Here is a 57,671-nt window from a genome sequence, read left to right as displayed (position 1 = left end):
CATGCCGCGCAAGGTTCGCGGCCACGAACAGCACGTCGCCGAGTTCCGCCTCCAGCCGCGCCTGCGCCGCCGGGTCATGATCATCGGCGGCGACCGCGGCGAATTCCGCCTCGACCTCGTCGAGTTCCTCGCGCAGCTTGGCGATCACCGGCGCGGGACCGGGCCAGTCGAAGCCGGTGCGCGCCGCGCGCTGCTGCAGCTTGGATGCGCGCACCCATTCCGGCAGCCCGCCGGAGATGCCTGCGAGCGCGGAGTCGTCGTGCTCGCCCCTGCCCGCACGCTCCTCGCGCTTGATGGCCTCCCAGCTGCGCGCCACGGCGTCGGCGTCGTCGCGATCGGCATCGCCGAACACATGCGGATGGCGGCGCACCATCTTGTCGCAGATCGCGCCCACCACGTCCGCGAACGCGAAGTCGCCGGCCTCTTCGGCCATGCGCGCATGGAACACCACCTGCAGCAGCAGGTCGCCGAGTTCATCCCTGAGCGCGGGCATGTCCGCGCGCGCGATCGCGTCGGCCACCTCGTAGGCCTCCTCGATCGTGTAGGGCGCAATGCTGGCGAAGTCCTGCGCGAGATCCCACGGGCAGCCGCTCCCGGGATCGCGCAGCCGCGCCATGATGTCGATGAGTTCACCGATGTCGCGCCGTCCGGTCACCTGGGCGTCCCGGGTACCCACGATCGCCATGGCAGTTCGGGATCGCCCAACGCGATGAAATCGCCATTGAGCAGGGTGTCGCGCTGGTTGTAGCGGAACGGCCTGCCCTGCGGATCCACGACCAGGCCGCCCGCACCCTCGAGGATCGCCTGCCCGGCCGCGGTGTCCCACTCGCTTGTGGGGCCGAAGCGCGGATAGACATCCATGCGCCCTTCGGCAAGTCGGCAGAACTTCAGCGAAGACCCCAGCCCGATGGCCTCGGTCCTGCCGATGCGCGCCATCAGCGCGCTGGTGCGCCCGTCGCGGTGCGAGCGGCTTGCGGCCACGCGCAGCGGGGCAAGGGCAGGCCGGCGCACGGCGATCACGCGCTCGCTGCGCCCCTCCCGCAGCCAGGCCCCGTGCCCGGGCGCGCCGAACCAGAGCGCCCCCGTCACCGGTTGCTGGATCACACCGAAGGTGGCGACGCCGTGCTCGATGAGCGCGATGTTGACGGTGAACTCGCCATTGCGCTTGACGAACTCGCGGGTACCGTCGAGCGGATCCACCAGCCAGTAACGCGACCAGCCATGGCGCTGCGCGGTCGACGCCTGGTCGGCGCACTCCTCCGACAGCACCGGCACGTCGGGCGTCAGCGCCCGCAGTCCATCGACGATGCGGTGGTGGGCGGCCAGGTCGGCGGCGGTCACCGGCGAAGCGTCGGCCTTGTGCTCGACCTCGAAGGCCCCGGCATAGACCGCGAGGATGGCGGCGGCGGCCTCGTGCGCGATCGCGATCACGCCCTCGCGCAGCGTCTCATCCACGTGCATGGCGGCGCAGGTGCTCGCGGGCGATGAACAGCGCGGCGATGGAGCGGCCTTCCGAACAGTCCTCGCGCACCACCAGTTCGTCGAGCGCGTCGAGTTTCCACGGCACCACGTCGAGTTCTTCCGGCTCGTCCCCCGGCAGGCGCTCGGGATAGAGGTCACGCGCGAGCACCACGTGGGTCTGGTGGCTCATGTAGGTGGGCGCCAGTGTGAGCGTGCGCAGCACTTCGAGGCGACGCGCGCCGTAACCGGCTTCCTCCTTGAGCTCGCGGTCGGCAGCCTCCAGCGGCGTCTCGCCGGCATCGATGCGGCCCTTCACCAGGCCGAGCTCGTAGCGGTGCAGGCCGGCGGCGTATTCGCGCACCAGCAGCACGGTGTCGTCGTCGAGCATCGGCACCACCGCCACCGCGCCATGGCCGCGGCCGTGCAGCCGTTCGTAGTGGCGGCGTTCGCCATTGGAGAACTCGAGGTCGAGGCGCTCGAGCCGGTAGGGGCCTGCGTCATGCTCGGTGATGTCATGGATGACCGGCAGGCGGCGCGTCATCGACGGCATCCGGCGGGCGGGAAGGCGATAATGCGGGCATGTCCACGAAGCATCACGATCCCGCCATTCTAGCCGAGGCCGACGCCTGGCGTTCCCGCGACCTCGCCGTGCTGTGGCATCCGTGCACGCAGATGCGCGAGCACCCCGATACCCTGCCGCTGTTGCCGGTCGCGCGCGGCGACGGCGCGTGGCTGGTCGGGCCGGACGGGCGGCGCACCCTCGATGCGGTGTCGAGCTGGTGGGTGAACCTGTTCGGCCATGCCGAGCCGCGCATCGCCGGGGCGATCGCGCGGCAGGCGCATACGCTCGAGCAGGTGATCCTTGCCGGTTGTTCGCACATGCCGGCGGTGGAACTCGCCGAACGCCTGCTGGCGCTGGCGCCGCGACAGGCCGGACGCGCCCCGCTGTCGAAGGTGTTCTACGCCGACAACGGCTCGGCCGGGGTCGAGGTCGCGCTGAAGATGGCGTTCCAGTGGTTCGCCAACCGCGGCGACGAACCACGGCGCACGAAGTTCGTGGCGCTGGAAAACGGCTACCACGGCGAGACCGTCGGCGCGCTGTCGGTCGGCGACATCCCGCTGTACCGGCGCGTCTATGCACCGCTGCTGATGGAAGCGGTGTTCGCGCCGTCACCGGATGCGTATCTCGCCGCCGAAGGCCGCTCGGCCGCCGACCATGCCGAGGACGCCGCCGACGCGCTGGCACGCATCCTCGACGACCATGCCGGCGAAATCTGCGCGCTGGTGCTGGAGCCGCGGGTGCAGTGCGCCGGCGGCATGCGCATGCACGACCCGGTGTATCTCAAGCGCGCGCGCGAGCTGTGCGACGTGCACGGCGTGTTCCTGATCGCCGACGAGATCGCGGTGGGCTTCGGCCGCACCGGCACCATGTTCGCCTGCGAACAGGCCGGCGTGATGCCCGACCTGATGTGCCTGTCGAAGGGGCTGACCGGCGGCTTCCTGCCGCTGGCCGCGGTGCTCGCCACGCAGGCGATCTACGACGGCTTCCTCGACGACTCGCGCGAGCGCGCCTTCCTGCACTCGCACAGCTATACCGGCAACCCGCTGGCCTGTGCGGCGGCGCTGGCCACGCTCGACATCTTCGACTCCGACGACGTGCTTGCGCGCAACCGCCGGACCGCGGCGCGCATGGCCGAGCTTGCCGCACCTCTGGCGGCACATCCGCACGTGGCCGATGTGCGCCAGGCCGGCCTGATCGTCGCCTTCGAACTGAGCGAGGGCGGCCGCAGGAACACACCCTTCGACCCCACCCGCCGTATCGGCCTGCAGGCCTACACGCATGCGCTCGAGCGCGGCGTGCTGCTGCGCCCGCTGGGCGACATCCTCTACTGGATGCCGCCCTACTGCATCGACGACGACCAGCTGGAACTGCTGGCCGACGTCACCCGCTCGGCGATCGAGGCGGCAACGGCGTGAGGCTGCGTAGTTTCATGCCAGGGGTCCACACGATGGCCACGGATCGGGAGCGGATCGACATGCTGCACGGGCAGCGCGCGTGCGACGCTGACCGACGTCCCGTGACCTCCCTCATCCGCGCCCATCCGCGTCCATCCGTGACCAGTCCCCCATGCGACTGACCCGCGCCCACGTCGACCTGCCACTCACGCCCGGCGCGAGGATCACGCTGCCGGAGACCGCCGCCGCGCATCTGCTCCGCGTGCTGCGCCTGCGCGAGGGCGATGCCTGCGTGCTGTTCAACGGCGATGGCCATGACTACGACGCGCGCATCGTCGCCGCCGGCAAGCGTGGTGGCGAGGCCCAGGTGGTCGACCGCCGCGCGGTGGACAACGAGTCGCCGCTGCGGATCACCCTGGTGCAGGGCGTCGCCCGCGGCGAGAAGATGGACCTGATCCTGCAGAAGGCCACCGAGCTCGGCATCGACGCCGTGGTCCCCGTGCAGAGCGACCGCAGCGAGGTGAAGCTCGACGGCGAACGCGCGCAGAAGCGGCTCGCGCACTGGACCAGCGTGGTGGTGGCCGCCTGCGAGCAGAGTGGCCGTGCGCGGGTGCCGGCGGTGGCGGCAGCCGCGCCGCTGTCGGAAGCACTCCAGGCGCTGCCGCCCGGCGGGCGGCGGCTGTTGCTGGATCCGTTCGCGGATGCCAATACGCAGTCGCTGGGCGAGCCTGCGGACCGGCGGATCGTGCTGGCTGTCGGGCCGGAGGGTGGCTGGTCCGCGCGCGACCGCAGCGTGCTGGAAACCGCGGGTTTCAGCGGCATCCGTCTCGGCCCCCGCGTGCTGCGCACCGAGACCGCCGGGCTTGCCGCGATCGCCGCGCTGCAGGCGCGCTTCGGCGATCTCGGCTGAGCCGGGGACTCAGGCGGTGGCGCCCAGCGCCTCGTCGATCAGCGCGGCCATCGCCTCCAGGTCCGGGATCAGCGCCTCGTCCTCGTTCAACCGTACCCGCGCATGCACCGCGGTCGGCAATCCGCCCTCGCCGGCCTCCACCAGCAGGCCGTCGGCGGAGACATTGACCAGGCGCGGGAAGCCCTGGGTCAGCAGTGCGAAGTAGGGAAAGCGGTCGCCGGCGCGAAGGTTCTTGAGCACCGCGACCTTGCTGCCGAGATCGCCGTGTTCGCTGTCACTGATGCCCGCGGCGCGCGAGAACGCCACCAGCGGCACTTCCCAGCCGCGCCAGCGGGTGCGCCCGAGCAGCCATGCCGGCGCCCCGTCCACCGGCTCCGGATCGGCATAGGACAGCACTTCGGAGATCGTGGTGTTGGGCAGCAGCAGCCGCGCGCCGTCGATCTGGATCAGCACGCCGCGGATGTCGCGGGGCGTGCCACCGGCTGGAACGTCATTCATCGGAAGCCTCGAGTTCGATGCCGCTTGCCGCAACGCCGGGGGCCCAGCGGTCCACGAGCAGGGCCGCCAGTGCGGCCGGAGCGGCAAGCGCGCCGCCATGTTCGGCCACGCGTGCCGACGCGGCGGCGTCGTAGCAGCCGTCGAGCGACTGCGCCACGACCAGCGCGCCTGCCCAGGCGCCACCCATCGCATGGTCCACCAGCGCCGCGTCCGCGCCGCTGAGGAAGACCACCGCGCTGTCGTTGGCCGGCAATGCATCCGGAAGCTGCATGGCGCCGCCATCGGCCGCGGTGAAACGCAGCCGCCCACGATCGGCTGCCACGCCCAGCGCCGGCGGCAGGAAGTACACGGTTCCGCGCTCCACCGACGCCCCGTCCTCGGCCAGCGCCACCGGCAGCGTGGTCGCGCGCGCCATCTGCCGCACGAGACGGTCGTAGCGGTCGCCGTCCAGCCGCAGCCTCACCAGCACCGCGCGCGGGAAGTTTTCCGGCAAGGCCGCCAGCAGCTGGCGCACGGGGTCCGGGCCACCGAGCCCGCCTTCGACCAGCACGGCGCCCTGCAGCTCACCGAAGCCGTAGCTGTCGACATCGACCAGCGACAGGCCACCGATGCGGCTGTCGAGATCGACGAGCGCGTCCGCCACCGGCGCTACGGCCGGCGCGTCGACGGTCGCATCCGGCTCCACCAGCGAAAGCCCACCGGCGTCAGGCATGGATGGCTGCGCCGGGGACTCCGCAGGCGCCACCCCGTCTTCCGCGGTGTCCGGCTGCGCATCCCAGGTGAGATCCACCGGCTCGAGGTAGGTGCGTTCCGCGCCATGGCCGGTACGCGCACCCCCGAAGCCGCTGTCGTCGTCGAGCACCAGCTCATCGAGGCTCACGTCCTCGAGGGTCAGTTCGCCGAAGCCATCGTCGCGATCACCCGCGTCGGCGGTCTCGAGGGCCACGTCCTCGAGCGTCAGGCCATCCTGCGCGACTCCGTCGAGCCCATCCGCAGCGGCGACGCCCGGCCCGTCCGCATCCGGCACCACGTCCCCGGGTACATCGGCATCGAGCGAGGCGAGTTCGTCGCGCGGCACGTCGCCGGCATGCTCGCGCATTTCCTCGGCGACGCGGTCGATATCGCTGCTGGAGACGTCGCGGTAGCCGTCATCGAAGGCGATCGGGGTGTCATCGAGCGTCAGCGTGGTGTCCTGCCCGGCGCCCGGCGGCAGCACGTCGTCGTGGCGGTGCAGCTTGGCGGCGAGATGGCGGACCCAGCGTGCCGCGTCCCAGCCGCTGCGCTGGGTCGCCAGTTCGGCCTCCTCGAACACCACCGTGATCGCGGGATCCGCCAGCAGCGGCTGGAACCCGTCGAGCGCGTCCTCCAGCGCCGGCTCCAGCGCGACCACCACCGCCTGCACGCCGAGGCCGGTGACGGCGTCCAGGGTGGTGGCCAGCGGATCGAAGCTGCCGAGCAGGTCCGCGCCGGCATCACGCACGGCGCCCTGCAGGCGTTCGCAGGCCTCGCCCGGCCGCGCCAGGACGATCACGCGGGGCTGGGTTTCAGACACCGGCGCGCTCCATCCCGAGCAGCTCGTAGACGTTGCGCATCAGCTCGTTCTCCTGGTAGGGCTTGCCGAGGTAGCGCTCCACGCCGATCTCGAAGGCGCGCTGGCGATGTTTTTCGCCGGTACGCGAGGTGATCATCACGATCGGCACCGAGCGCAGGCGCCCATCGGCCTTCATCTGGGTCGCGAGCTCGTAGCCGTCCATGCGCGGCATCTCGATGTCGAGCAGCATCAGGTCGGGCACGCGCTCGTCGAGGCGTTCCAGCGCGTCGATGCCGTCCTTCGCGGTCACCACCTCGAAGTTGTGGCGTTCCAGCACGCGACCGGTGACCTTGCGCATCGTCACCGAATCGTCGACCACCATCACCAGCGGCACCTGGCGGCGCTCCGGCACCGGCGCCGGCTCGGCCTCGCGCGGCAGCGCGGCCTGGCGGCGCACCAGCGGCGCGACGTCGAGGATCACGCGCACGCTGCCGTCGCCCATGATCGTGGCGCCGAAGATGCCCGGTACCGACGCGACCTGCGGGCCGACCGGCTTCACCACGATCTCGCGGTTGCCGATGATCTGGTCGACCGCGACGGCCGCGCGCAGCTCGCCCGCGCCCACCAGCAGCAGCGGTACCTGCAACTGGCCCTCCGCGCGCGCGCGCGGCTGGCCGACCAGCTGGCCGAGGTCGTGCAGCGCGTACTCGTCGCCGCCGTAGTTGTACACGGCACCCGGTGCGGCCAGGTCCTCCCGGCTGATGCGGCCCACGCCACGCACCGAAGCGATCGGCACCGCGAAGCTGGTCTCGCCGATGCGCACGAACACCGACTGGGTGACCGCGAGCGTCTGTGGCAGGCGCAGCGTGAACGTGGTGCCCTCGTGCTTGCGGGTGGCGATGTCGAGGCTGCCGCCTAGCTGGCGGACTTCGCTTGCGACCACGTCCATGCCGACACCGCGGCCGGCCAGGCGACTGACCTCGTCGGCCGTGGAAAAGCCCGGCTCGAAAATCATCGCGTCGAGCGCGCTGTTGGCCAGGACCGCATCCGGCCGCACCAGGCCCCGCTGCTCGGCGCGGCGACGGATCGCGCCGCGGTCGAGGCCACGGCCATCGTCGGCCACCTCGAGCACCACTTCGGAGCCCTCGCGGCGTACCGCGATGCGCACCGTGCCCTCGTCGCCCTTCTGCGCCCTGCGGCGCTGTTCGGGCGTTTCCAGCCCGTGCACCACCGCGTTGCGCAGCATGTGTTCCAGCGGCGCGGTCATGCGCTCGAGCACGTTGCGGTCGAGTTCGCCTTGGGCGCCGTCGAGCTTGAGCTGCACCTGCTTGCCGGTTTCCTGCGCGGCCTGGCGCACCACGCGGCGCAGGCGCGGCACCAGCGAATCGAACGGCACCATGCGCGTGCGCATGAGGCCTTCCTGCAGTTCGGAGCTGACCCGCGACTGCTGGGTCAGCAGCGTCTCGTACTGGCGGGTCAGGTCGTCGAGCGTGCCCTGGAGGCTGGCCAGGTCGGCGGCGGATTCACCCAGCGCACGCGACAGCTGCTGCAGGTTGGAGAAGCGGTCGAGTTCCAGCGGATCGAACGACGCGTCGCCGGTGTCACCCTCGCGCTGGAAGCGCGCGATGATCTGCGCCTCGGTCTCGATGTCGAGACGGCGGAGCTGGTCGCGCAGACGCATGTTGGTCTGCTCCATCTCCCCCATCGCACCGCGGAACGCGCCCAGCTGCTGTTCCAGGCGCGCGCGGTAGATCGCCACTTCGCCCGCGTAGTTGACGAGCCGGTCGAGCAGGTCGGCGCGGATGCGCACCTGTTCCTGCGGCGCGCGCGCCTGCGGGTCGTCCTCGAATGCCGGTTCATCGCCGATCGGCGCCGACAGCGGCGCAAGCTCGACCTTCGCTGCCGGCGGCACCGGGGCCCCGCCCACGCTGGTCGTGGCGTCGACGCTGATGCTTTCGCCGCGCGAACGCGCGTCGAATTCCTCGATCAGGCCTTCCGGCAACGCGACTGCACGGCGCTCGCCGATGCGGCTGACCATCGCATGCAGACGGTCGAAGCCACGTTCGAGCAACGGCACGCCATCGCGGCCGAGTTCGCAACGCTGCTCGACCACGGATTCCAGCAGCGACTCCATCGCGTGGCCGAGTTCGCCGATGGCCATGATCCCGGCCATCCGCGCACCGCCCTTGATGGTGTGCAGGTTGCGCTGCAGGCCGACCACCGGCTCGCGCTCGCCCGGCTCCTCGCGCAGGCGCGCGAGCAGCCCATCGGAATGGTCGAGCAGGTCGCCGCTTTCCTCGACGAAGATGTCGAGCAGCTCGGCGTCGAGCTCGCGCATGTCGAGTGCCAGGTCCGGGTCGGCCCCGTCGGCATTGGCAACATTGCTGTTGACGGCTGGCTCATCGGCGTCGGGCGCGATGGCTGGCCCGGCCAATGCCGGCTGATCGGCCGACGCGGGCTGATCGTGCTCGACGTGTCCGGCTTCCGCGCGCGCGGCTTCAGTGCGTTCGGCGTCGGCGCGCCCGCTGTCCACGCGCTCCATCTCGAGGCGCTCGGCTTCGAGGCGATCTGCCTGCACGCGCTCGGCTTCGAGGCGCTGTGCCTCGCGCTCCGCCTCCAGACGCTCGGCCTCCACGCGGTCCGATTCAAGACGCTCGGCCTCGACCCGCTCGACTTCGAGCAGACCGGCTTCAAGGCGCTCGATTTCGAGCCGTTCGGCATCGGTGTGGTCCGCGGCGAGCGACGCCCCGTCGCGCAGCTCCGTGTGTTCGGCTTCGACCTGCCCGGCCTCGAGACGGTCGGCTTCGAGGCGCTCAGCCTCGAGACGGTCGGCTTCGAGACGGTCGGCTTCGAGGCGCGCAGCTTCAAGCCGCTCGGCTTCGAGACGTTCCGCTTCAAGACGTTCGGCTTCGAGCCGCTCGGCCTCAAGACGTTCCGCTTCGAGCCGCTCAGCCTCGAGCCGCTCGGCTTCAAGACGCTCAGCTTCGAGCCGCTCAGCTTCAAGACGCTCAGCTTCGAGCCGCTCGGCTTCAAGACGCTCAGCTTCGAGACGTTCGGCTTCGAGACGCTTGGCTTCGAGACGTTCGGCTTCGAGGCGCGCAGCTTCGAGCCGCTCGGCTTCGAGCCGCTCGGCCTCGAGACGCTCGGCCTCAAGACGTTCCGCTTCGAGCCGCTCGGCTTCCAGACGCTCGGCCTCAAGACGTTCCGCTTCGAGCCGCTCGGCTTCGAGCCGTTCGGCTTCAAGGCGCTCAGCCTCGAGGCGCTCGGCTTCCAGACGCTCAGCCTCAAGACGTTCCGACTCAAGACGTTCCGACTCAGGACGCTCCGCCTCGTGACGTTCCGTCTCGAACCGGTCATCGCTCGCAGGCGTGTGCCCGGCATCCGCTGCGGTGCCGAGGTAATCGGACAGATCCAGCACCGACAGCTCGTCGACGGCCCCGATGTCGAGATCGCTCGCCTCGTCGTCATCGTAGGTGACCGCCATCGGCGGTGGCTCCGGCAGCGCGTCGCGCAGCGAAGCCAGCGTGGCGGCAAGGCCGTCGCAGCGGTAGACATGCGGATGCGGCTCGTGCAGCCCGGCTAGGGTGTCGCGCACCAGCGTCGACAGCGCGCGCATGGCGGCCACGCCCTCCGCGCCGGCCGGGACGCCGGCCGCGTGCAGGCGGCGCGCATAGGCTTCGGCCGGCCACAACGCGGCGGTCACCATCGGCACTTCGGCCATGGCGAACGCGCCGTTCATCGTATGCACGGCGCGCAGCAGGGCGTCATCCACCTGCGGCACGTCACGCCCGGTCCATGCGTCGAGCACGGCCAGGTGGCCGTTGACCTCGGCGTCGAGGATTTCCAGCAGCAGTGCATCCACTGCGGCCGGTACCCGCTCGCCATCATCGTGGACGGACGCGGCGGCTGCCACGACGTCCGGCGTCACCTCGGACGGCACATCCGGGGCGAAACCGGTGCGGTCGTCCGCGCTGGTGGCCGGCATGGCGATGGCGGCATCCGCCTGCCAGTGTTCCTGCGCCGAGGTGACCGCCGGCGGCAGCGTGGCCGGTGCCGGCGGTGTCTCGTCACCTGCGGCGATGCGCTCGGCATCGGCCTGCAGGCGTTCGAGATCGACGCGGATCGCGCCCTGGCCACGCAGTGCGGACTGCAGTTGCGGCAACGCGTAGAAGGCCTGGTCGACCATCGCCACGACCGCAGGGCTGGCGACACGGCTGCCGTCGAGCACGCGGTTGAGCAGGGTCTCGACCTTCCAGCTGAATTCACCGAGCGTGCGCGCACCGACCAGGCGGCCACTGCCCTTGAGGGTGTGGAACACCCGACGGATCGGCCGTAGGCGCTCCAGGTCATCCGGCCGCTCGCGCCACGGCGGCAGCAGGCGGTCGAGGTTGTCGATCTCCTCGGCGAATTCCTCGAGGAAGACCTCGCGGATCTCGTCGTCGATATCGTCGTCGGTGGCTTCGAAGCCGCCGCTGCCGGCCGCCTGGATCGGCGCCGGCGTACTGGCCGCGGGCGGCGCGACCGGCGTTGCCGGCGTCGGGGCGAAGCCGCGGTCGAGGAATGCCGCGGTGGCGTCCAGCGCGGCCTCGTCGACCGGCGATGCCGCGTCGGCAGCCTCCGCCGGTGCTCCCGTCAGGTCCTCGGCCGGCAGTGGCCAGTAACCCAGCGTCTCGAGGCTGGCGCGGGCGATGGCGAGGATCTCGCCACGATTGGGCCGCTGCTCGCGCAGCGCCTCGAGGTAGTACTCCAGGCTCGCCAGTGCATCGGCGAACGTGTCGAGCTGGCGGCCGTTGGGCACCCGGCGCCGGCCCAGCAGTTCGGTCTCGATATAGCGGCGGATGCCGGTGATGTAATCGACCGGCTCCGGGAGTTCGAGCATCTGCAGCGCGCCGGCGACTTCCTGCAGCAGCCGCGGCACGTCGACCAGCTCCCCGTGCTCCCAGCTGGTCTCGACGAAGGCGACGAATGCCTGGCGCGCATCGGCGAAGTTCGCCACCGCCTCGCGCACCACCACTTCCAGCACCTTGCGCGACTCGCTGGCGAGCGCATCGGTGTCGTCGGAGTCGCGGGTGCCGAGGCGCGCGACCTGGTCGTCAAGCGAGGCGTCGACGTAGAGCAGCGAGCCGGCGATATCGAGCAGCACGTCCTCGTCGGCGGCGCGGTCGCCGCGCACGATCGCGGCCATCGCCTCGCCCTGCTGCTGCACAACGCCGCGGGCGACGCCCAGGCCAAGCATGCCCAGGGTATCGGCGACCTGGCCCAGCGCCTCGACCTGCGGGACCAGCAGTGACAGATCGGTCGCCTGCGTGCGCAGGTGCAGGTCCAGCGCATCCTTGACCCGCAGCAGGTCCTCCTTGACCGCACCGGCCACGGTGTCGAGCAGTGCACGATTGCGGCCGCTCAGGCTGCCGCGCGCATGTTCGACCTCGGCCTCTGTGGCTTCGCCGCCGTCGAGGCGGAACGCCTCGCGCAGCTCCCGCAGGATGGCATGGTCGCCGGGCGCGGCCGACACCAGGTACAGCAGCTGGCGCGTGGGCTCGAGCGCGGTTTCCGCGCCCGGCACGCCGAAGCCGTCGTCCTGGAACTGGCGGCGGATCTCGCGCACGACGCCGACGAAGCCGTGGCGCAGCGCGGGTGACGGCGCCAGCGCGCCGGCGTCGAGGGCTTCGAGCACGCGCGCGGCCGCCCACAGCATGCGTCGCACGGGCTCTTCGGTGCTCAGCGGCAGCAACGCGTCCACGGCGACGGCGAAGCCACGCGGATCGGCCGGCGCACCGTCTTCCGGCCACGCGGCGAGGTGCGCGATGACGTCGGTGGCCTGGGTGCCGGCGCTGCCCTTGCGCTCGGCCTCGGTGACGGACGCGACCGCCGGCAGCTCCACCGCCAGCGGCGCCTGCAGGTCCGGTGCGAACAGCACGCTCTCGTTGAGCCCGGAGGCACCGCGCGCCGCGCGCAATTCATTCAGCAGCGGCAGCAGCACGATCGGGATGTCCTTGTGCCCGCCCTGCAGGCGCTCGAGGTAGTCGGGCAGCAGCACCACCGCGCGCATCAGCGTCGCGCAGGCGGTGTCGCGGTCGCTCGTGGCGTCGCGCGCAAGCGCCTCGGCCAACGCCTCCATCTCCTCGGCGACCATCGCCGGGGCGTACAGCTCGACCATGCGCAGGGTGCCCTGCACCTGATGCAGGTAGCTCGCGCAGAAGCGCATGTGGCTGGTGTCGGAAACGTCCTCGACGAACGCCTCGATCTCGAGCCGCGCCTGGCGCAGGGTCTCGTCAAGCTCCGGCTTGACCCAGCCCAGCGTGGTGTAGTCGATCGCATCGCGGAAGGCGGTGGTCATCGCGCGCCTCCGGGGGCGTGCATGCCGGGTGCTGCCGCGCGATCCGCGAGCGGGTGGCCGGCCACGCGGAGGCCGCCGGGAAGACCGGCCCCGGCGCACACCGGTGCCGTCGTTTTCACCACCATGCTCATCTCAACCCCGCGATCTGCTGCACGCACTGCCCTGGTCGTCCGCTGTCCGCCGGCTCGCTTCAAACCGGCAGCTTGAAGTCGGCGACCGAGCGGCGCAGGTCGGCGGCGAGCTGGGCCAGGTTGCCGATGGACTCGGCGGTCTGGTTGGCACCCTGCGAGGTCTGCGCGGTGATCGACTGGATCGTGCCCATGGTCTGGGTGATGTTCGATGCCGCCGCGGACTGCTGCTGGGCGGCCTGCGAGATGCCCTGGATGAGGTCGGCGAGGTCGGTCGACACGCTTTCGATCTCGCCCAGCGCGGTGCCCGCGTCCTCGGCCAGGCGCGCACCGGCGACCACTTCCGAGGTCGTCTGCTCCATCGAACTGACCGCCTCGTTGGTATCGCTCTGGATGGTCTGCACCAGCGTCTCGATGCGCTTGGTCGCATTGGATGCGCGTTCGGCCAGTCGCTGCACTTCGTCCGCCACCACCGCGAAGCCGCGGCCGGCTTCACCGGCGGACGCCGCCTGGATCGCCGCGTTCAGCGCGAGGATATTGGTCTGCTCGGAGATGTCGTTGATCAGTTCGACGATCGAACCGATTTCCTGCGAGCTCTCGCCCAGGCGCTTGATGCGCTTGGAGGTTTCCTGGATCTGGTCGCGAATGGAGTCCATGCCGGCGATCGTCTCGCGCACCACGCCCGCGCCCTTGGTGGCGATCTGCACGGAGCGCTGCGCCACGTCCGCGGATTCGGCGGAGTTCTTCGACACCTGGTTGATGCTCTCCGCCATCTCGTTGATGCGGTTCGAGGCCGAGGTGATCTCGCGCGCCTGGTGTTCCGCTGCTTCGGCCAGGTGCATCGCGGTGGCCTGGGTTTCCTGCGCGCTGGCCGAGACCTGCACCGAGGTGTCGTTGATCGTCTGCACCAGGTTGCGCAGCTGTTCGACGGCGAAGTTGATCGAGTCGGCGATCGCGCCGGTCATGTCCTCGGTGACCGTGGCCTTGACGGTCAGGTCGCCTTCGGCGAGCGAACCCATTTCGTCCAGCAGGCGCATGATCGCCTCCTGGTTGCGGTTGTTGAGTTCGAGCGAGGTCGCGTAGCGCTCGCGCTGCGCACGGTTGAGTTCGTACAGCAGGCCGACGATGGCCAGGATCGTCACCAGGCCGAACACGATGCTGATCCAGATGTTGCCCAGCACGCTGCGGTCGGACATCGAGCCGAACGTGGTGAAGGCCTGGAACAGCTGTTCGCTGTCGGCCAGCAGCTGGTCGGAGCCGGCGGTCAGCTGCGCGGCCGCGGACTGCGCACCGAACACCGCCGGGGCGGCGGCGAGGATGGCGTCAAGATCCTGCTTCATCGCGGTCCACAGCTCGCTGGACTGGCCGAGCGCGGCGACTGCGCCGGCGTTCGACAGCGCCTGTACTTTCATCGCCTCGTCGCCGGCGCGCAGGCCCTCGAGCACCTGTTCGAACACGCCGACGTCGCGCGCCAGCGCCTCGCCGGCGTTGGCGGCGCCCGGGCCGCCGGCCTGGATCTCGGTGACCCGGCGCGCCATCGTCGAGGCCAGCACCACCTGGCGCAGCGCGATGTAGATCTGCGAGGCCGGCGAGCCGCTGGTGGACATCGCGCGCACCAGCTCGTCGAGCTGGGCCTGCAGCTGCGGCACCCGCTGGGTGAAGCGCTCGGCGTTGCCGGCGAAAGCCAGCACCGCCTGCTCGCCCGCGATCACCTGCTGCGCGCTCTGCTCAAGCGGCTGCCAGGTGGCGGTGACGGTTTCGATCGGCCCGGACACGCCGGTGGTGCTGCCGAAGGTGGCGTTGAGGTTGGCGATGTCGCCATCGATCTGCGCCTTGGTCGCCTTGAACGCGGCGTAGGCATCGCCCTCACCGGCGACGCCTTCGCGCCCCTGGATCGCCAGTCGCTGCGAGTTCACCTGCAGGCTCGACGCCGCCGTGCTCGCACCACCCAGGCGCGATGCCTTCCAGATCGCGAAGCCGGTGTTGGCGACGACGATCAGCAGCGCGACCGCCAGCAGCGCCAGCCAGAAGTTGGTGCCGAACTTGCGCCCCGGGCCGGCGAAGTTGTCGATTGCAGTACTCATGGAACATCCCCTGGTGTGTAGCGGTGCGGCGCGGTCAGGCCGCGGCTTGTCTGAACTCCGGCGTGCGGGTCAGCCGTTCAAGGCTGAAGATCCCCCACTCGTGGTCGCCGAGGCGGAACGCGCGATCGATGAAATGCGCGTAGCGCCCCTGCGCCAGCGCATCCGCCGGCACTTCGTTGGTCTCGTGGAAACTGCGCTGCCCGAACAGTTCGTCGATGGTCACGGCGACATCGCCGCCGCCCTGGCGCACCACCAGCATGCGCTGGCTCTCGTGCAGCACGGTGCGCTCGCCCTCGAGGAACTGCTTGAGGTCGACGATCGGCAGCAGGTTGCCGCGCACATTGGCCACGCCGAGCATCCACCCCTGTGCACCGGGCACCGGGGTGATCTGCGGCAGCGGCAGGATCTCGACGACCTCGTCGAAATTGGAGGCGAGCCGACGCGCGCCCACGCGGTATCCGACCCCACGCCACAGCCCGGGCGCATCCAGCCGCTCCGGCAGGCCGGCCTCGTGCGCAAGGCTGCGCCGCTCGTAGTCGATCAGCAGCGCGAAGGCATCCCCGCCTCCCGTGCGCTCCGTGGCGGTCATGCGTCGGCGCCGAGCAGCTCGTTGATCTGGGCGATCAGCGCCCCTTCTTCCGGCGGCTTGACGATGTAGCCCCTGGCGCCCTGGCGCATGCCCCAGGCCTTGTCGGTCTCCATGCCCTTGGTGCTCACGATCAGCACCGGGATGGCGCCGGTGGCGCTGTCGCGCGACAGCGCACGCGTGGCCTGGAACCCGTTCATGCCGGGCAGCACCACGTCCATCAGCACCAGGTCGGGCAGCTCGCGGCGCGCGACCTCGATGCCTTCCTCCGCGCTCGATGCGGTCAGCACCTCGTGCGCATGACGCTGGAGCAGCTGGGTGAGAACCGCCGTATCGGTCGGCGAATCCTCGATCAACAGAATGCGTGCCATGGTCCCTGCCCCCCCGGTCAGGTGTTGACGTGCTTGCGGATCGCGTCGAGGAGTTCCTCGCGCGTGAACGGCTTGGTGACGTACTGCTCGGAGCCGACGATGCGTCCGCGTGCCTTGTCGAACAGCCCGTCCTTGGACGACAGCATGATCACCGGCGTCTGCCGGAAGACCTGGTTGTTCTTGATCAGCGCGCAGGTCTGATAGCCGTCGAGCCTCGGCATCATGATGTCGACGAAGATGATCTGCGGCTTGTGGTCGGCGATCTTGGCCAGCGCCTCGAACCCGTCCACCGCGGTGACCACCTCGGCCCCCTCGCGCTTGAGCAGCGTTTCGGCGGTCCTGCGGATGGTTTTCGAGTCGTCGATCACCATCACCCGCAAGCCGTCCAGGCTCCCGGCGCGTGTCTCGTCCTGCGTCATGCTCTTGCTTCCCCTGGGCGCGGCGCGGATGCGTTCCGATTCACCGCTGCGACCGGCTTTATACCCCAGCGGGGCCGCGCAGTGTCAAGCGGAGTTCGCGCCTCTTCCACCGCGACGCCCGCGGCCCGCGCGATGTGCCTGCTACCATCACGACCCCGACCTCCGTGCCGCGTGCCATGCATTCCGAAGTCGTTGTCGTGATGGACCCGATCGGGTCGATCAGGATCGCCAAGGATTCGACCTTTGCGATGCTGCTGGAGGCGCAGCGGCGCGGCCTGCGGCTGTCGTACGTCGTGCCCGGCGGGCTGTCGGTGGCCAACGGCATCGCCCAGGCCAGGCTGGCGCCGCTGACCGTACGCGACGATCCTGCCGACTGGTACGAACTGGGACCGGAGTCACATCGTGCGCTGGGCACCGGCGATCTGGTGCTGATGCGCAAGGATCCCCCGGTCGATGCCGAGTTCCTGCACGACACCCATATCCTGTCGCTGGCACAGCGTGCCGGTGCCCGCGTGGTCAACGACCCACGGGGCCTGCGCGACATGAACGAGAAGCTTGCCGCGCTGGAGTTCCCGCAGTGCTGCCCGCCGAGCCTGGTGAGCCGCGAGGCGGCCGCGCTCAAGGCGTTCGTGCAGGAACATGGCGAGGCGGTGGTGAAGCCACTCGACGGCATGGGTGGACGCTCGATCTTCCGCACCCGCGCCGGCGATCCGAACCTCAACGTGATCCTCGAGACACTGACCGACGGCAACCGCTCGCTGGTGGTGGCGCAGCGTTACCTGCCGGAGATCGTCGACGGCGACAAGCGCATCCTGCTGGTCGATGGCGAGCCGGTCGACTACTGCCTGGCGCGGATTCCGCAGGGCGACGAATTCCGCGGCAACCTGGCCGCCGGTGGCCGTGGCGAGGGCCGGCCACTGACTGACCGCGATCGCTGGATCGCCGCCCAGGTCGGGCCGGAACTGAAGCGCCGCGGCATGGTGTTCGTGGGTCTCGACGTGATCGGCGACTGGCTGACCGAGGTCAACGTCACCAGCCCCACGTGCATCCGCGAACTCGATGCGCAGTTCGGCCTGAACATCGCCGGGCTGCTGTTCGATGCACTGGAGCGTCAGGCCGGACAGCAGCACGCAGCCGCGCAATGACGCAGCCGGGCGTGGAACGGAACCTGGTGTTCGCCAGGGCCTTGCCGATCGGGTGCGCGGGGTGCATTGCTGCGCCTGATCCGCGTGCCGTGCGTGGTCACCGGGCCGACGAGCGCCGGCTGCCGTGAGCACCCTGGCCGCCGCACCGCGCATCGGTGACCGCGATCGCCTGGGCGCCACCCTGGTGCTGTCGCTGCTGCTGCACGCGATGCTGGTGCTCGGCGTCGGGTTCACGCTGGACGATGCCGCGCCGGTACTGCCGACGCTGGACGTGATCCTCACCGAAACCACCAGCCCGCTGACCCGGGCACAGGCCGACTTCCTCGCCCAGGCCAGCAACCAGGGCGGCGGGGAGCACGATCAGCCGCAGCGCCCGCGCGAATCACAGCTGGGCACCGCGCCGCAGGACACGCCCGGCATCGCGCCCGAAGCGCTGCGCGCGCAGTCGCCCGACGAACGTCCGCCGCCACAGGCTCGGGTGGTGGCCAGCGCGCGGGGCGAGCATGTGGTGGCCACGCCCGACCCGACCCCGCAGGCCGATCCCAGCCTGCTGCCGCGTGGGCAGGACCGCATCGAGCGCGACATGGAAATGGCGCGGCTCGCCGCGGAGATCCACCTGCGTTCGGAAGCCTATGCCAAACGTCCCAAGCGCAAGTTCGTGTCCGCAAGCACCCAGGAATACGCCTACGCCGCCTACCTGCGGCAGTGGGTGGACCGGGTCGAACGCATCGGCAACCTCAACTATCCGGACGAGGCACGCCGCCGCGGGCTGGCCGGCGAACTGGTCATCAGCGTGGCGATCCGTCGCGACGGTTCGGTCGAAGCGGCGCGGGTGATCCGCTCATCGGGGGTCGCCCTGCTCGACGAGGCGGCGCTGCGCATCGCGCAACTCGCCGAACCCTATCCGCCGCTCCCCCGCACCGACGAGGAGGTCGACATCCTCCACGTCACCCGCACCTGGCAGTTCCTGCCGGCAGGCACCCTGGTCGACAGCTGACGGTTGCAGGCACAGCCTGTGCTGTGGACCCGGGGCAGGATGGTGCCCTCGCCGCGGTGGGAAAGCGGCATCTGGCACCTGGCACCTGTCGGGATCTTCTGCGACCGGCTACAGCCTGCGCCAGCCGAAGCCGTCGCCGCGACGGTGGTAGACCGCAACGGCGCGACCGTAGAACGCGTCCACCGGCACCAGGCCGAAGTAGCGCCCGTCGAAACTCGCGCCGCGGTGATCGCCCAGCACCAGCACCTCGCCCTCGGGCACTCGCACCGGGCCGAAGTCGGCGCCACCGCCGTGCGCCAGATCGAGGGTGATCCGGCGGCTGCCGACATGCTCGGCCGCGGATGCGTGCTCCGGTGGGCGTTGCCCCTCGACCAGCAGCCGGCCGCCGCGCACCTCCACCTGCTGCCCGCCCACGGCGGCGACGCGCTTGATCAGGCGGGTGCCATCGGCCGGCGAATCGAACACCACCACGTCGCCCGGCGCCGGATCCGCCACCGTGACCAGGTCATGGGTGGTGAAGGGCAGCCGCCACCCATAGGCGCGCATGTCGACCACCACCCGGTCGCCGGGCTGCAGCGCGGGCTGCATCGAACCGCTGGGCACGTGGTAGTGGTTCGCAAGCGAGGAACGGGCCGCGGTCAGCAGCAGGACCAGCACCAGCAGCGGTAGCGCTTCGCGGCGCAGCCAACCAAGCACGCGGCGCTGTCGTGAGGCAATCACGGGATCGGTGTGCATCGGATGTCCCCGGTCGGATACCCGGACTGTGACAGCGGATGCGCGCGAAGGTTCAGCCGCGGCGCGCGGCCTGCTCGGCCAGCGTCAGCGCGACGTTGTTGCGCAGGTAGGCGGGCTCGGCGTGTTCCGGGGCGACCCCGCCGCCCGCCGCGTGCAGCAGCACGGCCAGGCGCGCGGTGTCGGCGGCATGCGGAAGCGCACCGGCATCCACGCGCCGCAGGCGGCCACCCAGCCGCTGTACCAGCGCGCCCTCGACCGCGGCGAATCCGGTGCCAACGCCGATCCAGTCATCGCCCTCGGCGACTTCCACCTGCTCGGGCGCGCAGACGCGTTCGGCGTCGAGCAGCGTGGGACCCTGCGCACCGGCGGCGTAGCCGGCCACATAGACCTCGCCCATGCGCGCGTCGATCGCCGTCAGCACGTGCGCATCCGGATGATCGCGCAATGCCGCCGCGGCCAGCGTTGCCAGCGTGGACACCGGCACCACCGGCACGTCGAGGGCCAGCGCGATCCCCTGGGCAATCGCGATCCCCAGCCGCACACCGGTGAACGCCCCCGGCCCGCGCCCGACCGCGATGGCGTCCAGCCCGCTGCGCGCGATCCCGGCTTCTGCCAGCAGCGCCTCCGCCCACGGCAGCGCCAGTTCGGCATGCCGGCGCGGCGCGACTTCGAAGCGTGCATGCACTTCGCCATCGGCGAACACCGCCACCGAACAGGCTTCGGTGGAGGTCTCGAAAGCCAGGAGTTTCATGCGCTGGAGGGGGCACCGGATGGCAGGGCGGACAGGATACGCAACGCCCGGCGCGGGCGGCACGCACGCAGCGCACTGCGTGATCCGTCGCCGGATCGGTGGTTGATCAGTCGCCCATCGCCGACGGGCGGAAGGCCGGAGCCGCCTCGAGCCCGTTGCGGATCTCGCCGAACTGCACCGCGCCCGTGGGACTCTTCAGGCAGGGCGTGCTGAACATGCCCACGACGTAGGTGTTGGGCCCCTTGTTGAGACCCGAATCCAGCATGTACCGGTTGCCGGTGCCCGGCTCGGTCGCCGCCAGGTTCACGCCGCCGTTGTCGAGCCGGCGGAAGCGGGTGATCTCCCAGCCGGATTCCTGCCAGCGCCCGTGCACGTCCTCCAGGACCTGCCCGGCGTTGTCGTCGCGGGCCACGCCACGCACCCCGACCCAGATGTAATAGACATCGTCGCGGTCCCGGCCCTCGGCTCCCTCGGGAATCTCGCAGCGGTTCACCCGCACCGTGAACTTCTCCGGCGCGATCGGCAGGCCGGAAATAAACGCCTCGACCTGCGGCACGATGTCGCGCGCGGCCTGCAAACTGTCCCTGGTTTCCATCGTGCCTATCTCTACTGCATCCACCGGAGCCTGACAAGCAGCGCCGACCAGCAGCAGCGCCGCGGCCGACGCCGGCCATCGTGGCCATTGCAGAACCGGTCTCAGGGGCATCGTGTAGCCACTCGGCAACGGGTCGCCGAACCGGTCAGCGGAATTCCCGGGTGGTCACCATATGCTCATTGCCGGTCACGATGTAGCCCTGGTTGCGCAGCGACTCGCTGTCCGCTGTCCAGTACCCGGAATGGCCGGACGCGCCGCCGTTGGCGATGCGGGTTCCACCAAAGCCCTCATTGACCGGGTTGGTGCCCAGGATCCAGCCGGGAACGAAGCGGATCTCGTCGTCGTCGGCCATCGCCGTCCAGAAGTTGCCCTCGTCGATGCTGAGCTCATCGGCACTGTCCACGCCCATCCCCGGGCTGCCCGCCACGATGATGTTGTCTGCGCCGAGGCCGCCGGTGCCGTCACGATCGGCATGGCCGACCACCGTCGAGCCGTAGGAGTGGCCGATCACCGTCAGGTTGGGGCCATCCCCGCTCTCGTGCGACGCCCGGAGCCCATGGGTGAACTCGCGCAGCGAAGGCGCGCCGTCGCGTGCCGGCCCGGCACCGGTGGCAGCGGCCAGGTTGTCGGGCGCGTCATAGCCCAGCCAGACGATGGTGGAGGTCACGGCTTCGTCGTCGATCAGTTCGGCCTGCGCCTTCAGGTCGTCGATGCGGTCGATGTTGCCGCCGATACCGGCGACCGTGGACCCGGTGCCGGGGACGAAGATGGCGACGTTGTCGGCGGCGTCCGGGTTGCTGATCGCAACGATGGCCTTCGCGTCGGTCCCGCCATCCTGCGGCGCATAGCCGAGCAGGTACAGGTGTCCGGACGTGGCGGCCGGATCGCGCCGCGAATCGTCGATCCGCGTCAGCAGGTCCTGCGCGCCCTGGTCACCGTCCGCGGCCTGCTGGCGCAGGACATCCATGTTGGCCTCGTGCCTGACCTCGGACGGCAGCCCGTCCATCGCGCCGAGCTGGGCGCCATAGGTCGAGAGGTAGTTGGACTGCTCCTGCGGCGACAGGCCGTTCCACCACTGCGCGTTGAGCGCCGCGTCCTGCTCGGGGGTGAGCCCCCCGGCCGGGCACATGACCGGCTGTTCGCGCGTCCCGATGCAGCGGTCGCCCGGCGGCGGCTGGGCCGGGCAGGCGTTGGGCTCGGGCAGCAGCGAGGGATGGGTGGTCTGGGTGGAACCAACGGGCGGGGACATGGCGGGCTCTCAGCCGTCGCGTTGCGGTTACCGCGAAGGTGGCACGGAAGCGGCCGCGCCGGAATCAGGGCAAACCCTTGGCGGGTCCGGGTCGCCGGCGGCGAAGAACGCCTGCACGTCGGCCACGTCGCGGGTCACCGGGAACGGCGGCAGCGAACCCAGGAACACCCGCCCGTACGGTCGGCTGGTCAGGCGCGGATCGCACAGCACCAGCACGCCGCGATCGCGCTCGCTGCGGATCAGCCGGCCCACGCCCTGCTTGAGTGCGATCACCGCCTGCGGCAGCTGTTCGTCGGCGAAGGGATTGCCGCCCGCGCGGCGGATCGCGTCCAGCCGCGCCTCGAACACCGGCTCGTCGGGCGCGGCGAACGGCAGCTTGTCGATCACCACCACGCTGAGCGCATCGCCGACCACGTCCACGCCTTCACGGAAGCTGGCGGCACCCAGCAGCACGCCATTGCCGGATTCGCGGAACCGCTGCAGCAGCACGTGGCGCGGGGCCTCGCCCTGCACGAACAGCGGCCATGGGCCGCCGCGCAGCAGCGCCGCGGTCTCGCGCAGCGCACGGTGCGAGGCGAACAGCAGGAATGCGCGGCCGTTGGAGGCGTGCAGCACCGGCAGCACCGCGTCCAGCACCGCGCCTGCGTACGCCGGTGCCGACGGTGCCGGCAGCCGTGGCGGCAGCAGGCACAGCGCCTGGCGCTGCCAGTCGAACGGGCTGGGTGCCACCAGCGTGGTCGGTGCATCGAGCCCGAGCCGGGTGGCCACGTGGTCGAAGCAGCCGTCGATGGCGAGCGTCGCCGAGGTGAACACCCACGCCGCGCCGGAGGCCTCGCGATGCGTGCGCAGCGGGCCGGACACATCGAGCGGCGTGCGCTGCAGGCGGAACCCGCGCGGCGACAGCTCGTACCAGCGCACGTCGCCATCGTCGGCGCTGTCGGCGCTGTCGGCGTCGACATCGTCGGGCTCATCGAACGCGCCCGGTCCGTCGGCCACCTGCCAGCGCGACAGGCGGCTGCTGAACTCGCGCGCGCGGGCATGCACGGCATCCAGCGCGGGCGAGGCCTCGCGCAGCGGCGCCACCGCGTCGGCAAGGTCGCGCAGTGCATCGCACAATGCCTCCAGCGCGTCCTGCACGCCGGCATCGTGCAGGGCGCGGTCGCGGGTGCCGCGCGGCGGTAGCGACTCCATGGCCGCGCGTAACACACGGACCGCGTGCTCGAGCCCCTGCGCGGACGGTTGCAGCGCCGCGAGCCCACCCTCGACGCCGGCGCATTCGGCGGTCGCGTCACGTGCCAGCTCGACCAGCGGCCGCGCGCTCAGGCCCTCGCCGAAGAACTGTGCGGCAAGTTCGGGCAACTGGTGCGCCTCGTCGACGACGAATGCCTGCGCGCCGGGCAGGATCTCGCCGAAGCCTTCCTGCTTGAGCGCGAGGTCGGCAAGCAGCAGATGGTGGTTGACCACCACCAGGTCCGCGGCCTGCGCGCGCTGGCGGGCCTGGACCACGAAACAGTCGCCATAGAACGGGCACTCGCTGCCCAGGCAGTTGTCGACGGTGGAGGTCACCATCGGGATCAGCGGCGAATCCTCCGGCAGCGCCTCGATCTCGGCGAGATCACCCATCCGCGTACGCCCGGCCCAGGCGACGATGCGCTGGAACAGCGCGACCTGGTCGCGCGCGCTGAAGCGCGGTTCGCCCCGCGCGCGCTCGAGGCGGTACAGGCACAGGTAGTTGGCGCGGCCCTTGAGCAGCGCGGACTTCAGGCCGATGCCGAGCGCATCGCGCAGCCGGGGCAGGTCGCGGTGGTAGAGCTGGTCCTGCAGCGCGCGGGTGCCGGTGGAGACGATGGTGCGCAGGCCCGACAGCAGTGCCGGCACCAGATAGGCGAAGGTCTTGCCGGTGCCGGTCCCGGCTTCGGCCAGCAGGGTGCCGCGGCTGCCGAGTGCATCGACGACGGCCGCGGCGAGCTGCTGCTGCGACGGCCGCGGGTGGAACTGCGGCAGCGCCTGCGCGAGCTCACCGCCCTCGGCCAGCGCCGCCTGCACGCGCGCGGCCAGGGTGTGGCCGGCGGCGATGGCCGTCGCCGGCGGCGCGGCGTGCGCGGTCACGTTCAGAAGCGGTCGAGCACGCCGACCCGACAGCCCCCGATCTGCGCACGGGCCTCGGCGGCGCCATCCCCGTCGCCCTGCAGCAGGCGCACCTGCTCGAGCGTGGCCCAGTGGCGCCGGCAGGCCGGTCCGACCTGGGGGCCGAGCGCATACGCGCGCTGCGACAGGCGCTCGGCGTCGTCGAACTGGCCCAGCAGCAGGGCGAGCTCGGCGCGCTGCTGCAGCAGCGCCGGATCCGTCGGCACGATCTCCAGCGCGGCGTCGACAGTGGCGGTCGCCGCCACGTAATCGCCGGCGGCCTCCTCGCGCGCGGCACGTTCGCGCAGGTCCTCGATGCGGCCATCGCGCAGAGGCTGCACCGCAAGTTCGCCCTCGCCGTCGCCGGCAGCCTCGCGGATCGAGGCGACCATCTGCTGCGGCGAGGCGTCGGTCAATGCCACCACCACGGGCGCCGGCTCCGGTGCGGTGGCACAGGCGCCAAGCACCAGGCACAGCACGGCCAGGGCTCCGCGACGCGTGCGCCGCACAGGGTTCGGCGTCATGGCAGCTGCTCTCCGGAATAGGCGGGTTCGGGTGGCGGCGGAGGTGCTGCGGGTGCCGCAGGCTCGCGCGCGGCATCCTGCCGGCCGCGGCCGAAGAAGCGCCGCCAGCCGCTTTCCTGCGGCGCGGGCTCATCCGTGTACGCCGGCTCCCCCGGCTGCGTGAGCGGCTGGCCGTCCGCGGCGTACGGTGCGGGATAGCTGGCGTAACAGGGCTGGTAGGCCGGCTCGTACCCTTCCAGGAACGCGAAACGCCGCGCGTCCGGGCAGTCCGGGTCGGTGGACCCGCCCTGCGCGATCCAGTGCCAGGACAGCCCCTCGTCGGCGACTTCCAGCGGCGCGCTGGGCAGGCGCCGGAACAGGTCCGACCACACGCGCATCGCACCGGTGGTGCCGTACAGACCGGTCGCCTCGTTCTGGTCGTTGCCGACCCATACCACCGCGAGGTGGTCGCCGGTCCAGCCGGCGAACCAGCTGTCACGGCCATCGTTGGTGGTGCCGGTCTTGCCGGCCGGCTGCAGGCGGGCAAGCCCGTCGGCGATCAACTGGCGGCCGGTGCCGGAGGTCACCGCATGCTGCAGCGCCAGGGTGACCAGCCGCACGTACTGCGAATCCTGCGGATAGGCCTCGGGTTGCGGGCCGTCGTAGCGGCGTTGCACGCGGCCTTCGCTGTCGAGCACGCCGCGCACCATGCGCAGGGTCTGCTTCTCGCCGCCTGACGCCAGGAACTGGTAGAGCTGCGCCATCGCATACGGACTTTCGTCGACCGCGCCGAGGATCAGCGAGGGGTTCGGCTCGGCGCGAATGGTCGCCAGGTTGTGCAGCAGGTCGGCCAGTGCCCGCGGGCCGACTTCCATGCCCACCCGCACCGTGGCCTGGTTGTAGGATCGCGCCAGCGCGTCCATCAGCCGCACGCTGCCATGGCTACGACGATCGGAATTGGCCGGATTCCAGCGCTTTCCGTTGGGCAGCACCAGGTCCACCGGGGCATCGTTGACCCAGGTGGCCAGCGAGAACTCGTTGGGGCGGGTCAGCGCCAGCAGGTAGACGAAGGGCTTGAGCAGCGAGCCCACCGGCCGCTTGGCCTCGATCGCGCGGTTGAAGCCGTGCTCGGTGGGATTCGCACCGCCGACCACCGCGATCACTTCGCCACTATGCGAATCGGTGACCACCAGGCCGGCCTGCAGTTCCGGGCGCTTGTCATTGCTGAGTGCCTCGATCGTGCGCCGCACGGCGCCCTCGGCATAGCCCTGGGCGGCCGGCGACATCGCCGTCATCACGGTGAGGCCCGCGCCCTGCAGCACCTCGGCCGGATAGTCCATGGCCAACTGCCGGCGCACGAGATCGACATAGGCGGGGAAGCGGTTGGCGGCCAGCGTGCCGGGCGTGGAGCTGATGCCCAGCGGCGCCGCCAGTGCCCGCCTGTACTCGGCCGCGTCGATCAGCCCGTTCGCGTGCATCTTCCCGAGCGCGAAGTCGCGGCGTTGCTTCGCGCGTTCCGGATGCCGGCGCGGATCGTAGTACGAGGGCCCGCGGATGATGCCGACCAGCAGCGCGACGTGCTCGGTGGCCAGGTCCTCGAGCCGGCGCCCGAACCAGAACTCCGAACCGGCGGCGACGCCGTGGATCGCCTGCGCACCGCGCTGGCCAAGATAGACCTGGTTGAGGTAGGCCTCGAGGATCGTGCCCTTGTCGTAGCGGGCCTCGATCAGCATCGCGTAGAGGATTTCGTTGAACTTGCGCGTGTAGGTCTGCTCGCGGCCGATGCCGAGCAGCCCGGAGCGCGCGAGCTGCTGGGTCAGCGTGCTGCCGCCCTGGCGCGCCTCGCCGGCGCGCACGTTCACCCATGCCGCGCGCAGCATGCCGCCGAGGTCGATGCCGTGGTGGTGGGCGAAGTCCTCGTCCTCGACCGCCTGCAGCGCGTCGGTGACCAGCACCGGCACGTCCTCCACCCGCACCAGCCGGCGCTCCTCCTGGCGCTGGCCGTACAGCGTGGCGATACGCGCGGGATCGAGGCGGGCGCTGTCGATCGCGGCGTCGCCGCCGGCCTCGCGCAGGCGGCTGATCCGCCCGCCCGACATCGACACCTCGATACGGCGCGGGGGCACCGCGCCACCGACGTCCTGGAAGCCGCGGCTGGAGATCGTCCAGCGCCCGTTTTCCGCCACCGACCAGGTTCCGGGGCTGCGCCCGTCGCCTTCGCGGTAGGCGGACGACTCCAGCTCCAGCTTCAGCGTCTGCGCGTCGAGCGCCATGCCGGGCGCGAGATGCAGCGGCCGCGCATAGACGCGCGTGGGCACCTGCCAGCGCAGTTCGCCAAAGCGCTGGCTGACCTGCTGGTTGAGGTACACGGTGTAGGGGATGAGGAACCCGAGCCCGAGCCCGACCAGGGCCAGCGCCCAGACGAGCGCACGTCGCGACCAGGTGCGGCGCGGCGAATCCGGAATGTCGTGATCATCCTCGTCACGGTCGATGCGGCGCATCGAGTCCTGGGGTTTTGGCATCTGCAACGAGGCTCATGGGGGATGCGACAATGGCTGGCCGCAGTCTAGCCCAGCACGGTTTCCCGCCGGGCGAAGGCTCCCTGCACAGTCAGCTGGAGTTCCACCGGATGCCGTTCTCGCTGACCGACGCGCAGTTCCGGCTTGCCCGGGCGCTCGGTCTTTCCCGTCGCGCCTGGAGCAGCCTGCGCACCCGCGGCTGGCAGCAGACCTGGCAGCGCGTGCTGCTGCGCCTGCAGCGCGCGGTGCGCCGTGCACCGGCCGACGCGATGCCGTTGTGGCGCCCGCCGCGATCCACGGACGACGCCCTGCCCACGTTCACCGAACCCGCCGCGGCCCCGGTCGCCAGCATCGTGATCCCGGTCCACAACCATGTCGGGCACACGCTGGAATGCCTGCACGCACTGGCCGCGGCGCCGCCCGGCACCACGATCGAGATCATCGTCGTCGATGACGCCAGCAGCGACGGCACCGCCACGGTGCTGCCGCGCATCGCCGGCCTGCGCTATCTCCGCCATGAGCGCAACGGCGGTTTCATCGCCGCCTGCAACACCGGCGCCGCGCAGGCGCGCGGCGAGGTCCTGGTGTTCCTCAACAACGATACCGTGCCGCAGCCGGGCTGGCTGGATGCGCTGCTGTGGACCCTGCATGAGGTTCCGCGCGCAGGGATCGCCGGTGCGCAGCTGCTCTATCCGGACGGAAGGCTGCAGGAGGCCGGCGGCGTGGTGTTCCGCGATGGCCAGGCCTGGAACTACGGCCGCTTCGAATCGCCCGACGACCCGCGCTATGCCTATCTGCGCGATGCCGATTACGTCAGCGGTGCCGCACTGGCGATCCGGCGTACGCTGTTCGACGCGGTCGGTGGCTTCGACACCCGCTACGCACCGGCATATTACGAGGACACCGACCTCGCGTTCGCGGTGCGTGCGGCCGGCAATCGCGTGCTCTACCAGCCTGCCGCGCGGGTGCTGCACGACGAGGGCACCAGTGCCGGCACGGATCCGTCGACCGGCATGAAGGCCGCGCAGGCCCGTAATCGCGAGGTGTTCGCGCTGCACCGGAGACAGGAACTGGCAGCGTTTCCACCCGCCGATGAACTGCCCGGCCCCGGGACGCTGCACCGCGGCCAGCGCCGCATCCTGATCGTCGACGAATCCACGCCACGGCCCGACCACGACTCCGGCTCGCTGCGACTGGTCGCATTGATGCGGATGCTGCTCGAGGAAGGCGCCCATGTCGCCTTCGTGCCAGCCGATGGCCGCCATGCCGGCCGCTACACGCGCGAGTTGCAGGCAACGGGGGTGGAAACCTGGTCGGAGCCGTGGACCGGTGGCATCGCGCACTGGCTGCGCCGCCACACCACCCGTTTCGACGTGGCCATGCTCAGCCGCCACTTCGTCGCCGCGCCGCTGCTGCCGTTGCTGCGCCGGCATGCGCCGCGGCTGCGCGTCCTGTTCGACAGCGTCGACCTGCACTACCTGCGCGAGCGCCGCGCCGCCGAGCTCGCCGGTGACGCAGCCATGCTGGCGATCGCGCGGCGCACACGCTCGCGGGAACTGGCGGTGGTGGCCGCCGCCGATGCCACCCTGGTGGTCAGCCCCGCCGAGCGCGAGCTGCTGGCTGCGGATGCGCCTGGCGCGCGGGTGGAACTGCTGTCCAACCTGCACCGGCTCAGCGCCCGGACGGCAGCCTGGGAGCAGCGCCACGGCGTGGTGTTCGTCGGTGGCTTCCACCATCCCCCGAACGTGGATGCGATGCGCTGGTTCCTCACCGGGGTCTGGCCGCGCATCCGCGCGCAGGCGCCCATGCTGGACTTCCACTGCATCGGCAGCGACCCACCCGATGACCTCCGCGCCCACCACGGCCGTGACGGCGTGCAGGTGCATGGGCACGTGGCCGACATCGCGCCGTGGATGGACGGTTGCCGCGTGGCGGTGGCGCCGTTGCGGTTCGGTGCCGGGGTCAAGGGCAAGATCAATCTGAGCATGGCCCATGGACAGCCGGTGGTCGCGACCACGGTGGCGGCCGAGGGCATGCACCTGCACGACGGCCAGGACGTGCTGCTGGCCGACGATGCCGACGCCTTCGCCCAGGCGGTGCTGCGTGCACACGAGGATGCCGACGCCTGGTCACGCCTGGCAGCCGGCGGGCGCGCGAATGTGGAGCGGCACTTCTCCGTCGATGCCGCACGCGAGACGGTGCGCCGGCTGTTCCTCGCGGCCGACTGACCCCGCGCCTCAGCCCGGGTCCACCGCCGAGCCGGCCGCACGCAGGCGCTCGCCGAAGGCCGCCAGTTCCGGGACCGCGGGATCGAGGTCGCGGGCGGCGTCGTGGGCGGCACGCGCGGCGGCGAGTTCGCCGGCGCCCAGGCGCTCGTCGCCGACCGCCAGCCAGCGCTGGGCGAGGCGGCGTCGGGCCGGGCCCAGCGTGGCCTCGTCCTCCGACAGCGCGGTGCGTGCATCCAGGCAGGCGCGTGCGCGTGCCAGGCTGTTGGCGCGCAGTTCGCGGTCGAAGCAGCCGACGGCGGCCGGCAACAGGCGGGCCGCGGCCTGCCGCACCTCGCGGTCGTCGGGGGCGATCGCGCGGGCCGCGCGCAGGCGGTCGTAGGCGCTCTCCCCCGGTGGGGTCAGCAGGTCGCCGCGCTGTTCGGCGGCGTCCACCTGCGCCAGCAGCACGCGCAGGCGCTCGCGCCGCTGCGCCGGGCTGCCCGCCGGGCGCAACTGCGCATGCGACAGCCGCGCACGCTCGACATGGCGCACGGCGGCGTCGACCGCCGCTGTGCCGCTGCCACCGGGCGCCAGGCGCGCCGCCTCGGCCAGCGCAGCATCGGCATCGGCGAAGCGGAAATCCGCGGCCGCGCGCTCGGCGCGACGCGCATGCGCCAGCGCAAGCTGCTCCATGCCGGCCAGCGGCTCCGCGGCATCCGGATCCGTTTCGAGCAGTTCGCGATAGCGGGCCTCCGCCTGTTCCAGCCGACCGCCATCGAGATCCTCCTGCGCGCGGCGCAACAGCGCGTCGCGCTCCTCGCCAAGGCGCGCCTGGGTGTCGGGCAGGTCGATGTGGCCGGGGTCGAATTCCCGGGCAATGGCCACCGCGCGTGCGGCCGCGGCATAGCGGCCCTGGCGCAGGTCGTCGCGCGCCTGCTGCAGAACGTCGCCGAGTGCGTCCTCGCGGCCGCGCAAAGCGTCGGCATCGTCGGGCCGCAGGCCGAGGATGCGCCGGTACAGAGGCAGCGCGGAGTTCCCGCTGCCATGGAAGTCGCCGCGCGCATAGGCGTCATCGGCGCGGGCACGCAGGTCGTCGAGGCCGGCCTGCGCGGCCAGGCGCTCGCGCAACGCGGCATCCACCGCATCGACCGCCGCGCGCGGCGCGGCCAGTTCCCGGGCCAGCGCGATGGCTGCACGCGCGTCATCGAAACGGTCGTCGTCGAGTGCCGAGCGCGCCTGGGCGAGCGCGGTGCGTGCCACCTGCGACAGGCCGTCGCGGGCCTCGGGCCGGTCCGGATCCATCGCCAGCGCGGCCTCGTAGAGTTCGCGCGCGCCGCTGCCGTCGTCGGCGCTCAGATGGCCGGCCGCAAGCGCGACCGCCGCTTCCTCGCGCAACGCCTGCGCCCGGGTGTCCGGCCACAGCCAGTCGGCCAGCGGCTGGCGCACCACCAGCAGCAGGATCAGTGCCACGCCGATCGTCGCGGCCGCCATCGGCCACCAGCTGCGCCAGTCGCGCTGCGCCACCCACAGCGCCATGCGCACGCGCGCCTCCAGACGCCTGAGCGCCCGGGTCGGGTTGCGCGCTGGCGTTCCGGAGGTGTCGGCTCTGGATGCGGAGGGGCGACGGATCACCGCGGCAGCATAGGTGCAAACCATGAACGCGACGTCAGCCGCGCATGGCCGCTACCGATCGCGCCGGGCGACTCCGCGGATGTGCGCGGCGTCAGCCGCGGCGGGCGCGTTCGATGCCCGGCAGCGCCTCCATCCGCCCGAGCAGGCGCGCGAACTGGCCGTGGTCCTGCACCCGCAGCTGCAGGCGCAGGCGCACGCGGCCGACGCCGCCGCCATCCTCGCTGTGGATCGACAGCACGTGGGCGTCTTCCTGCGCGATCAGGTTGGTCAGGTCCTTGAGCAGATGGCGGCGGTCCACGCCTTCCACCACCGCCTCGGCCTCGTGCACGCCACCGGCGCGGCCCCACTCCACCGGCAGCACCCGCTGCGGGTCGCGCGCGGCCATGCGCTGCAGCGCCGCGCACTCGGCGCGATGCACGCTGATGCCGCGGCTGCGGGTGAGGTACCCGGTGATCGGCTCGCCCGGCAACGGCCGGCAGCAACGCGCGATCTGCACCAGCAGGTTGTCGACACCGACCACGCTGAACTCGGAACTGCCCTTCGGCAGCCGGCGCGGTGGCGTGCGCGCGAGGTTGGTGGTCTCGTCGACCGGCCTGCGCGCCTCGGCCTCGGCTTCGCCGAGCGCGCGAACGACCTGGTGCGGGCCGACATCGCCCAGCGCCACCAGCACGTACAGGTCATCGAGGGTGGCGGCATGGAAGCGCCTCAGCGCCGGCGCGGGATCGGCATGGTGCAGGCCAAGGCGCTTGAGCTCGCGATCGAGCAGCTCGCGGCCGGCCTGCACGTTGCGCTCGCGGTCGAGCGCGCGGAACCAGGCGCGCACCTTGTCGCGCGAACGGCCGCTGGCGAGATAGCCGTTGGCGGCGTGCAGCCAGTCGCGACGCGGTTCCGCGGTCTTGCCGGTCAGCACCTCGACGCGGTCGCCACTGTGCAACCGGTGGTCGAGCGGGACGATGCGGCCGTTGACCTTGGCGCCGCGGCAGCGGTGGCCTACCATCGTGTGCACGTGGTAGGCGAAGTCGAGTGGCGTGGCACCGCGCGGCAGGTCGATGACCTCGCCCATCGGCGTCAGCGTGTAGATGCGGTCCTCGACCAGCTCGGTGTCGAGCGCGCCCGCCAGCCCGCCCTCGTCGCCGCCGTCCTGGTGCGATTCCAGCAGGCGCCGCATCCATTCGATCTTGCGTTCGAGCGCGGCATCGCCGACGCCGCCTTCCTTGTAACGCCAGTGCGCGGCCACGCCGAGTTCGGCCTGCTCGTGCATCTCGAAGGTGCGGATCTGCACCTCCAGCGTCTTGCCTTCCGGCCCCACCACCGCCGTGTGCAGCGAGCGGTAGTCGTTGCGCTTCGGGCGCGCGATGTAGTCGTCGAACTCGCTCGGGATCGGCGTCCACAGCGCATGCACGATGCCCAGCGCGGCGTAGCAGGCACCGACATCGTCCACCAGCACGCGCACCGCACGCAGGTCGTAGAGCTCGCCGATCGGCACGCCCTTGCGCTGCATCTTCTTCCAGATGCTGTAGATGTGCTTGGGGCGGCCGGCGACGTCCGCATGCAGCCCCTGCGCGGCGAGTGCTTCGCGCAGGGTGCGCGTCACCTCGTCGATATAGCGCTCGCGCCCGGAACGCTTGTCGTCGAGCAGGCCGGCGATGCGGCGATAGGTGTCGGGGTCGAGGTGGCGGAACGCGAGGTCCTCGAGCTCCCATTTCAGCTGCCAGATGCCGAGGCGGTTGGCGAGCGGTGCATGGATGTCGCGGGTCAGCCGCGCAAGCGCGACGCGCTCCTCCTCGGGCCGCTGCGACACTGCCCGCAGATGGGCGAGCTGCCGCGCGAGCAGGATCGGCACCACCCGCAGGTCGCGCACGATCGCCAGCAGCAGCCGGCGCAGGCCCTCCTGCCCGCCGCGACCGACGCGCTCGGCATGCAGCGCCCACACCTGACGCGCGGCACGCTGGCCATCGAGCAGCGCGGCGACGCGCGGATGCGCCTGCGCCAGCCGTGTCGCGGCATCGGGCGGCGGCTCCGGCAGCACGTGCAGGATCGCCGCGGCGATGACATCGGCATCGGCATTGAGGGTTGCCAGCGATTGCAGGGTATCGGCCAGCACCGGCCAGGGCTCGGCGGGTGCCACCCGGGCGCCGGAGGCGTCGCGCAGCGCCGCCTCCACCACCGCGCGCAGGGCAGGCGTCAACGCCGCGGTGGCGGGCAGCGACAACAGGGTTGCGGCGCTGGCGTCGACGGCCGACACGGCATCACGACTCGGGTGGGCGCTCTACACTAGCCGCCACCTGCCCCGAGGAACAGACCATGCGCAGCGTTTTCCGTCCGGCCCTGCTGACCGCCGCCCTGCTGGCCAGCGGCATGACCCTGGCGCAGCAGGCACCGCCGCTGCAGGAACAGATGACCGCCAGCGAGTTCCGCGCCGCCGGCCTCGACAAGCTCAGTGCCGACGAGCTTGCCGCGCTCAACCGCTGGCTGGAACGCCGCGTTGGCGAGCAGACCGCGGCCGCGGTCGAGCAGGCGCGCGAGGAGGGCCGCCAGGAAGTGGTGACGAAGAACCGCGGCTTCTTCCACTTCGGTTCCGAGGAGCCCATCCAGAGCACGATCGCCGGCGAGTTCCGCGGCTTCGGCAAGGGCCGCCGCTACACCCTGGCCAATGGCCAGGTCTGGGAACAGACCGACAGTGCCAGCCTGGCCGGCGTACGCCGGCAGGACATCGGCGTGCGCATCCGCCCCGGTGCGATCGGTGGCTGGTGGATGCAGGTGGACGGCTACAACACCACCGCGCGCGTGCAGCGGGTGGAATAGCGGTCGCCGAAGCCCGGTTCCTCCGTCGGCGCTCTCATCCGGCGCGGCAGGGCGGGTTCTCAGCCCTGCAATGCCTCCAGGCGCCTCGCCAGCTTCTTGGGCGAGACGCCGCCGCGTGCGCCGAGTTCCTGCGCATGCAGTGACACCCGCAGTTCCTCGAGGTCCTGGCGGAACGCGCGCCATTCCGGATCGGACGCAATGCCATCGGCTTCGGCCTCGACCAGCGCATCGACAAAGGGCTTGAGTTCGAGCATGCGCTGCTGGTCGCGCAACGGATCGCGCAGCGCGCGTTCGGCACGCAGCGACAGCGCCTGCAGGTAACGTGGCATCTGGTCGAGCAGGGCATCCGGCGTGGTCGACAGGAAGCCCGGCGGCGCCAGGCTGTCGAGATGCGCGCGCATGTCGTCGAGGTTGGCGCGTGCCCAGCCCATCAGCCCGCCCTCGAGGCTGCCGCGGATGTCGGCGATGCTGTCGAGCACGCGCTCGGCCAGCTGCAGCCGGCGCATCGCCTCGCCGAACAGGTCCCGCCCGACCGCGTCGCGGCGCGCGGCAAAGGCCGCGGCGTCGCGGATCGTATCCAGGCCATCGGCGGCGAGCGCGGTGAACGCGCCCTCGACCAGGTCGTCGCGCAGCGGGTCGCCACCTTCCGGGCGCACCGCGCGCGGTGCCGCGGCCTCGATCGCGGCATACAGCAGCGCGGTCTTCGGCTTCGCGGTGAGCTGCTTGCGCGCCTGTCGCAGCTTCGCGTCCAGCGCGATACGCAGCAGCCGGCGCACGCCGCCCGGGTGCCGGCGCGCGGCCTCCGCGGCATCGGCGTACACCGCCAGCCGCGCGCTGTCGCCGGCATCGTCGAGCGCGGGATATGCGGTGATGCCACCGGCCCCGGGTACCGACAGCGGCACCGGCGTATCCGGGAACGTGGTCAACCCGGTCTGCGCGAGCCCCTCCGCCGCGCGCTCGGCGAATGCCGCGTCGGCGTCGGCGCCGAAGCGCGCACGCAGCGCTGCGAGGTCGCGCGATTCCGCCAGCACCTGGCGGCCGTCGCGTGCGAGCAACCGCAGGTTCATGCGCAGGTGCGGCTCCAGCGCGTCCTCGTTGAAGTCGGTGGCGGCCACGTCCACGCCGGTCAGGCGCTTGAGGAAGCGCGCCAGCACCCCGGTGAACGCATCGGCCCCGGGCTGGCGATGGGCTTCGGCGAAGGCGCGGGCGAAGTCCGGAACCGGCACGAAGTTGCGGCGCAGGGCCTTGGGCAGCCCGCGGATCAGTGCCGCCGCACGGTCCTCGACGAAGCCGGGTGCAAGCCACGACAGCCGCGCGGGATCGAGTGCGTTCAACAGGTGCAGCGGCACGCGCACGGTCATGCCGTCGTCCACCGCGCCGGGTTCGAAGCGGTAGCTCACCTCCAGGCGTGCGTTGCCAACCGGCAGCACCTTGGGGAAGCGGTCGGCATCGGTCTCGTCGGCGACCAGCAGGTCGTCGCGCGTCCACGCAAGCGCATCGCGCTCGGCGGGCGACGCTCTCTTCCACCACGCCTCCAGCGAACGCGCATCGACGATGCCGGCCGGAATGCGGTCGTGGTACCACTGCTGCATCCACGATTCGTCGACAACGATCCCCACACGGCGCTGCTTGGCCTCCTCCTCGCGCGCCTGCGCCAGCGTGGCCAGGTTGCGGGCAAGAAACGGCGCGCGCAGGTTGATCTCGCCGGTGACGAGGCCGTCGCGCAGGAACATCGCGCGCGCCTCGTCGGGGTACAGGCGCCCGTAGTCGACCGGCCGCTTCGGCGCCAACACCAATCCGAACAGGCTGACCTGCTCGCTGCCGATCACCCGCCCCTGCGCACGCGACCAGTGCGGATCGTGGTGGCGACGCGCCAGCAGGTGCGGCAGTTCGGCGATCGCCCAGTCCGGCTCGATGGTGGCATTGGTCAGCGCCCACACCTTTTCGGTATCGAGCAGCGTCGCCGACAGCACCCACGGCGGCGGCTTGCGCGCAAGCGTGGATCCCGGAAACAGCTGGAAGCGGCGCCCGCGCGGGCCTTCGTACTGGCCGCGATCGCCGCGATGGCCGAGCTGGGTCGGCAGGCCCGCCAGCAGCGCGCGATGCAGGGCTGCGTAGCCACGCGCATCGACGACAGGCGCCGGATCCTCGCCGGCCGCGCGCTCACGCAACGGAGCGCGCCCCTGCTCCACCGCCCAGCCGATATCGGCGCACTGCAGCTTCAGCTGGCGATGCAGCTCGCGCCATTCGCGCAGGCGCAGGAAACCCAGGAAGTGCTTCTCCGCCCAGCGCCGCAACTGCGACTGGGTGAGTTCCTCGTGGGCGCCGCGATAGGCTTCCCACAGTTTCAGGATCCCGACGAACTCCGAACGCGGGTCGGCGAACAGCGCATGCGCATTGTCGGCCGCCGCGCGCTGGTCAGCCGGGCGCTCGCGCGGATCCTGGATGCCGAGGAAGGCGGCGATCGCCAGCATCGGTTCGAGGCAGCCATGCGCCTGCGCGGCCACCAGCATGCGCGCGAGTTTCACGTCGACCGGCAGCCGCGCCATGGTGCGGCCGGTCGACGTGAGCCGACGCTCGCCATCCACCGCGCCCAGTTCAGTCAGCTGCTGCCAGCCGTCGGCCACCGCGCGCGGGTCCGGCGCTTCGAGGAAGGGGAAGGTCTCGATATCGCCCAGGCCCAGCCACAGCATGCGCAGGATCACCCCGGCCAGCGCGGCGCGGCGGATCTCCGGATCGGTGTAGTGCGCGCGCGAGACGAAGTCGGCTTCCGAATACAGCCGCACGCAGGTACCCGGCGCAATGCGCCCGCAGCGGCCCTTGCGCTGGTCGGCGGCGGCCTGCGAAACCGGCTCGATATGCAGGCGGTCGAGCTTCTGCCGCGGGCTGTAGCGCTTGACCCGGGCGAAACCGGGATCGACCACGTAGTGGATGCGCGGCACCGTCAGCGAGGTCTCCGCCACGTTGGTCGCCAGCACGATGCGCCGCAGCGGCCCCGGGTTGAACACCCGGTCCTGGTCGCGGGTGGACAGCCGGGCGTACAGCGGCAGCACCTCGGTATGGCGATACTTGCGGCGCTCCAGGGCCTGGTGGGCATCGCGGATCTCGCGTTCGCCGGGCAGGAACACCAGCACGTCGCCGATGCCGCCCGGCCCGCGCGACTCGCGCATGATCTCGTCGCAGGCGGCGACGATGCCATCGAGCACGGAGATGATGTCGGCGCCGTCGTCGTTGCGCGGGCGGCGGCCGGCGGGCGCGGCAACCGGCTCGACCGGGACCTCCGCACCCTCGCCCAGCGGCCGCCAGCGGACCTCCACCGGATAGCCACGCCCTTCCACGCTCACCACCGGCGCGTCACCGAAGTGCTTCGAGAAGCGTTCGGTGTCGATGGTGGCCGAGGTGACGATCACCTTGAGGTCGCGGCGGCGCTCGAGCAGCTGCTTCAGGTAGCCCAGCAGGAAGTCGATATTGAGGCTGCGTTCGTGGGCCTCGTCGACGATGATCGTGTCGTACGCGGACAGCCAGCGGTCCGAGGCGATCTCGGCCAGCAGGATGCCGTCGGTCATGAACTTCACCGCGGTGCGTTCGCCGACCTGGTCGTTGAAGCGAACCTGGAAACCGACCGCGCCGCCCAGCGGCACCTTCAGCTCCTCCGCCACCCGGCGCGCCACCGCACGCGCGGCGATGCGCCGCGGCTGGGTGCAGCCGATCATGCCGGCGGCGCCGCGCCCGGCCTGCAGGCACAGTTTGGGCAGCTGGGTGGTCTTGCCCGACCCGGTCTCACCGGCGATCACCACCACCTGGTGGTTGCGGATCAGCTCGACGATGCGCCCGGCCTCGCTGGCGATCGGCAGCGACGGGTCGACGTCGGCCCGCGGCAGCGCCGCGGCGCGCGTCTCGCGGGTGGCGACCGAAGCCGCCAGCGCCTGTTCGAACGCCTGCTGCGCGGCGGCATCGTCCGCCCGTGCCCGCCAGCGCGACCACAGGCCGTGCAGCCGCCCGCGATCGCTCGACAGGCCGCTGTCGATCGCAGCGCGGGCCGCCTGCAGCGCTGGATCGGGGCGCCCGGCTGCACGCGGACGGCGGGGTTTCTTCGGTGCTTGCAAGCGGGTCTTCCAGGTCACACATCGGCCACGGCGGCTGCCGTATTGTCGCCGCATCCACCCAATGGAGCTTGAAATGGCCAGTGAACAGAACCCCAGCCCTGACGCATCCACCCATGCCTCGGTGCAGACCACCGCATCGCCGGAGCCGCAATCGCGCGCGCCCGCCATCGACATCGGTATTCCCGAGGAGGATCGCCGGAAGATCGCCCAAGCGCTGTCGGTGTTCCTTGCCGATGCCTACACGCTGTACCTCAAGACCCACAACTTCCACTGGAACGTGACCGGGCCGATGTTCAACGCCCTGCACAACATGTTCGAGGAGCAGTACACCGAGCAGTGGAACGCACTCGACGACGTCGCCGAACGCATCCGCGCGCTGGGCTACAACGCCCCGGGCTCGTACGCGGAATTCATCGAGCTGACCTCGATCAAGGAAGAGCCCGGCCTCGAGAAGGCCGCGGACTGGCGAGAAATGGTGCGCCAGCTGGTGGAGGGCAACGAGGCCGTCTGCCGCAGCGCGCGCGTGGCGCTCGAGATTGCAGACGACGGCGACGACGACCCGACCGAGGACCTGCTGACCCAGCGTCTGCAGACCCACGAGAAGTACGCCTGGATGCTGCGCTCGCTGCTGCAGTGACCCGTTAGGAAGATGCTTCTCACGGCTCCGGCGTGATGGCAGACAGGCGGCCTGTCCGTGCGTCCGTGAGTTGCTCCGTTGTTGCTTCGCGCCGCCCGCCGCGCGCCTTGGCGGGTGTGCTCCCCCCGGCCGGAGTCCACGTCCAGCGACCACGGCCGGCGCCGGCCCTCCATTGGCCGGCTGTCCGCACACCCGCCGGTGCACGCGACGGGCCCGGGCATCCGCCGGCTCCGGCACGGGAATCAACAGTGGTGGTGCAGGCGTCGCCTGCCGCTGAGATGCCCGCCTCACGCGTTCGGCAGTTCCGCTTGGCGGTCGGCAGGTACGACACGGCCTCAACGCCGGCAGCGGCGGCAATGGCGCAATGGTGGTAGAGGCGGCAGGCCGAAAGTCGCCGCCACGAGGCCCTGGTTCTCGCCGTTGATCTCTTCCGGAAACGCGACGACGGTTCGGGGCCCGCCGCGGCCGCAGGGGGGATGTCCAGAGCCGGCCATGGATGGCCGGCGGCCGGATGTGGGAGCCGGACGCGGAGATATCCGGCTGGGCATCCCCCTGGGGCCGCGGCGGGCAGCTGGCGTACGACCAGCAGGTGCGGTCCGGCTTCGCCGTCGGGCGACGGATCCACGCCCATCCACTTGTCGCCGCGTCCGGACCCGACACCGGACCTCCTGACCGCGGCTCACGGGATCCGCACGGTATCCTGTGCCGATGTCGCGCACCGCCCACGCAGTACTGCAGAACGTCTTCGGCCATGCCGCCTTCCGCGGCGAACAGGCGTCCATCGTCGACCATGTAGCGTCGGGCAATGACGCCCTGGTGCTGATGCCCACCGGCGGCGGCAAGTCGTTGTGCTACCAGGTGCCGGCGCTGCTGCGCGACGGCTGCGCCATTGTCATTTCGCCGCTGATCGCGCTGATGCAGGACCAGGTCGAAGCGCTGCGCCAGCTCGGCGTGCGCGCGGCCTACCTCAATTCCACCCTCGATGCCGCCGCGGCGCAGGCGGTGGAACAGCAGTTGCGCGAAGGCGGGCTGGACCTGCTCTACGTCGCGCCCGAGCGGTTGCTGACGGGTCGCTTTCTGTCACTGCTGGAGCGTGCACAGATCGCGCTGTTCGCGATCGACGAGGCGCATTGCGTCTCGCAGTGGGGCCACGATTTCCGCCCCGAATACCGCGAGCTCACGATCCTCCACGAGCGCTGGCCGGAGGTGCCGCGCATCGCGCTGACCGCCACCGCCGATCCGCCGACCCAGCGCGAGATCGCCGAGCGCCTGCAGCTGGAGGACGCGCGCCGCTTCGTCAGTTCGTTCGACCGCCCCAACATCCGCTACCACGTCGTGCAGAAGGACGATGCCCGCCGCCAGCTGCTGGACTTCCTGCAGGCGCATCGCGGCAGTGCCGGCATCGTCTACTGCATGTCGCGGCGCAAGGTCGAGGAGACTGCGGAATGGCTGGTGGCGCAGGGTGTCGACGCCCTGCCCTACCACGCCGGCCTCGACGCCCGCCTGCGTGCCACCCACCAGCGGCGCTTCCTGCGCGAGGACGGCGTGGTGATGGTGGCCACGATCGCGTTCGGCATGGGCATCGACAAACCGGACGTGCGCTTCGTCGCCCACACCGACCTGCCGAAATCGATCGAGGGCTATTACCAGGAAACCGGCCGCGCAGGCCGCGATGGCGAGGCCGCCGATGCCTGGATGTGCTACGGCCTGGGCGACCTGGTGCTGCTGCGGCAGATGATCGAGCAGTCCGAATCCGGCGACGAACGCAAGCGGCTCGAACACCGGAAACTCGATTCACTGGTCGGCTACTGCGAAACGATGCGCTGCCGCCGTCAGGTGCTGCTGGCGAACTTCGGCGAGGACTACGCGGCCAAGGGCGCGGGCCAGCCCTGCGGCAATTGCGACAACTGCCTCGACCCGCCGGCCGCGTGGGATGCCACCGTGCCCGCGCAGAAGGCGCTCAGCTGCGTGTATCGCAGCGGCCAGCGGTTCGGCGCCGCGCACATCATCGACATCCTGCGCGGCAGCGAGAGCGAACGCATCCGCCAGTTCGGCCACGACCAGCTGAGCACCTACGGCGTCGGCACTGACGTCGATGCGCGCGTGTGGAAAAGCGTGCTGCGCCAGCTCGTCGCGCAGGGCCTGCTCGACGTCGACGCCGAAGGCTACGGTGGCCTGCGGTTGACCGAAGCCAGCCGCGGCGTGCTCAAGGGCGAGACGCAGGTGATGCTGCGCAAGCCGACGAACACGAAGGAACGCGTACGCACCACGCGCGCCGCGACCGGCGCGGACATCGACCTGGCACCGGCCGACCAGCCGCTGTTCGAATCGCTACGCGCGCTACGCGGGCGTCTTGCGCGCGAGCAGAACGTGCCCGCTTACGTGATCTTCCACGACGCGACGTTGCGCGAGATCGCACGCCTGCGCCCGATCAGCCATGGCCAACTCGGCGGCATCGGCGGCGTCGGTGCCGGCAAGCTGGAACGCTATGGCGATGCCGTACTGGAAACGGTGCTGGACGCGGATTGACCGCGATTCCACACGCCCGGCCGGCGCTCAAACCGACCGGGCGTTGTGCAGCTTTCAGCGCGCGGCGACGCCGCGCACTTCCACTTCGACCCGGCGATCGGACGTGAGGCACTCGACCAGCGCCGGACGCGCGAGCGCATCGGTGCAGCTGGTGGTGACCGGTTCGGCCTTGCCCTTGCCGACAGCAATGATCGAGTCTGCAGGTACGCCGTTGGACACAAGCAATGCACGGATGGTGTCCGCGCGACGCTGCGACAACAGCTGGTTCGCGTCGGCGCTGCCGATGCGGTCCGTGTGCCCGATCACGGTGACGAGCGACGGGCCCGCCTCGCGGATGTCCGATGCCAGCTGGGTCAGCAGCTCTTTGCCGCGGGGCAGGATGTCACCGGCCTCGTGGCGCGCAAATGCGAACAACGCATCGGCTGACAGGTTCACGCGACGCACGCCAGGCTTGGTGGTGTCCGTGCGCGCGGTGTCGGCCAGCAGATCCGCACACGACGCCGGGCTCCAGTGGAAGCTTTGGCCGCGGTAATCGCGGTCAAAGATCACCTTGTACTGGCAGGTCACTACGCCCTCGGGCGTGCGGAAGTGGAGCAGGTAATCCCACTCGCGCACGCCGACCAGACCTTCGCGGAAGTGCGGCCGACCCAGTGCCTGATAGAGCTGATCCTTGGTCACACCAGGACCGATGCTGCGCAGGTCGGCGACGTTGGGGAAGGTGCCTTCTGCCAGCACGGCGCGGGCCGGGTCGGGGAACACCACCTCACCAGCGACACCCTCGGGCGAGATGTCACGGCTGATGTGGCGTGTGCCGCAGGCGCTGAGCGCACCGGCAATGGCGATAGCAAGCAGCGCGCTGCGCGCCGCCTTGGAAACATTGATGGAATAGCGCATGTCCTGAACCTCTTGAGAAGCCCGTGCATTGGGAACGGGCGGTGTCGAATCCCTGATCTCGTCAATGGAACAACGGGCCCGGCAACGGCCGGGCCCGTTTATCACCACTGGATACCTGCACCCACCGAGAAGCCCCAGTCACGCGCGGTGTTGCCGCTGGCCTGCGCACGGTAGACGTAGCGCCCGTTCTCGGTGACGCCCGAGAGACCGACGGCCATGCCGTACTCGCTCTGGTAGCCGCCGACACCGACCGCCAGCATGCTCTTGCCCGGCAGGTAGGCCTGCGGCAGACCCGCCATTGCCATCGCCGACGAGGTCGCTCCGCGGTAACCGCGTTCGATGGACCACATGTCGTCCTGGATCTGGGTGATGCGACCGTCGGTGTACTGGTTGGCCACATTGATGGCCTGGTTCACGCCACCGGTGAGCTGGTTGACGTTGACCGCATCGGTGCCCGCGATGCCGGGCGCAACGCCCGAGATCGTGCGACCGCCGACGTTGACTTCACCCGTCGAACTGCTGCTGCCGACATACGCGCCGTTGTAGTTGCTCTGGGCGCCGACCGTGGTGGCCGAACCCGCGCCCAGCGCCACGCTGTTGGCATGACTCGCCGTCGCGCCCTGACCCAGCGCCGTGCTGTTGGTGGCCGTTGCCTTCGCGCCCTGCCCGACCGCCGTACTGCCTGCGCCCGTGGCCTGGCTTTGATTGCCCAGCGCGACACTGTTGTTGCCGCTCGCGACTGCGCCATTGCCACCTGCCGATGCGTTCTGTCCGCTCGGCGTCGGCGCGACATAGGCCTCGCCCTGGCTGATCTGGAACGGGCCGCTGGCGCCGGTTTCGAGACTGTCGAGGCGACCGCCCACTTCCAAGACCACGCCTTCCACACTGGACACACGATCATCGAGATCGGTGATGTCGCCGCGGATGTCGACGATGTCACCCTGGATATCCGTGATATCGCCCTGGATATCGATGATGTCGCCCTCGATCGCCGTCACGCGGCCATCGATCACATCGATGCGGTTGTTGACGCCGTCGATCTGACCATCCGTATAGCTGTTGGCCTCATTGATGGCGTAGTCCACACCGCCCTGCAGCTGGCTGACATTCACCGCATCGGTCGCTGCCGAGCCCGCGGCGACACCGGTGATCTGGCGACCGCCGACGTTGAGCTCACCGGTGGAATCGCTGCTGCCCACGAACGCACCCTGGTAGCCGGTCTGTGCGCCAACGGTCGTTGCCGAGCCTGCGCCCAGCGCGATGCTGTTGGCGTGGCTGCTCACCGCGCCCGTACCGATGGCCAGGCTGTTGAGCGACAACGCCTGCGCACGCGCGCCGATCGCAATGCCGCCATCCCCTGCCGCTGCACCGCCGATGCCGAGTGCGATCGCTTCGTCGCCTTCAGCCGTCGCGTCCTTGCCTGCTGCGATCGCATCGTCGCCGGTGGCACCGTCGTTGTCGAAGTTGCCGCCGCCGGTGGAGTTCACGCTGTAGTACTTGGTGCGGTTGGTCTCGACAGTGTCGGTGAGCTGGCTCACGTTGACCGCGTCGGTCGGCGCGCTGCCGGCCGCGACGTTGGTGATCACCGCGCCGCCCGCATCGATGCCTGCGAGCGTGACGCTCGGACCGCCGACGATCGTCAGACCGGTGTCGCCCAGCTTCACGTCGGTGCCGATCGCCACGCCCGTGGTGTCGATGACGGTGTCACCCGCGGTCAGGCTTTCGACCTCCAGATCGTCGGCCAGGTCGAAGGTCACGTCGTTGCTGGTCGTCGACTTCGTCACGACGATATTGCCGTCGGCATTGTTGAGGTCGACGTTGTTGCCGGTCGTGCTGTTGACGGCCACGTTGCTGCCGTTCTGTCCCTGCGCGGTGACGTTCCAGCCGGCGTTCGCCGTCTGGTTCACCAGCTGGAGCTGCTCTTCGGTCGCCGCGCGGCCGCTGCCGTCGGCGAAACCGGGCGCAGTGATGGTCTGGTTCGTCAGGCCGCCGATCGTGCCGGCGTCGCCACTGATGACGATCGGGTTCGCGCCGCCCACCGACACGACATTGCCACCGATTGTCGTCGTGCCGCCCGCGTCGGTCACCGAGATGGTGCCAGCGCCGACCAGCGTGCTGTTGCCCGCACCGTCGTCGACCGCAAGACCATCGCTATCGAGCGCCGAGTTACCGGTGGTCACACTGTCGAGATCAAGATCCCGGTTGAGCGTGATCGCGACGACACCGGCATCATCCGCACCGGTCTGCGCGACGCCGAGGTTCGAGTCGCCGGTGAAGGTCACCTGCCCGTTGGGGCCGATGTTCGCCGTATTACCCGCAGCATCGGTCACGTTCCAGCCGGCGTTCGCCGTCTGGTTCACCAGGTCGAGCTGATCTTCAGTCGCAGCGCGACCGGTGCCGTCCGCAAAGCCGGGGTAATCGATCGTGCGATTGGTCAAACCGCCGATGGTGCCGGCATCGCCGCTGATCACGATCGGGTTCGCACCGCCCACCGACACCATGTTGCCCGCGATCGTGGTCGTACCGGTTGCGTCGGTCACGTCGATCGTGCCTGCGCCCACCAACGTGCTGTTGCCGGCGCCGTCGTCGACCGTCACGCCCGTCGTGTCGACCACCGTGTTGCCGGCCGTCAGGCTGTCCACTTCGATGTCATCGGCCAGGTCGAAGGTGACGTCGTTGCTGGTGTCCGCCTTCGACACGACGATGTTGCCGTCGCTGTTGTTGAAGTCGACAGTGTTTCCGGTCGCACTGTTGACCCCGACATTGCTGCCGTTGGCGCCTTCAGCGGTCACATTCCAGCCGGCGTTCGCCACGCCAGCAACCTCGTCGAGCGCAGTGTTGGTCGCATGCAGCTGCGAGCCGTTGATCGCGTCGGTGCTGGTCGCGCTGATGCGGCCTGCAGCAACGTTGGTAATCGTGCGCTCTTCGCCCACCCGACCGACGCTGACCGTGCTGGTCGGCGTGGTACCTGCGAAGAGGTAGTCCGTTCCGTTGAGGGTGACGCCGGCCGTGCCGACCGCGTCAGCCGTCACCGAGCTGGCGCCGAGCGCGACACTGTTGTTGTGCTGAGTCACCGAGTTGGATCCCAATGCGATCGAGTGCACACCGGTGGCCACCGCGTTGACGCCTGTCGCAATGGCACCCGTTGTCGATGCCGTCGCACGTTGGCCCTGCGCAATGCTAAAGGCACCAGCGGCTATTGCGCCGTTACCCACGGCGATTGCGCCCGCGTCCCATGCCTGGGCCTGGTTACCCAAGGCCACTGCGTTTGCCCCACTCGCGACAGCATTTGCGCCGCCCGCATAGCTGTTCGCCGCTGTCGCACTGGCGTTTTGACCGATCGCAACGCTGTTGCTCGCGCCTACCCGAGCAGATTGGCCGATGGCTACCGAGTTGGTGATCGCGACTTGGTCTGTGAAGGTCGGCACGTAGTAACGCATCGAAACGCCGTTCTGCACGACTGTCCGTTCCTCGAACGTCGCCGCGCTTGCACCAAGCTTGATGTCGTTGCCGAAAGCGACGTTGTTGGATGAGGTTCCGCCAACCAAATTTCGGTTGCCAACGGCAAAGTTCTCGCTGCCACCCACGATGCTGAAGACCGTGTCGTTCTTGGCCGCCCATTGGATCCGCGCGACGTTCGGATTAATCGCCGCCACCGAGCCCGAGCCATTGCCGAATACGAACGCGCCAGTGCCGATCGCCGAGGCACCTGTACCCTGTGCGGCGCTGTACACGCCGATCGCGGATGCAGAGCTGACACTAGCGCCTGCAGCGTTGCGGCCGGAGGTTGCAAGAGTACCAAAGGCGACACTATCGAATCCGGAGGCTTGCGCGCGCACGCCAACGGCAGCAACGGTGTCGCCGTTCGCCGTGGATTGTGCGCCGACGGCAGTTGTAATGTTTCCGCGCACCGTCGCGCCAGAGCCGATTGCAGTCTGGATGTTGCCGCCATCGGCCGATGCGCCGCTACCAAGTGCCATGGCTCCGGTACCTGCGCCAGTTCCTGTGTATGCACCGGCGCCGATCGCGATCTGCGATGAGAACTGATTGGACTGCAAGCTACCGTCCCAACGAGTCTGCGCGCCCGACCCAATCGCGATCGAACCGCTACGGTTTGCTTGAGCGCTTTGGCCCAATGCCACCGCATTGCTGTTACCGGCAACTGCGCTTGAACCGATGGCAACCGAATTATCTGCTGAAAGTCCCGGGACGTTCGGAATGCCATTGGGTTGTGCACGAGCCTGCGCACCCAGCCCCACGGCAATGCTGCGCGCACCCTGCGCGCTGGCGTCCTTACCAGAGGCGATCGCATCGGCCCCAATTGCGCCATCGTTCTGTAGGTTCGTACCGCCCGTCGAGTTGACGCTGTAATAACGCGTTGCGCTACTGTTGATCGTGTTGGTCAGCTGGCTGAGGTTCACCGCATCCGTGGGATTCGTTCCAGGCGCGAGATTGACGATCTTCTGGCCGCCGGCATCAATGCCCAACGTCGTCACGCTGGGACCTCCCGCGATCACGAGACCAGTATCGCCGAGCTTGACCGCGTTGCCGACGGCGATGCCGCTTGTCTCGATCACGGTATCGCCCATCGTCAGGCTGCCATCGACGCCGAGATCGATGTCCTTGTTCAACGTGATTTCGATCTCACCACCGTCATCGACGCCCGTTTGGGTCACCGTAAGGTTGTTGTCGCCCGTGAAGGTCACCTGCCCATTGGGGCCGATATTCGCAGCCGTGTCGCCATCGGTAACGTTCCAGCCAGCGTTAGCCGTCGCGTCCACCTGATTCAGTGCGTCCTGCACATTGGTGTGCGGAGTGCCGCCCACCGTGAGACCGGCCGTCACCTGATGCGTCGTCGGGCTGTAGGTGGACGTACCGCCCAAGGCCGCGGCGGTGCTGGTGCCGAGCGAATCCAGATTGGTGCCCAGCGCGTTCACCGCCTGGTTGGTGCGGAAGAGCTGGCTGCCATTGATGGCATCCGTACTGGTATCAGTCACCCGACCCGCGGCGACATTGGTAATCGTCCGCTTCTCGGTACCCGTGCCAACGCTCACAGTCGCCACCGGCGCGGTGCCGGCGTAATCGTAAACGACGTTGTCGATCGTCCCGTTTAGCGTCGCCACCGCTGCCGCCGTCACTGCGTTGTGCCCCAGCGCGACCGAGTTGGCATGCGTCGCACGCGTGCCCTGGCCGAGCGCTGTTGCGCCCGCGACAGTGGCCTGCGCATCGCTGCCGACTGCGGAGGCGCCTGCGGCAGTCGCCCGCGACGCTGCTCCCAGCGCCAGCGTATTGGCCAGCGTCGCTTGTGCATCGTTGCCGAACGCAGCCGAAGCCGCGCCCGAAGCCCGCGAGGCATGGCCTGCAGCAATCGCGTTGATGCCGGTTGCGCGCGCATCGTCGCCGAGCGCGGTGGCCGACGCCTGCGTGGCCTGCGCGCCACGACCGGATGCCGTCGCGCCCGTGGCCGACGCCTGCGCACGGTCGCCCTGCGCGATCGACGAGATGCCACTGGCATTCGCACCCCGGCCCTGTGCCTGCGCAGCCTCTTCGCTCGCGATCGCGCCATCGCCCTGCGCGTTCGACGAGACGCCGCTGGCGTTCGCACCGCGACCCTGTGCCTGCGCAGCCTCCGCGCTCGCGACCGCGCCATCGCCCTGGGCGATCGACGACACGCCGCTGGCGTTCGCGTTGCGGCCGAGTGCCAGCGCCGCTTCCTCGCTCGCGCTGGCGGCATCGCCAATGGCAGTGGACGCCGTCTGCGATGCACGCGACGCGCGGCCGATCGCAGTCGCATCCTGGTACACCGCCTGCGCACCGTTGCCGATCGCGATGGTGTTGATGTTGAGACCTTCCTCGCCGGGCTGCGGCGCGAAACCCGACACCGCGGCGGTGCCGATCGCCACACCGTTGGAGGCCAGGCCGCGGCTGTCGGTGCCCGATGCGATCGAGTTGACACCCGACGCCGCCGAATCCGTGCCGCTGGCCTGCGCATTGAGGGCGCTGGCGCGCGCACGGGTGCCGGTGGCGACCGCACTCTCGGCAACGGCGTGCGCATCGAAGCCTTGCGCGACGGCATTGCGCTCGGACGCGAGCGCGCTGTTGCCGACGGCGATGCCGTTGTCAGCCGTCACTTCCGCATCGGTACCGATCACGACCGCGTTGTCGACAGTGTCGTTCGGCGATTTGCGGTCCGCTTGCGCGTTGGTGCCGATCACGACGGAGTTCAGGCCGTTCGCGACAGCACGGTCACCAATCGCGACAGTGCCGTCGCCATACGCCTGGCTCGAACTGCCGATCGCGGTGGAGCGGTCGCCGAGCGCCGCGACGTTGTTGCCGAGCGCGCTGGCGGCATCGCCGACCGAGCGCGCGCGATAGCCGACCGACAGGCCGCCGTCACCATCCGCATCGGCCTGCGGCCCAATCGCCATGGCGTCGGTGCCCGAGGCGCCGGAGTTGTCGCGATTAGCCGGATCCGTCGAGTTGATGCTCACGTAGCGCGAGGCATTCGCGTCGATCGCGGCGTTGAGCTGTCCGAGATTGACGGCCTGGTCGCCGAGGACCGCGGCGGCCGTCGTGATGGTGCCGTCCGCGTTGCGGATCACCGCATTGCCGGGCGTTACGCTGACCGCGCCACTGGAGACCGCCCGGATCGCCTCGGCGACCGTGGTGTAACGCTGCGGGCCATCTACGCTGTTCAGTTCGATGACATAACCGGTGTAGTTCCCGTCCGGCCCAACGGTAATGTTGCCGCCGACCAGGTTTGCCGTCGCGGTCTGCGCCGCGCGCAGCTGGTTGACGTTTACCGCGTCGAAGCCCTGCGCGCCGTCGGCCACGTTGACGATGCGGCGCTGCAGATTGGACGCGCTGCTGCCGACCGAGACCACGGTGCCGTCGCCAAAGGTGCTGCCGGTGAGGAAGCTCGTGCCCACCCCATCAGTGGCGAGTGCACGCGAATTGAAGCCGATCGCCGCGCTGCCGCCTTCGGCGAACGCGCTGCGACCCAGGGCCACGCCCTGGCCCGCGGCGGAGGCCTCGGTGCCGATCGCCACCGCGCTCACGCCGGTGGTGCGTGCGTTGTAGCCGAACGCGGCCGAATCGCTGGATGCCGACGCGAGCGCGCCGATCGCGGTGCCGCGATCCAAGGCACCCGCGCCCTGGTTGGCGCGATAACCGATCGCGATGTTGAAATCGCCCTTCACGGCCGTGCCGGCCTGGCTGCCGATCGCGATGTTCTGGTCGCCCAGCACGCCCGTGCCCGCCTGGAAGCCGATCGCCGTCGTCTGGTTGCCGACCACATTCGTGCCTGCGCCGGTACCGATGGCGATGTGCGATGTGCGGTCTCCTGCCTCCGTACCGCGGGTGCCGACGCCGGCCCCGGTGCCGAGTGCGATGCCGTTGGGCGAAATGGCCTGCGCGCCGCTGCCGGCGGCGAACGCGTTACCGCCATTCGCCGTGGCCTGGCCGATGGCGATGCTGCCGCGGCCGTTCGCGGCCGCCAGCGCACCAAGCGCGGTCGCGTTGCCTGCATTGGCCGTTGCCCGGAAACCGATCGCGGTCGCCTGGTTGCTCTGCGCGCCGGACACGCTCGCACCGGTGCCGATAGCCAGCGCGTCGGCGACGAATTCGGATGCCACGCGGGCGCCGTCGCCGAGGGCGATGGTGCGGTTGCCCGCCGCGGATGCAGCGCGGCCGATCGCGACGCCACCCGCGCCGTCCGGCGCTGTGGCAGACGCCGTGCCGACGACAGCGCCCTGACCGATCGCGATCGCAGCCGTCGCACCGTCGGTGGTGACGGCACCATCGCCGGACGCCAGGCTGCTGTCGCCGCCCGCGACCGAACGCGCGCCGATGGCGACCGACTCGTCGCCGAGCGCCTGGGAATCCGCTTCCGCCGATCGCGCACGGAAGTAACGCACGCCGCCTGCACCTTCCTCGATGAAGAGGCCGAAGATCTGCCGGCCGGTGACCGCATCGGAACTGACGGCGTTCACCGCACCGTCGGCGACATTGGTGATGCGCGAGCCGCCCGCGTTGATGCCGGCGGTGGTCACGCTCGGACCACCGGCGATGGTCAGACCGGTCGAAGACAGCCGCACCGCGCCGCCGACCGCGACACCCGCCGTGGACGTCACGGTTGCGCCGGTGGTGACGGTGTCCACGTTGAGATTGCGATTCAGGGTGAGCGCGACGCCTGCCGCATCAGCGGCGCCGTTCAGCGCGACACCCAGATTGGGATCGCCCGAGAACGTGACCCGGCCGTTGGGCCCAATGTTGTAGGCAGTCGCGCCGACCGCTACATTCCAGCCTGCACCGGCCTGCGCCTGCACGGCCTGCAACTGCGAGAGATTGACCGCGTGGTCGACGGCGCTGCCTGCCGCGACACCGGAGATGACGCGATTTCCCGCCTGGATTCCGGCCGTGGTGATGCTGGGTGCACCGGCGCCCAGGGTCAGCCCATTGGCGCCGAGCCTGACATCAGGGCCGATGGCCACGCCGGTTGTATCGATGCGCGTTGCGCCGGCCGTGACCAAATCGACGTCGATGTCGCGTGCCAGCTGGATTTCGATGACGGCATCGTCGTCGGTGCCGGTCTGGGTCACGCGGATGTTGGGATCACCGGTGAAGGTCACCGTGCCGTCAGGACCGATGGCGGCATCGTTGGTGCCATCTGTCACGGTGAACTCCTGCGCGGCCAGCGGCGCGCTGAGGAGCGCGATGCACAGGGCCGAGATCGGCAGCGCAGGGTTCCGGGCGCCGCCGACCAGTCCGGACAGCGTGGACGACATGCCGGCGGGACGATGTCCCGAGGCCAGTTCGGAAGCCACCACCCACTGCATCAGGGTCGAATTCCAGACCCGGCGGAAAATCCTATTCATTAATGCTCTCCTCTGATCGCGCGTATCGACCAAGCCGAAAACGCGACTGACTTGGCAGTTAAAATGGATGTGCTGCTCAAAGAGCATTCTTTATACCAACTTGTAATGACCCAGTGATTTTCTGCTCAGGTGCTACCTTTTCACGGAGAGCACGATGAGCCAAGTGATGGAAGAAGAGATCAAGCGTTGGACGGCGCGGCGGAAGTCGGCGCTGGTGCTGGAGATCATCCAGGGCAAGACGACGGTGGCCGAGGCCAGCCGGCAGTTCGACCTGACCCCGTCGGAGATCGAGGGTTGGGTCGACGACGCAAAGCGCGGGATGGAGAACGCCCTGCGAGCGAAGCCCGAGGACGTCCGGGAGCAGTACGAGCGGCAGCTCAAGGATCTGCAGGAAGCCTACGGCGAAGCGATGCTGGAGCTGCGCGCCCGAAAAAAATTGACGTCCCTGTTGGGCAAGGACGAGACCTGATGGTCTCGATCCAGCAGGGACTGCGGGACGATGGGTTCGAGGTCTCGATGGTGAAGCTGTGCCGCTGGTTTGGCGTGGCGCGGCGCACGATGTATTACCGGCCCACCAAGGCGCCGCCGACGGTCAAGCCGGAGCTGGCGGAGCCGATCAAGACACTGATCGAGGAGGAGCCATCGTTCGGCTACCGCACGGTGGCTGGACTGCTTGGCATGAACAAGAACACGGTGCAGCGGATCTTCCAGCTCAAGGGTTGGCAGGTCCGCAAGCGGGCCATTGGCCGCCGACCTCGAATCCAGGCATTGCCCTCCGTCGCGCAAGGGCCGGATGAGCGTTGGGCGACCGACCTGTGCCGGATCTGGGGCGGCCGGGACGGCTGGCTGACGCTGGCCTTGGTGATCGACTGCCACACCCGGCAGTTGCTGGGCTGGCAGCTCTCGCGAAGCGGTCGCGCAACCACCGCGGCCGCCGCTCTCGAGCAGGCCCTGATCACCCGCTACGGCACGCTCGGGCGCGTCCCCGTGCCGTTCCTGCTTCGCTCCGACAACGGTTTGGTCTTCACCAGCCGGCACTACACGCGACTGGTCCGCAGCTACGGCTTGAAGCAGGAGTTCATCACCCCCCACTGCCCGCAGCAGAACGGCATGGTCGAGCGCGTCATCCGGACGCTGAAGGAGCAGTGCGCGCACCGCCACCGCTTCGAAACCCAGCAGCACGCGATCCGGGTGATCGGCGACTGGATCCAGTTTTACAACTATCGGCGCCCACACCAGGCGCTGGGCATGAAGACACCCGCTGAGGCTTATGCTTTAGCGGACTGACCTGAGCAGAAACCGCTGGGTCATTACACCTGTGGAAGGGGGCAAAATCTGACAGCGCGCGTCACATTCAGAGGTTGCGACCAAAGCCCTTCAGGCGTTGCTGCACGCGGACTGGCTCGAGAGCGCCCGCCAGGCTGCTATAACGTCGCCATGAAAAACCTGACGCTCGCCGCCACCCTGCTGGCGGTCTCTTCGCTTCATCCCGTCTTCGCCCAGACCGCCCGGCCGCAGGCTGCGCCGCAGTCGATCTACGCAATGAGCGCGGCCGGACTCGGCAGCGCAATGACCTATTGCATGACCAAGCACGGGCCGCTTCGTGAAGGCTCCACCGCTGCCCGCTGCTATGCGCGCGCGCGCGCGGTGCTGGCTGCCGCTGATGTACGCCGCCATGCCGAACAGGCCGACGCGCGCTGCGCCGACCCCGGCTCCTTCAACGCGTGCATCACGCCCGAGGTCGGCCGGTTCGTGTTCGCGCTCAATGCCGAGTTCGCCAAGCAGGCGCTTTGAGCCGTTCGACCTCGAACGACGAGCTGGCCGGCGGGGCCGCTGGACAACCTCCGCGGATGCCTGAGGGAGCGCCGCTGTGACGGGCGCGAGTCACGCGTGATGCGCCTCAAGGCGGTGACGAATCTACGCGGGACGCGCGCTGTGATTCAGCGCAGTGCGCGCAGCCGCTACCCGCAGCGGCACATGCATGTGCTTGCGCGGCAATACGTCTCGGGAGTGGTGGGTCGTGATGGATTCGAACCATCGACCAGCGGATTAAAAGTTGCCTTTTGAATCAATAACTTGCTGATTCTCAAGGCAAACCGGCGTTAGCCCATGTTAGCCGGTTTTACTTGAAGATCAATAACTTACGTTAGCTTGCTGCAACGCACAAGAACTGCGCGGTGTACCGCTGGTGTACCGCCAAGTCAGTGGGTCAGCGCGGCCAAGCGCACCTGCCAATCGTTCTCCAGCACGAGTTCGCAGTGCAACGCGCGGTTGTCGCCGAGGTCCAACGCCATGTCGCCGACGACCTGGCCACTGTAGTTGCCGCTCAGCAGGTCCAGGAGGTCGCGCTTGTAGCGCGAATCGGGGTTATCTAGGTGCTGGCCCTTGGTCTCCAGGACCAGCACGCGCTCGCTGGCGCCTTCCTGGCGCACGGCCACCACAAGGTCCGGGTACACCTTGTGCTTGCGCCAGCCCTGCAGCCCGTACTGGCTGCGCGCCACGTTGCGGAACCACCAGTGGGTCGCGGCCTTGCCATCCACATAACAGGCCACGTTGCGCTCCAGACCGTTGAGCCCGTCCTCGGTCGCCGGCACGAACAGGCTCTTTTCCGCCTGTACGCCATCGTCGCGCAACAGGCCGCGCAGGGGCTTGGCGAGAGCAGCTTCGAAGGTCTCGGGCACCTGGTAGTTGCGTCCATCGGTGTGCAGGCTGAATTGCACTCGTCCGGTCGCGATTTCGTCACGAAAGATTGCCTCGGCCATCGCGTCCAGAGCAGCTTCAAGATGCAACCGCAGTTGATCGATGATCAATCCGGCGCGTTCGCCGATCTTCGAGACATCAACTCCGGCGCCGGCCAACTCGTCAAGCAGACGATCCACCAGTGCCCGCGCCTGCCAAGCATTGGGCACCAGGTCGCTGATGGCGCGGCAAGCATGCACAGGATCGAAGCCGGGCGTTTCCCCGACACTTTCGCGGTCCTGCACCTCCAGCAACTCGCGGCCTTCCACAAGGCCGATACGCATGAAGTGCGATGCGGCCTGCGCATCCCCCGTGGCCAACCGCTTCGCCAGCGGCGCCACGTCGATGGCCAGCGGATCGGTCCGCCACAACAAGTCCATCTCGTAATCCAGGTCACGCACCCGGTCGTCCTCGACCCAGCGCACCAGCGGCAGGAAGATACGCAGCGACTCCATGCCCTTGCGACGCTTCATGGTGGTGCTGTCGCCGGTATCGCCGCCATCCCTGGTCTTGACCTGGGTGGCAAGGTCGCCCATGCCGTCCTGCTCCAGCCCGCCCTTGATCGCGGCGATCACGTCTTTCGTCTTGCTGTGCACACACAGCACGTAGCACTCGTCAAGCGAAGCGATCCCGGTCTTCTCGGTATCCGGCTGGCGCAGGATGCGGCCGATCAGCTGCGTGAGCGCGCCCTTGCTGCTGACCGAGGCCAGCGAGCACAGCACGTAGGCGAACGGGCAGTCCCATCCTTCCTGCAGCGCCGACTTGGTGATGATGAAGCGCACCGGATTGGTCGGGCTGGTCAGGTCCTGCCGCTCGGGCGCCCTCAGGTCGTCGCGCTCGGCGCTCTTGATCGCAATCTGGTCCTCGCGCAGGCCCAGCGTCATCAGGTACTCGAATGCATCCTCGCTATGCACGTGGCTGCCGTCGCGCTGGTCCTTGCCGGTCCGCTCCACCTGCACCAGGCAGATCGGCCGGATGTAGCGTGCGCAATCGGCATGCAGGCGTTCCGCATCGGCCTGCAGGGCGTCGAGCTGAGCCAGAGACTCGCGCAAGCAGGCACGCCAGTCCTTTCCGGCCTTCACCGCGACGTTGATCGGCAGCTTGATCATGTCCTCGTCGTCAAGGTCGGTGCCGCGCACGTCGCACAGCCAGTTGCTGTACACCGGCGGAGAGTCCTTCGGCCGGTCGGCCGGCGTCGCGGACAGCTCCAGCACGAAACTGGGGTTGAACCCGTACAGCGTGTCCATCGCCAGCTTCGAGTAACCCTTGTGCCCCTCGTCCAAAACCACGATGGGACGGATCGCGCGCAGCGCATTGCCCAGCGAATCCTTGACCACGTGCCAGTGCAGGGCCACGTCACTGTAATAGTCGAGGTTGGGCACGTCTTCCAGCCAGCGGGCATGACCGTCGCGGTCGTCCGCCGCCGGGAAGAAGCCATGCACGCTGCCGCGGTCGCGGAACAGCCGCAGCGATTCCTTGGTCTCGCGATTGGCCGACTGCAGCATCAGCAGCATCACGCACAGGTTGCCGTCCACGTCGGCACGATTCAGCGGATCATCCTTCTCCAGAATCCGGGTGCGGCCGCCGCTGGCTTGGTCGAGCATGTGGCGGTAGGGGTGCTCGCGGTCGCGCAGTGCCTTGCGGGTTTGTGAGTAGATCGCCTCGTTGGGGCAAATCCACAGGACAAAGCCAGTGCGCTGCCGCTGCCACTGGCCCAGAATGCGCGAGATGCTCGCCGCCGCCAGCAACGTCTTGCCGCCGCCGGTGGGTACCTTGAGGCAGACATTGGGCACAGGCTTGCCGGCGCCGCTGACGCGCGGGCTGAAGGGAACTTCGGCGCGCGCGGCCGGCAGCTTCCCTGCCGCAGCCATGGCGTCCCAGGCCTTCCGGGTGAAGTCCGCCACCTGGATACCGGCATCGGGATGCTCGGCCGCCAATGCCGCCTGCTTGGCCGACATGGCCGCCTGATCCGAAAGTGCGTTCAGATAAAGGCTCAGGGTGGCCAGCACATTTTCCTGAAAATCCTTGAATTTCATTGATTTTTCCTCACTCCTCTCCCCGTCGGCATGCGCCTCGTGGCGCTTGCAACGGCAACGGAATTCCGTAAGATGCCCGGTACCGAGCCCCTTCGGACCGAACCGTCTCCGTATGGTGTGCTTGCCGGGCAATCGCCCGACTAGGCCGAAGGTGCGGACAAGGGAGCGACCACGTCGCTCCCTTCGTCTTTTGGGCTAGCGGAAATCCCATACGTCCCCCAGCCTCCCCGCACGCGCCAGCACCTGCCGCCAACGGTCCGCATGCTTGCGGTCATCCGCCCGGTATGAGCGGAAGATGGCGCCCGAGGCCATGTCCGCCAACTGGATCAGGTTGTCGCGGTGCGACTCGGCGAAACGGATGCTCCGCACCTGGCCCGGCTGCAGCTGGTGCCGCAGGTAGGTATTGAGCTCGTTCTTGAAACGACGGTCACCGCTGCCGTCGATCTTGATCCGCGCATCGGTCAGCACGCCGTGGTCGTTCGCCAGCAGCAGTTTGACGAAGAAGTTGTAGAACAGCTCCTTGCGCTCGCGCAGGTTCTCGCTGTAGATCGCCGACTTGTCCACCACCAGAGCCCGCACGCTGAAGCGGCAGCCACGCACGCAGTCGAAGAACGCATCCTTGATGTCGTCGTGGCACTTGGAGAACTTGAACTCGGCCTTCAGCGCCAGCTGCTGGCGTAGCGTGCCGATCGCCGCGCTGGTGCGTTCAGCCTCGGCGAAGTCGTCGAACACCACCATGGCGATCACGAAGTGCGACGACGAACCGCGCACCAGCTTGAAGCCGGGGTCGCCGCTCTCGTCGATCAGCACCAGCACGCGTGATCAGCCTTTCTCGATGCGGTACAGCGCATACGGCAGCGGCGCATGCTCGACGCCCAGCTCCAGCAGCTTCTTCTGCGGCACGAACCGGGCGGGTGCGAACACCAGATGCGGCTTGTCGTTCGCCGTCGCGGCGATGGTCTCGGCCAGCGACAGCGTCAACGCCGCCTCGCGTGATTTCAGGTAATCCAGATCGGGCCGGTAGACCAGCCAGACGTGGTATTGCGCGCTTTCGCCCAGGTAGCCGTCACCCTCGCGCACCTTGGCAGGATCGAGCGGCTGACCGGTTGCGGTGTGGAACAGGTATCCTCCAAAGGCCGCGAATGACGGCAGCGACTTGCCGGTCAGCAGGTCGTCCAGCTCCAGCTTGTCGCCGAGCGTGCAGTAGGTGAAGCCGCCGCCCAGCCCGTCCGTTTTCTTCGCGACAGCCTTCTCGCCGGTGACGACCAGCTCGCCGTCCTTGACCGTGGCCTTGACCTTGTCGAAGCGACCCTCATTTTTCTGCTCGACCAGCGCCACCTGATCCAACAATTGATTGGCCTTCTTGAGTTGCGAGAACGTGAGCTTCTGGCGCAGCAGCTCCTCGCGCTGGGTGCCAGTGTATTTGTAACCGTTGATCACCCGGCGCACGCGCTCTGCGGTCAGCGTGTCGGCGTAGTTCTCGCATTCGACCAGGATGAACTTGCGGTTGCCGCCGTCCTTGGCGTTTTGCGCCAGCACGGCGTGGGCCGTGGTTCCGGAGCCGGCGAAGGAGTCAAGGATGAGTGCATCCTGATTCGGTACGAGCTCAATCAGCTTCTGCACGAGCGCGACGGGCTTGGGAAAATCAAAGGGATTGGCGCCCATGACCTCGGACAACGTTTTGCGAGCCAGGTCCATATTTAGATCGGCGTCTAACCAAATGGTCTTTGGCTTTGTTGTGCTCTCGGTGCCATCTTCGGCACTCAGATAATCCTTCCGGAAAACCCGCCAACTGCCGTCGCCAGTCTGGCGGCCGACAAGCAGCTTCCGATCCGCTTCAACCTTAGGAACACTCCACGTCCAGCACGTTGGCTCACCATTGGAATCCAACGGCAGCGCTTCGGCGGTATGCGAACTGTCCTGCTCCGTAGACACACTCCCCGTTTTCGGCGCTACGTAGATCGGGAAGTAGAGGTTTGGCCGCGTCTTTGGATTGAACGCCGAGTTGCGATTTCGCAGTTCAAGCAAGCGATAGCGACCGTCGGCGTCCTCGTCCTTGTATTCCGCAATCATCTTTTCGGTCTTCGGCGCTCCCGTTAGGGTCGTGAATCGTGCGTCCTTCGCAAACGCAAGGACGTACTCGTGCGTCTTCGCAAAGAATCTGTCCAGGTGACGCCCCTTGGGAAACTCTGAACAACTCCCCCGACGTGGGCGACAATAGCGCAACGCGATGAGGGTGACGATCGATGCAGCTGACGTTCGGTGATGCCGAAGGCATGGGCAAGCGCAAGCGGACCCGCAAGGAGAT

Annotated in this window: 35 protein-coding genes and 3 pseudogenes (1 of these 38 running past the window's edge); 12 read left to right on the top strand and 26 right to left on the bottom strand. The window is 69.5% G+C overall.

Translation table 11 applies throughout. The features are described from left to right. The 3 genes in view from mazG to nudE are tightly spaced (each overlapping or abutting the next) and all read right to left on the bottom strand, a layout consistent with a single transcriptional unit that may run on beyond the window. A protein-coding gene (gene mazG, locus LDO11_RS12595; RefSeq protein WP_255683466.1) for a nucleoside triphosphate pyrophosphohydrolase crosses the window boundary here: on the bottom strand, positions 1-685 show its 5' portion. It extends 176 nt beyond the left edge of the window; 685 of the gene's 861 nt are visible here — the first part of the coding sequence; its start codon is at positions 683-685; its stop codon lies off the left edge, out of view. Next, positions 652-1,461: a 3'(2'),5'-bisphosphate nucleotidase CysQ gene (cysQ, locus tag LDO11_RS12590; protein WP_232141852.1), complete on the bottom strand. Its 810-nt coding sequence runs from the start codon at positions 1,459-1,461 to the stop codon at positions 652-654. The genes mazG and cysQ overlap by 34 nt, the downstream gene beginning before the upstream one ends. Further along, positions 1,448-2,002 (bottom strand): ADP compounds hydrolase NudE, encoded by a 555-nt coding sequence (gene nudE / locus LDO11_RS12585; RefSeq protein ID WP_232141851.1) that lies wholly within the window; start codon positions 2,000-2,002, stop codon positions 1,448-1,450. Before nudE ends, cysQ begins: the two co-directional genes overlap by 14 nt. A 38-nt stretch (positions 2,003-2,040) precedes the next feature. Here nudE and bioA point away from each other — a divergent pair, with 38 nt between their 5' ends. Then, positions 2,041-3,438, top strand: a complete 1,398-nt coding sequence (bioA, locus tag LDO11_RS12580; protein ID WP_232141850.1) for an adenosylmethionine--8-amino-7-oxononanoate transaminase — start codon at positions 2,041-2,043, stop codon at positions 3,436-3,438. 151 nt (positions 3,439-3,589) lie between these two features. Next, complete coding sequence (locus tag LDO11_RS12575; protein ID WP_232141849.1) at positions 3,590-4,327, top strand: 16S rRNA (uracil(1498)-N(3))-methyltransferase; 738 nt, start codon at positions 3,590-3,592, stop codon at positions 4,325-4,327. Between the two features lie 9 nt (positions 4,328-4,336). Here LDO11_RS12575 and LDO11_RS12570 read toward each other — a convergent pair whose 3' ends face one another. From LDO11_RS12570 to LDO11_RS15955, 3 genes are read right to left on the bottom strand one after another with little or no spacing between them, the layout of a single operon-like run. Beyond that, a complete protein-coding gene (locus LDO11_RS12570; protein WP_232141848.1) occupies positions 4,337-4,825 on the bottom strand; it encodes a chemotaxis protein CheW in 489 nt (162 codons plus the stop codon). After that, positions 4,818-6,377 carry a chemotaxis protein CheB gene (locus LDO11_RS15865; protein WP_232141847.1) on the bottom strand — a complete coding sequence of 520 codons (1,560 nt, stop codon included), beginning with the start codon at positions 6,375-6,377 and terminating at the stop codon, positions 4,818-4,820. The genes LDO11_RS12570 and LDO11_RS15865 overlap by 8 nt, the downstream gene beginning before the upstream one ends. Beyond that, positions 6,370-9,540 carry a response regulator gene (locus LDO11_RS15955; RefSeq protein WP_494337145.1) on the bottom strand — a complete coding sequence of 1,057 codons (3,171 nt, stop codon included), beginning with the start codon at positions 9,538-9,540 and terminating at the stop codon, positions 6,370-6,372. Before LDO11_RS15955 ends, LDO11_RS15865 begins: the two co-directional genes overlap by 8 nt. On the opposite strand from LDO11_RS15955, the pseudogene LDO11_RS16025 reads away from it, so the two are divergent. Continuing rightward, positions 9,435-9,833: pseudogene (locus LDO11_RS16025) on the top strand (hypothetical protein); the annotation flags it as partial. The gene LDO11_RS15955 and the pseudogene LDO11_RS16025 sit on opposite strands and share 106 nt — an antisense overlap. A 697-nt stretch (positions 9,834-10,530) precedes the next feature. Here the strand turns inward: LDO11_RS16025 and LDO11_RS16020 are convergent. The 5 genes and pseudogenes from LDO11_RS16020 to pilG all read right to left on the bottom strand — a co-directional run. Next, positions 10,531-12,405, bottom strand: a pseudogene (locus LDO11_RS16020) (FimL-related protein); the annotation flags it as partial. A gap of 478 nt (positions 12,406-12,883) precedes the next feature. Beyond that, on the bottom strand, positions 12,884-14,905 hold the full coding sequence (locus tag LDO11_RS12555; protein WP_232141845.1) for a methyl-accepting chemotaxis protein: 2,022 nt from the start codon (positions 14,903-14,905) through the stop codon (positions 12,884-12,886). A 34-nt stretch (positions 14,906-14,939) separates the two neighbouring features. Then, entirely contained in the window at positions 14,940-15,494 is a 555-nt protein-coding gene (locus LDO11_RS12550; RefSeq protein WP_232141844.1) for a chemotaxis protein CheW, read from the bottom strand. Next, positions 15,491-15,862: a response regulator gene (locus LDO11_RS12545; protein ID WP_129136620.1), complete on the bottom strand. Its 372-nt coding sequence runs from the start codon at positions 15,860-15,862 to the stop codon at positions 15,491-15,493. Before LDO11_RS12545 ends, LDO11_RS12550 begins: the two co-directional genes overlap by 4 nt. Before the next feature lie 17 nt (positions 15,863-15,879). Further along, entirely contained in the window at positions 15,880-16,281 is a 402-nt protein-coding gene (pilG, locus tag LDO11_RS12540; RefSeq protein ID WP_100321925.1) for a twitching motility response regulator PilG, read from the bottom strand. 176 nt (positions 16,282-16,457) lie between these two features. Between pilG and gshB the strand changes: the two genes are divergently transcribed. Further along, on the top strand, positions 16,458-17,426 hold the full coding sequence (gshB, locus tag LDO11_RS12535) for a glutathione synthase (RefSeq protein WP_232141843.1): 969 nt from the start codon (positions 16,458-16,460) through the stop codon (positions 17,424-17,426). A 124-nt stretch (positions 17,427-17,550) separates the two neighbouring features. Continuing rightward, positions 17,551-18,423, top strand: a complete 873-nt coding sequence (locus LDO11_RS12530) for an energy transducer TonB (RefSeq protein WP_232141842.1) — start codon at positions 17,551-17,553, stop codon at positions 18,421-18,423. Positions 18,424-18,531: 108 nt separating this feature from the next. Here the strand turns inward: LDO11_RS12530 and lepB are convergent, their stop codons facing one another. The 7 genes from lepB to mrcB all read right to left on the bottom strand — a co-directional run bounded on the left by lepB (position 18,532) and on the right by mrcB (position 26,905). Further along, the gene (lepB, locus tag LDO11_RS12525) at positions 18,532-19,158 is read right to left on the bottom strand and encodes a signal peptidase I (RefSeq protein WP_232141841.1); all 627 of its coding nucleotides are present in this window, start codon (positions 19,156-19,158) and stop codon (positions 18,532-18,534) included. 52 nt (positions 19,159-19,210) lie between these two features. Next, positions 19,211-19,909 carry a tRNA (adenosine(37)-N6)-threonylcarbamoyltransferase complex dimerization subunit type 1 TsaB gene (tsaB, locus tag LDO11_RS12520; RefSeq protein WP_232141840.1) on the bottom strand — a complete coding sequence of 233 codons (699 nt, stop codon included), beginning with the start codon at positions 19,907-19,909 and terminating at the stop codon, positions 19,211-19,213. A 106-nt stretch (positions 19,910-20,015) separates the two neighbouring features. Continuing rightward, positions 20,016-20,615 (bottom strand): hypothetical protein, encoded by a 600-nt coding sequence (locus LDO11_RS12515; RefSeq protein ID WP_232141839.1) that lies wholly within the window; start codon positions 20,613-20,615, stop codon positions 20,016-20,018. A gap of 34 nt (positions 20,616-20,649) precedes the next feature. Further along, a complete protein-coding gene (locus LDO11_RS12510) occupies positions 20,650-21,753 on the bottom strand; it encodes an alpha/beta hydrolase (protein WP_232141838.1) in 1,104 nt (367 codons plus the stop codon). A gap of 27 nt (positions 21,754-21,780) precedes the next feature. Then, positions 21,781-23,811 (bottom strand): DNA repair helicase YoaA, encoded by a 2,031-nt coding sequence (gene yoaA, locus LDO11_RS12505; RefSeq protein WP_232141919.1) that lies wholly within the window; start codon positions 23,809-23,811, stop codon positions 21,781-21,783. 53 nt (positions 23,812-23,864) lie between these two features. Then, a complete protein-coding gene (locus LDO11_RS12500) occupies positions 23,865-24,404 on the bottom strand; it encodes a tetratricopeptide repeat protein (RefSeq protein ID WP_232141837.1) in 540 nt (179 codons plus the stop codon). Next, entirely contained in the window at positions 24,401-26,905 is a 2,505-nt protein-coding gene (gene mrcB / locus LDO11_RS12495) for a penicillin-binding protein 1B (RefSeq protein ID WP_232141836.1), read from the bottom strand. Before mrcB ends, LDO11_RS12500 begins: the two co-directional genes overlap by 4 nt. A 107-nt stretch (positions 26,906-27,012) precedes the next feature. On the opposite strand from mrcB, the gene LDO11_RS12490 reads away from it, so the two are divergent. After that, positions 27,013-29,130, top strand: coding sequence for a glycosyltransferase (locus LDO11_RS12490; protein WP_232141918.1), 2,118 nt, complete (start codon positions 27,013-27,015; stop codon positions 29,128-29,130). Positions 29,131-29,139: 9 nt separating this feature from the next. On the opposite strand, the gene LDO11_RS12485 is transcribed toward LDO11_RS12490, so the two are convergent. Further along, positions 29,140-30,651, bottom strand: a complete 1,512-nt coding sequence (locus LDO11_RS12485) for a hypothetical protein (protein ID WP_232141835.1) — start codon at positions 30,649-30,651, stop codon at positions 29,140-29,142. Between the two features lie 181 nt (positions 30,652-30,832). Next, on the bottom strand, positions 30,833-32,986 hold the full coding sequence (locus tag LDO11_RS12480; protein WP_232141834.1) for a RelA/SpoT family protein: 2,154 nt from the start codon (positions 32,984-32,986) through the stop codon (positions 30,833-30,835). A gap of 59 nt (positions 32,987-33,045) precedes the next feature. Between LDO11_RS12480 and LDO11_RS12475 the strand changes: the two genes are divergently transcribed. Then, positions 33,046-33,546 (top strand): hypothetical protein, encoded by a 501-nt coding sequence (locus LDO11_RS12475; protein WP_232141833.1) that lies wholly within the window; start codon positions 33,046-33,048, stop codon positions 33,544-33,546. Positions 33,547-33,605: 59 nt separating this feature from the next. On the opposite strand, the gene hrpA is transcribed toward LDO11_RS12475, so the two are convergent. After that, on the bottom strand, positions 33,606-37,652 hold the full coding sequence (hrpA, locus tag LDO11_RS12470) for an ATP-dependent RNA helicase HrpA (RefSeq protein WP_435574644.1): 4,047 nt from the start codon (positions 37,650-37,652) through the stop codon (positions 33,606-33,608). Positions 37,653-37,809: 157 nt separating this feature from the next. Here hrpA and LDO11_RS12465 point away from each other — a divergent pair. Beyond that, positions 37,810-38,289: pseudogene (locus LDO11_RS12465) on the top strand (Dps family protein); the annotation flags it as partial. 708 nt (positions 38,290-38,997) lie between these two features. Next, entirely contained in the window at positions 38,998-40,818 is a 1,821-nt protein-coding gene (gene recQ / locus LDO11_RS12460) for a DNA helicase RecQ (protein ID WP_232141831.1), read from the top strand. Positions 40,819-40,872: 54 nt separating this feature from the next. Here the strand turns inward: recQ and LDO11_RS12455 are convergent, their stop codons facing one another. Both LDO11_RS12455 and LDO11_RS12450 read right to left on the bottom strand, forming a co-directional pair. Beyond that, the gene (locus LDO11_RS12455) at positions 40,873-41,712 is read right to left on the bottom strand and encodes an OmpA family protein (RefSeq protein WP_232141830.1); all 840 of its coding nucleotides are present in this window, start codon (positions 41,710-41,712) and stop codon (positions 40,873-40,875) included. Positions 41,713-41,813: 101 nt separating this feature from the next. Continuing rightward, a complete protein-coding gene (locus LDO11_RS12450; protein ID WP_232141829.1) occupies positions 41,814-50,588 on the bottom strand; it encodes an ESPR-type extended signal peptide-containing protein in 8,775 nt (2,924 codons plus the stop codon). Positions 50,589-50,742: 154 nt separating this feature from the next. Here LDO11_RS12450 and LDO11_RS12445 point away from each other — a divergent pair, with 154 nt between their 5' ends. The 3 genes from LDO11_RS12445 to LDO11_RS12435 all read left to right on the top strand — a co-directional run bounded on the left by LDO11_RS12445 (position 50,743) and on the right by LDO11_RS12435 (position 52,382). Next, positions 50,743-51,057 (top strand): DUF1153 domain-containing protein, encoded by a 315-nt coding sequence (locus LDO11_RS12445; protein WP_100323853.1) that lies wholly within the window; start codon positions 50,743-50,745, stop codon positions 51,055-51,057. Next, positions 51,057-51,875: an IS3 family transposase gene (locus LDO11_RS12440; RefSeq protein ID WP_232141828.1), complete on the top strand. Its 819-nt coding sequence runs from the start codon at positions 51,057-51,059 to the stop codon at positions 51,873-51,875. The genes LDO11_RS12445 and LDO11_RS12440 overlap by 1 nt, the downstream gene beginning before the upstream one ends. A 150-nt stretch (positions 51,876-52,025) precedes the next feature. Next, entirely contained in the window at positions 52,026-52,382 is a 357-nt protein-coding gene (locus LDO11_RS12435) for a hypothetical protein (protein WP_232141827.1), read from the top strand. Between the two features lie 407 nt (positions 52,383-52,789). On the opposite strand, the gene LDO11_RS12430 is transcribed toward LDO11_RS12435, so the two are convergent. The 3 genes from LDO11_RS12430 to LDO11_RS12420 all read right to left on the bottom strand — a co-directional run bounded on the left by LDO11_RS12430 (position 52,790) and on the right by LDO11_RS12420 (position 57,589). Then, positions 52,790-55,363 carry a DEAD/DEAH box helicase gene (locus LDO11_RS12430; RefSeq protein WP_232141826.1) on the bottom strand — a complete coding sequence of 858 codons (2,574 nt, stop codon included), beginning with the start codon at positions 55,361-55,363 and terminating at the stop codon, positions 52,790-52,792. Between the two features lie 195 nt (positions 55,364-55,558). After that, positions 55,559-56,179: a DUF3800 domain-containing protein gene (locus tag LDO11_RS12425; protein WP_182669304.1), complete on the bottom strand. Its 621-nt coding sequence runs from the start codon at positions 56,177-56,179 to the stop codon at positions 55,559-55,561. Between the two features lie 6 nt (positions 56,180-56,185). Then, positions 56,186-57,589, bottom strand: a complete 1,404-nt coding sequence (locus tag LDO11_RS12420) for a DNA methyltransferase (RefSeq protein ID WP_232141916.1) — start codon at positions 57,587-57,589, stop codon at positions 56,186-56,188. Positions 57,590-57,671: the final 82 nt, after the last annotated feature.

The organism is Alterluteimonas muca (assembly GCF_021191595.1).
Classification (GTDB): domain Bacteria; phylum Pseudomonadota; class Gammaproteobacteria; order Xanthomonadales; family Xanthomonadaceae; genus Luteimonas; species Luteimonas muca.
The sequence above is the reverse complement of the archived record's forward strand: the minus strand, read 5'-3'. Positions and strand labels throughout refer to the sequence as shown.

What these genes read in the sequence shown, in the direction of transcription:
- cysQ (WP_232141852.1), bottom strand. Translation starts at nt 1,461, where the DNA reads ATGCACGTGGATGAGACGCTGCGCGAGGGCGTGATCGCGATCGCGCAC.
- nudE (WP_232141851.1), bottom strand. Translation starts at nt 2,002, where the DNA reads ATGACGCGCCGCCTGCCGGTCATCCATGACATCACCGAGCATGACGCA.
- bioA (WP_232141850.1), top strand. Translation starts at nt 2,041, where the DNA reads ATGTCCACGAAGCATCACGATCCCGCCATTCTAGCCGAGGCCGACGCC.
- LDO11_RS12575 (WP_232141849.1), top strand. Translation starts at nt 3,590, where the DNA reads ATGCGACTGACCCGCGCCCACGTCGACCTGCCACTCACGCCCGGCGCG.
- LDO11_RS12570 (WP_232141848.1), bottom strand. Translation starts at nt 4,825, where the DNA reads ATGAATGACGTTCCAGCCGGTGGCACGCCCCGCGACATCCGCGGCGTG.
- LDO11_RS12555 (WP_232141845.1), bottom strand. Translation starts at nt 14,905, where the DNA reads ATGAGTACTGCAATCGACAACTTCGCCGGCCCGGGGCGCAAGTTCGGC.
- LDO11_RS12550 (WP_232141844.1), bottom strand. Translation starts at nt 15,494, where the DNA reads ATGACCGCCACGGAGCGCACGGGAGGCGGGGATGCCTTCGCGCTGCTG.
- LDO11_RS12545 (WP_129136620.1), bottom strand. Translation starts at nt 15,862, where the DNA reads ATGGCACGCATTCTGTTGATCGAGGATTCGCCGACCGATACGGCGGTT.
- pilG (WP_100321925.1), bottom strand. Translation starts at nt 16,281, where the DNA reads ATGACGCAGGACGAGACACGCGCCGGGAGCCTGGACGGCTTGCGGGTG.
- gshB (WP_232141843.1), top strand. Translation starts at nt 16,458, where the DNA reads ATGCATTCCGAAGTCGTTGTCGTGATGGACCCGATCGGGTCGATCAGG.
- lepB (WP_232141841.1), bottom strand. Translation starts at nt 19,158, where the DNA reads ATGCACACCGATCCCGTGATTGCCTCACGACAGCGCCGCGTGCTTGGT.
- tsaB (WP_232141840.1), bottom strand. Translation starts at nt 19,909, where the DNA reads ATGAAACTCCTGGCTTTCGAGACCTCCACCGAAGCCTGTTCGGTGGCG.
- LDO11_RS12515 (WP_232141839.1), bottom strand. Translation starts at nt 20,615, where the DNA reads ATGCCCCTGAGACCGGTTCTGCAATGGCCACGATGGCCGGCGTCGGCC.
- LDO11_RS12510 (WP_232141838.1), bottom strand. Translation starts at nt 21,753, where the DNA reads ATGTCCCCGCCCGTTGGTTCCACCCAGACCACCCATCCCTCGCTGCTG.
- LDO11_RS12500 (WP_232141837.1), bottom strand. Translation starts at nt 24,404, where the DNA reads ATGACGCCGAACCCTGTGCGGCGCACGCGTCGCGGAGCCCTGGCCGTG.
- mrcB (WP_232141836.1), bottom strand. Translation starts at nt 26,905, where the DNA reads ATGCCAAAACCCCAGGACTCGATGCGCCGCATCGACCGTGACGAGGAT.
- LDO11_RS12490 (WP_232141918.1), top strand. Translation starts at nt 27,013, where the DNA reads ATGCCGTTCTCGCTGACCGACGCGCAGTTCCGGCTTGCCCGGGCGCTC.
- LDO11_RS12475 (WP_232141833.1), top strand. Translation starts at nt 33,046, where the DNA reads ATGCGCAGCGTTTTCCGTCCGGCCCTGCTGACCGCCGCCCTGCTGGCC.
- recQ (WP_232141831.1), top strand. Translation starts at nt 38,998, where the DNA reads ATGTCGCGCACCGCCCACGCAGTACTGCAGAACGTCTTCGGCCATGCC.
- LDO11_RS12455 (WP_232141830.1), bottom strand. Translation starts at nt 41,712, where the DNA reads ATGCGCTATTCCATCAATGTTTCCAAGGCGGCGCGCAGCGCGCTGCTT.
- LDO11_RS12450 (WP_232141829.1), bottom strand. Translation starts at nt 50,588, where the DNA reads ATGAATAGGATTTTCCGCCGGGTCTGGAATTCGACCCTGATGCAGTGG.
- LDO11_RS12445 (WP_100323853.1), top strand. Translation starts at nt 50,743, where the DNA reads ATGAGCCAAGTGATGGAAGAAGAGATCAAGCGTTGGACGGCGCGGCGG.
- LDO11_RS12440 (WP_232141828.1), top strand. Translation starts at nt 51,057, where the DNA reads ATGGTCTCGATCCAGCAGGGACTGCGGGACGATGGGTTCGAGGTCTCG.
- LDO11_RS12435 (WP_232141827.1), top strand. Translation starts at nt 52,026, where the DNA reads ATGAAAAACCTGACGCTCGCCGCCACCCTGCTGGCGGTCTCTTCGCTT.
- LDO11_RS12430 (WP_232141826.1), bottom strand. Translation starts at nt 55,363, where the DNA reads ATGAAATTCAAGGATTTTCAGGAAAATGTGCTGGCCACCCTGAGCCTT.